At 70.8% G+C, this 56782-nt stretch carries 52 protein-coding genes (2 of these 52 cut by a window edge); 34 read left to right on the top strand and 18 right to left on the bottom strand.

The window, feature by feature from the left end; all coding sequences use genetic code 11:
* Positions 1-342 carry the final stretch of a sensor histidine kinase gene (locus OG905_RS09905; protein ID WP_328667360.1) on the top strand. 768 nt of this gene lie to the left of the window's left edge, so 342 of the gene's 1110 nt are visible here — the last part of the coding sequence; its start codon lies off the left edge, out of view; the stop codon is at positions 340-342.
* Between the two features lie 104 nt (positions 343-446).
* Here OG905_RS09905 and OG905_RS09900 read toward each other — a convergent pair whose 3' ends face one another.
* Positions 447-1214 (bottom strand): CbtA family protein, encoded by a 768-nt coding sequence (locus OG905_RS09900; protein ID WP_328667359.1) that lies wholly within the window; start codon positions 1212-1214, stop codon positions 447-449.
* Positions 1215-1247: 33 nt separating this feature from the next.
* A complete protein-coding gene (locus OG905_RS09895; protein WP_266482417.1) occupies positions 1248-1463 on the bottom strand; it encodes a CbtB domain-containing protein in 216 nt (71 codons plus the stop codon).
* A gap of 270 nt (positions 1464-1733) precedes the next feature.
* Here OG905_RS09895 and OG905_RS09890 point away from each other — a divergent pair, with 270 nt between their 5' ends.
* From OG905_RS09890 to OG905_RS09880, 3 genes are all read left to right on the top strand, one after another.
* A complete protein-coding gene (locus tag OG905_RS09890) occupies positions 1734-2321 on the top strand; it encodes a histidine phosphatase family protein (protein ID WP_328667358.1) in 588 nt (195 codons plus the stop codon).
* Positions 2322-2548: 227 nt separating this feature from the next.
* Positions 2549-3124: a hypothetical protein gene (locus tag OG905_RS09885; RefSeq protein WP_328667357.1), complete on the top strand. Its 576-nt coding sequence runs from the start codon at positions 2549-2551 to the stop codon at positions 3122-3124.
* A 32-nt stretch (positions 3125-3156) separates the two neighbouring features.
* Complete coding sequence (locus tag OG905_RS09880; protein ID WP_328667356.1) at positions 3157-3861, top strand: DUF1775 domain-containing protein; 705 nt, start codon at positions 3157-3159, stop codon at positions 3859-3861.
* A 45-nt stretch (positions 3862-3906) separates the two neighbouring features.
* Here OG905_RS09880 and OG905_RS09875 read toward each other — a convergent pair whose 3' ends face one another.
* The gene (locus tag OG905_RS09875) at positions 3907-6609 is read right to left on the bottom strand and encodes a SpoIIE family protein phosphatase (RefSeq protein ID WP_328667355.1); all 2703 of its coding nucleotides are present in this window, start codon (positions 6607-6609) and stop codon (positions 3907-3909) included.
* A gap of 193 nt (positions 6610-6802) precedes the next feature.
* The gene (locus tag OG905_RS09870; protein WP_328667354.1) at positions 6803-8443 is read right to left on the bottom strand and encodes an FAD-dependent oxidoreductase; all 1641 of its coding nucleotides are present in this window, start codon (positions 8441-8443) and stop codon (positions 6803-6805) included.
* 216 nt (positions 8444-8659) lie between these two features.
* Between OG905_RS09870 and OG905_RS09865 the strand changes: the two genes are divergently transcribed.
* From OG905_RS09865 to OG905_RS09835, 7 genes are all read left to right on the top strand, one after another.
* Entirely contained in the window at positions 8660-9778 is a 1119-nt protein-coding gene (locus OG905_RS09865) for a SchA/CurD-like domain-containing protein (RefSeq protein ID WP_328667353.1), read from the top strand.
* A 70-nt stretch (positions 9779-9848) separates the two neighbouring features.
* Positions 9849-10292, top strand: a complete 444-nt coding sequence (locus OG905_RS09860; RefSeq protein ID WP_328667352.1) for a cupin domain-containing protein — start codon at positions 9849-9851, stop codon at positions 10290-10292.
* Positions 10289-11557 carry a beta-ketoacyl-[acyl-carrier-protein] synthase family protein gene (locus tag OG905_RS09855; RefSeq protein WP_328667351.1) on the top strand — a complete coding sequence of 423 codons (1269 nt, stop codon included), beginning with the start codon at positions 10289-10291 and terminating at the stop codon, positions 11555-11557. The genes OG905_RS09860 and OG905_RS09855 overlap by 4 nt, the downstream gene beginning before the upstream one ends.
* A complete protein-coding gene (locus OG905_RS09850) occupies positions 11554-12804 on the top strand; it encodes a ketosynthase chain-length factor (RefSeq protein WP_328667350.1) in 1251 nt (416 codons plus the stop codon). Before OG905_RS09855 ends, OG905_RS09850 begins: the two co-directional genes overlap by 4 nt.
* 16 nt (positions 12805-12820) lie before the next feature.
* On the top strand, positions 12821-13078 hold the full coding sequence (locus OG905_RS09845) for an acyl carrier protein (protein WP_142213054.1): 258 nt from the start codon (positions 12821-12823) through the stop codon (positions 13076-13078).
* Between the two features lies 1 nt (position 13079).
* Positions 13080-13553 carry an SRPBCC family protein gene (locus tag OG905_RS09840; protein ID WP_328667349.1) on the top strand — a complete coding sequence of 158 codons (474 nt, stop codon included), beginning with the start codon at positions 13080-13082 and terminating at the stop codon, positions 13551-13553.
* Between the two features lie 58 nt (positions 13554-13611).
* The gene (locus OG905_RS09835; protein WP_328667348.1) at positions 13612-13944 is read left to right on the top strand and encodes a TcmI family type II polyketide cyclase; all 333 of its coding nucleotides are present in this window, start codon (positions 13612-13614) and stop codon (positions 13942-13944) included.
* A gap of 87 nt (positions 13945-14031) precedes the next feature.
* On the opposite strand, the gene OG905_RS09830 is transcribed toward OG905_RS09835, so the two are convergent.
* A complete protein-coding gene (locus OG905_RS09830) occupies positions 14032-15099 on the bottom strand; it encodes a methyltransferase (protein ID WP_328667347.1) in 1068 nt (355 codons plus the stop codon).
* 35 nt (positions 15100-15134) lie between these two features.
* Positions 15135-16199 (bottom strand): right-handed parallel beta-helix repeat-containing protein, encoded by a 1065-nt coding sequence (locus OG905_RS09825; RefSeq protein WP_328667346.1) that lies wholly within the window; start codon positions 16197-16199, stop codon positions 15135-15137.
* 426 nt (positions 16200-16625) lie between these two features.
* On the opposite strand from OG905_RS09825, the gene rsgA reads away from it, so the two are divergent.
* Positions 16626-17735 (top strand): ribosome small subunit-dependent GTPase A, encoded by a 1110-nt coding sequence (rsgA, locus tag OG905_RS09820; RefSeq protein ID WP_328667345.1) that lies wholly within the window; start codon positions 16626-16628, stop codon positions 17733-17735.
* 238 nt (positions 17736-17973) lie between these two features.
* On the opposite strand, the gene OG905_RS09815 is transcribed toward rsgA, so the two are convergent.
* The 3 genes from OG905_RS09815 to OG905_RS09805 form a co-directional block, all read right to left on the bottom strand.
* Positions 17974-18339, bottom strand: coding sequence for a PPOX class F420-dependent oxidoreductase (locus OG905_RS09815; RefSeq protein WP_266482465.1), 366 nt, complete (start codon positions 18337-18339; stop codon positions 17974-17976).
* Between the two features lie 122 nt (positions 18340-18461).
* Positions 18462-18944 (bottom strand): DUF456 domain-containing protein, encoded by a 483-nt coding sequence (locus OG905_RS09810; protein WP_328667344.1) that lies wholly within the window; start codon positions 18942-18944, stop codon positions 18462-18464.
* A gap of 23 nt (positions 18945-18967) precedes the next feature.
* Positions 18968-19960, bottom strand: coding sequence for a helix-turn-helix domain-containing protein (locus OG905_RS09805; protein WP_328667343.1), 993 nt, complete (start codon positions 19958-19960; stop codon positions 18968-18970).
* 357 nt (positions 19961-20317) lie between these two features.
* On the opposite strand from OG905_RS09805, the gene OG905_RS09800 reads away from it, so the two are divergent.
* Together OG905_RS09800 and OG905_RS09795 are read left to right on the top strand one after the other, a co-directional pair.
* The gene (locus OG905_RS09800) at positions 20318-21760 is read left to right on the top strand and encodes a protein phosphatase 2C domain-containing protein (protein WP_328667342.1); all 1443 of its coding nucleotides are present in this window, start codon (positions 20318-20320) and stop codon (positions 21758-21760) included.
* A 221-nt stretch (positions 21761-21981) separates the two neighbouring features.
* Positions 21982-22440 (top strand): ATP-binding protein, encoded by a 459-nt coding sequence (locus tag OG905_RS09795; RefSeq protein ID WP_328682147.1) that lies wholly within the window; start codon positions 21982-21984, stop codon positions 22438-22440.
* Positions 22441-22477: 37 nt separating this feature from the next.
* Here OG905_RS09795 and OG905_RS09790 read toward each other — a convergent pair whose 3' ends face one another.
* Both OG905_RS09790 and OG905_RS09785 read right to left on the bottom strand, forming a co-directional pair.
* The gene (locus tag OG905_RS09790) at positions 22478-23554 is read right to left on the bottom strand and encodes a DUF2637 domain-containing protein (protein WP_328667341.1); all 1077 of its coding nucleotides are present in this window, start codon (positions 23552-23554) and stop codon (positions 22478-22480) included.
* A gap of 210 nt (positions 23555-23764) precedes the next feature.
* Positions 23765-24610, bottom strand: coding sequence for a (2Fe-2S)-binding protein (locus OG905_RS09785; RefSeq protein ID WP_328667340.1), 846 nt, complete (start codon positions 24608-24610; stop codon positions 23765-23767).
* 150 nt (positions 24611-24760) lie between these two features.
* Here OG905_RS09785 and OG905_RS09780 point away from each other — a divergent pair, with 150 nt between their 5' ends.
* Both OG905_RS09780 and OG905_RS09775 read left to right on the top strand, forming a co-directional pair.
* Complete coding sequence (locus OG905_RS09780) at positions 24761-25555, top strand: GntR family transcriptional regulator (protein ID WP_443043917.1); 795 nt, start codon at positions 24761-24763, stop codon at positions 25553-25555.
* A 125-nt stretch (positions 25556-25680) separates the two neighbouring features.
* Complete coding sequence (locus OG905_RS09775) at positions 25681-26037, top strand: hypothetical protein (RefSeq protein WP_328667338.1); 357 nt, start codon at positions 25681-25683, stop codon at positions 26035-26037.
* A 9-nt stretch (positions 26038-26046) separates the two neighbouring features.
* On the opposite strand, the gene OG905_RS09770 is transcribed toward OG905_RS09775, so the two are convergent.
* From OG905_RS09770 to OG905_RS09760, 3 genes are all read right to left on the bottom strand, one after another.
* On the bottom strand, positions 26047-26559 hold the full coding sequence (locus OG905_RS09770) for a protein-tyrosine phosphatase family protein (RefSeq protein WP_328667337.1): 513 nt from the start codon (positions 26557-26559) through the stop codon (positions 26047-26049).
* A gap of 31 nt (positions 26560-26590) precedes the next feature.
* Positions 26591-27415: a hypothetical protein gene (locus tag OG905_RS09765; protein WP_328667336.1), complete on the bottom strand. Its 825-nt coding sequence runs from the start codon at positions 27413-27415 to the stop codon at positions 26591-26593.
* A gap of 230 nt (positions 27416-27645) precedes the next feature.
* Positions 27646-29343, bottom strand: a complete 1698-nt coding sequence (locus OG905_RS09760) for a PucR family transcriptional regulator (protein WP_328667335.1) — start codon at positions 29341-29343, stop codon at positions 27646-27648.
* 277 nt (positions 29344-29620) lie between these two features.
* Here OG905_RS09760 and OG905_RS09755 point away from each other — a divergent pair, with 277 nt between their 5' ends.
* The 6 genes from OG905_RS09755 (at position 29621) to OG905_RS09730 (ending at position 37364) form a co-directional block, all read left to right on the top strand.
* Positions 29621-30511: an FAD binding domain-containing protein gene (locus OG905_RS09755; RefSeq protein ID WP_328667334.1), complete on the top strand. Its 891-nt coding sequence runs from the start codon at positions 29621-29623 to the stop codon at positions 30509-30511.
* Positions 30511-31095, top strand: coding sequence for a (2Fe-2S)-binding protein (locus OG905_RS09750; protein WP_328667333.1), 585 nt, complete (start codon positions 30511-30513; stop codon positions 31093-31095). The genes OG905_RS09755 and OG905_RS09750 overlap by 1 nt, the downstream gene beginning before the upstream one ends.
* Positions 31096-31100: 5 nt before the next feature.
* Positions 31101-33485, top strand: a complete 2385-nt coding sequence (locus tag OG905_RS09745; RefSeq protein ID WP_328667332.1) for a xanthine dehydrogenase family protein molybdopterin-binding subunit — start codon at positions 31101-31103, stop codon at positions 33483-33485.
* Positions 33486-33750: 265 nt separating this feature from the next.
* Positions 33751-35232, top strand: a complete 1482-nt coding sequence (locus OG905_RS09740) for an NCS2 family permease (RefSeq protein ID WP_328667331.1) — start codon at positions 33751-33753, stop codon at positions 35230-35232.
* 41 nt (positions 35233-35273) lie between these two features.
* Positions 35274-36410 carry an XdhC family protein gene (locus tag OG905_RS09735; protein ID WP_328667330.1) on the top strand — a complete coding sequence of 379 codons (1137 nt, stop codon included), beginning with the start codon at positions 35274-35276 and terminating at the stop codon, positions 36408-36410.
* Between the two features lie 579 nt (positions 36411-36989).
* The gene (locus tag OG905_RS09730) at positions 36990-37364 is read left to right on the top strand and encodes an RNHCP domain-containing protein (RefSeq protein WP_324990937.1); all 375 of its coding nucleotides are present in this window, start codon (positions 36990-36992) and stop codon (positions 37362-37364) included.
* 105 nt (positions 37365-37469) lie between these two features.
* Here the strand turns inward: OG905_RS09730 and OG905_RS09725 are convergent, their stop codons facing one another.
* Entirely contained in the window at positions 37470-38183 is a 714-nt protein-coding gene (locus OG905_RS09725; RefSeq protein ID WP_328667329.1) for a class I SAM-dependent methyltransferase, read from the bottom strand.
* 103 nt (positions 38184-38286) lie between these two features.
* Between OG905_RS09725 and OG905_RS09720 the strand changes: the two genes are divergently transcribed.
* From OG905_RS09720 to OG905_RS09695, 6 genes are all read left to right on the top strand, one after another.
* Positions 38287-39672 (top strand): pyridoxal phosphate-dependent aminotransferase, encoded by a 1386-nt coding sequence (locus tag OG905_RS09720; RefSeq protein WP_328667328.1) that lies wholly within the window; start codon positions 38287-38289, stop codon positions 39670-39672.
* 164 nt (positions 39673-39836) lie between these two features.
* On the top strand, positions 39837-40379 hold the full coding sequence (locus tag OG905_RS09715) for a DM13 domain-containing protein (RefSeq protein ID WP_328667327.1): 543 nt from the start codon (positions 39837-39839) through the stop codon (positions 40377-40379).
* 131 nt (positions 40380-40510) lie between these two features.
* Positions 40511-41758: a hypothetical protein gene (locus OG905_RS09710; protein WP_328667326.1), complete on the top strand. Its 1248-nt coding sequence runs from the start codon at positions 40511-40513 to the stop codon at positions 41756-41758.
* A 14-nt stretch (positions 41759-41772) separates the two neighbouring features.
* Complete coding sequence (locus OG905_RS09705) at positions 41773-43347, top strand: substrate-binding and vWA domain-containing protein (protein ID WP_328667325.1); 1575 nt, start codon at positions 41773-41775, stop codon at positions 43345-43347.
* Complete coding sequence (locus OG905_RS09700; protein WP_328667324.1) at positions 43331-44104, top strand: hypothetical protein; 774 nt, start codon at positions 43331-43333, stop codon at positions 44102-44104. The genes OG905_RS09705 and OG905_RS09700 overlap by 17 nt, the downstream gene beginning before the upstream one ends.
* Positions 44105-44152: 48 nt before the next feature.
* On the top strand, positions 44153-44386 hold the full coding sequence (locus OG905_RS09695; RefSeq protein WP_328667323.1) for a DUF6296 family protein: 234 nt from the start codon (positions 44153-44155) through the stop codon (positions 44384-44386).
* Positions 44387-44412: 26 nt separating this feature from the next.
* Here OG905_RS09695 and OG905_RS09690 read toward each other — a convergent pair whose 3' ends face one another.
* The gene (locus OG905_RS09690) at positions 44413-45216 is read right to left on the bottom strand and encodes a VOC family protein (RefSeq protein WP_328667322.1); all 804 of its coding nucleotides are present in this window, start codon (positions 45214-45216) and stop codon (positions 44413-44415) included.
* Between the two features lie 146 nt (positions 45217-45362).
* Here OG905_RS09690 and OG905_RS09685 point away from each other — a divergent pair, with 146 nt between their 5' ends.
* Complete coding sequence (locus OG905_RS09685) at positions 45363-46025, top strand: RNA polymerase sigma factor (RefSeq protein WP_328667321.1); 663 nt, start codon at positions 45363-45365, stop codon at positions 46023-46025.
* Positions 46012-46737, top strand: a complete 726-nt coding sequence (locus tag OG905_RS09680) for a hypothetical protein (protein WP_328667320.1) — start codon at positions 46012-46014, stop codon at positions 46735-46737. The genes OG905_RS09685 and OG905_RS09680 overlap by 14 nt, the downstream gene beginning before the upstream one ends.
* 98 nt (positions 46738-46835) lie before the next feature.
* Here OG905_RS09680 and OG905_RS09675 read toward each other — a convergent pair whose 3' ends face one another.
* The gene (locus tag OG905_RS09675; protein ID WP_328667319.1) at positions 46836-49523 is read right to left on the bottom strand and encodes an FG-GAP-like repeat-containing protein; all 2688 of its coding nucleotides are present in this window, start codon (positions 49521-49523) and stop codon (positions 46836-46838) included.
* A 386-nt stretch (positions 49524-49909) separates the two neighbouring features.
* On the opposite strand from OG905_RS09675, the gene OG905_RS09670 reads away from it, so the two are divergent.
* Together OG905_RS09670 and OG905_RS09665 are read left to right on the top strand one after the other, a co-directional pair.
* The gene (locus tag OG905_RS09670; protein ID WP_328667318.1) at positions 49910-50980 is read left to right on the top strand and encodes a class I SAM-dependent methyltransferase; all 1071 of its coding nucleotides are present in this window, start codon (positions 49910-49912) and stop codon (positions 50978-50980) included.
* A gap of 161 nt (positions 50981-51141) precedes the next feature.
* A complete protein-coding gene (locus OG905_RS09665) occupies positions 51142-53304 on the top strand; it encodes a SpoIIE family protein phosphatase (RefSeq protein WP_328667317.1) in 2163 nt (720 codons plus the stop codon).
* Between the two features lie 17 nt (positions 53305-53321).
* Here OG905_RS09665 and OG905_RS09660 read toward each other — a convergent pair whose 3' ends face one another.
* A complete protein-coding gene (locus OG905_RS09660) occupies positions 53322-53993 on the bottom strand; it encodes a TetR/AcrR family transcriptional regulator (protein ID WP_328667316.1) in 672 nt (223 codons plus the stop codon).
* Between the two features lie 63 nt (positions 53994-54056).
* Between OG905_RS09660 and OG905_RS09655 the strand changes: the two genes are divergently transcribed.
* Entirely contained in the window at positions 54057-55583 is a 1527-nt protein-coding gene (locus tag OG905_RS09655) for a monooxygenase (RefSeq protein ID WP_328667315.1), read from the top strand.
* 144 nt (positions 55584-55727) lie between these two features.
* Positions 55728-56782 carry the 5' portion of a hypothetical protein gene (locus OG905_RS09650; protein ID WP_328667314.1) on the top strand. Its footprint extends 202 nt past the window's final position, so 1055 of the gene's 1257 nt are visible here — the first part of the coding sequence; its start codon is at positions 55728-55730; its stop codon lies off the right edge, out of view.

The following is a 56782-nucleotide window of genomic DNA, read 5'->3' as shown; positions in this document are numbered from 1 at the left end:
GTCGAGGTGGACGGCAAGGAGATGACCCGCGTCCTGGCCAACCTCCTGGTCAACGCCATCCGCCGGACACCCGCCGACGGCACGGTCGCCGTCGCCGCCGAACGCCGCCAGGACTGGGTGGTCCTCTCCGTCACCGACGGCTGCGGCGGCATCCCGGAGGAGGACCTGCCACGGGTCTTCGACACCGGCTGGCGCGGCACCCAGGCCCGTACGCCCCCGGCGGGCGCGGGTCTCGGCCTCGCCATCGTCCGCGGCATCGTCGAGGCGCACGCGGGCCACGCCGACGTACGCAATGTGACGGGCGGCTGCCGCTTCGAGGTGTCGCTGCCCGCGGCGGCGTAGGGGGCTGCGGCCGCAGGGGGCGGTGTCGTCAAAGGCCGGACGGGCTGAAGACTCAGCCCGTCCGGCCTTTGAAGGAGCGAGGTCCGGGGCGGAGCCCCGGCGGATCAGTTCGCTGCCGCCGGCGCCCGCGACGCCGTGCTCTTCCCCTCCGCCGCGGCCGGCGCAGGAGCAAGAAGCCGCTCGGCGAAGTGGCCGAAGACCAGCCCGAAGACGGTCCAGACCGTGACCTGGATCGCGAGCGTCGCCAGTCGGAACTCCCAGACCACCGTGGCCGGGAAGCCCTTCGGTACCTCGTTGAACGAGGGCAGGAAGGCGAACGCGATCCCGGCGGCGACGACGAACGCGGCCGCGGCGGCGACGGTCGCGTTCCAGTTGCCCAGCCTGGGGGCCAGGCGCTTGCCGAGGATCACCGCGGCGATCGCGAGCAGGACGCTGAGCAGGATCATCAGGAAGTACAGGGTCGTCCGCTTGCCGATGGTGTCGGGGTCGCCGACGGCCGGCGGATTCGGCGGGTACTTCAGATAGGGCACGACATACACGCTCAGCAGCGCGCCGAGCGAGACCAGCGCGGCCGTGGCACGCGGGCCGAACCGGCCGATGCGGCCGAGCGCGAAACAGTACGCGAGGGCGGCGATGCCGCCGATCGCGACACCGAAGACCAGCACACCCGTGGCGAGACCGGCCGTGGACTGCATGGTGCGGCTGACGAGTTCCTCGCCGCCGTGCTCATGGCTGTGGCTCTCCTCGAACGCGATGGCGGCATCGACCGGACCCTCGCCGAGCAGATAGGCGACGGCCAGCGCGAAGACGCCCGCGATCAGGCCCGCGAGCATGCCGCGTACGAGCAGGGCTCTGACAGAGATGGAGTTCATGAGGGTTCCCCCGGGATTTCAGTGGCAGGGGAATCAGTGGCAGGGGAAGCCGAGCAGATGGCGTCCGTCGTGGACCCACTCGTGCACGTTCTCACCGGAGATGAGCGAGGTGGCACCCTGCTCGGCGCCGACGAAGTAGAGCAGGACGAGCATCAGGACGCCGAAGAACAGCGCCCACGGAGCGATCGCCGTCAGCGAGATGGGGGTGATGGCCGGTGCGGCGGTGGCGGGCGCGGCAGAATGTGCCATGGCAGAACCTCCTGGGGGAACACGCGTCCCGATCGTGGTGCCTCAGACGAAGGTGCTGGGTCTGACTTCCCGCGCTTCCCACAGGGGAACGGGTTCACAGTGGCGCGACCGTGCCGGATTCTCACCGGACTTCCGTCACACCGTCGTCATGTCCACGCGACCGTACCGCTTGTCGGCCTGCGACGCTACGGCGCACGGGGGTGTACCGGGGCGCCCCAACACCCGTGATGTGCTTGGGCCATGGGCCGCGGCGGGAGAAGGGCGTACGGGATGACGGTACGGGTGATGTTGGTCTCACCTGCGACGAGTGCGGCGCTGCGGGAGGCCCGCTTCGACGACGACGGTCCGCTGGACGAGGCCGGAGCGCGGCGCGCGCGGGCCGCGGCGGGTGTGGTGGCGAGGGTGGACCGGTTCCTGAGCGGGCCCTCCCGGCGCTGCCGCGAGACGGCCCAGGAGTTGCGGGCGGCGGCACATCCCGCCGAGGTCCTGGGGGAAATCGGCGACTGGGACATGGGGCGCTGGCGGGGGCGGCGGCTGGACGAGGTCGGCGTGAGCGAACCGGAGGCGGTGTCGGCCTGGCTGTCCGACCCGGCGGCCGCGCCGCACGGCGGCGAGTCGCTGCTGGCGCTGTGCGAACGGGTGGGCGGCTGGCTGCAGTCGCTGCCGGACGACGCCGGGAGGGTGCTGGCGGTCGTCGAACCGGCGGTGGCACGGGCGGCGGTCGTGCATGCGCTTTCGCTGCCGGCGGAGGCGTTCTGGCGGCTGGACGTCGCGCCGCTGACGCTGACGGAACTGAGCGGGCGGGCGGGGCGGTGGAACCTGCGGTGCGGGAGGTCTTTGGGCGGGGACTCGGTCTGAGGGCGCGCCTGCGGCGGGCCTGAAAGTCAGCCCGTCCGGCGTTTGAGGACATGCGGCCGAAGGTCGCGTACGGGGTCCGGGGCGAAGCCCCGTCGGGGGTCTGGGGGCTTGCCCCCAGTTCGGGAAGGGGCGGGGTGGGGAACAGTCCCCGCCTCGTGAATGATGGCTCCGGCATGCCGCAGACCCTCCACCCCCCGTCTCGCCGCGCGCCGCGCACCCGGTGGGGCGTGCGGAGCGCCCGGGCCGGTGTGTTCGCCGTCGCGAGCGCGGGTCTCGCCGGGGCGGGCCACCATGCCGCCGCAGGGGAACCCGTCGCCTGGCCGCTGTTGTTGGCCGCGGCGGGCCTCGCCTTCCTCGGGGCGCTGCCCTGGGCCCGGCGGCGCCGTTCGCTCGGCGTGGTGGTAGCCGCGACCTGCGCCGCCCAGCTGGTTCTCCACGAGCTGCTGGCGCGGACCGGGCCCGAGCACCACGGCGCCCCGCACGGAACCCACCCGATGCCGAGCGGCGCCGTGATGCTCGTCGCGCATACGCTGGCCGCCCTCGCCGTCGCCGTACTGCTGCAGCAGACGGACGACGAACTGGCCGCGATCCCCCGTGCGTTGGGTCAGCTCGCCGCCACGGTCCGCGCCACCGTCGCGCGCTGGATGGGCGGTTGGGTTGCGTATCCGTGCCCCGGCCCGGACGGAGCGCCCGCCGCGGCCGGACCACGGCCGCCCCCGGGCGTGCCCGCGTGTGCCGTCCTCGCGTATGCCGTCGTCCGCCGGGGGCCGCCCGGTCATGGGCAGTTGTCGTTCCGCCCATGACCGTTCGTGCTGTTTCACAGGAGTTGACCCCCATGACCAGAAGGACCTTCACCCTGCCCGCGGCCGCCGCGGCGGCCTTCGCCGCGGTGCTCGCTATGGCCGGACCGGCTGCGGCCCATGTCGAGGTGAGCGCATCCGACCCGCGCGCCCTGGCGAAGAACGTCACCCTGACGTTCACGTCCGAGGCGGAGTCGGACACGTCGGGCATCGCCAAGCTCCAGATCGTGCTGCCCAAGGGCATCGCGCCCGAAGCGGTGAATCTCGCGAAGGCGCCTGCGGGCTGGAAGCTGACGCCGTCGGAAGGCGGCTACACCGTCGGCGGAAAGGCGCTGGCCACCGGCACGGACGCGGTGTACAGCATCACCGTCACCCAGCTGCCGGACGCCAAGTCGCTCGTCTTCAAGACCATCGAGACGTACGGCGACGGTTCGGTGGACCGCTGGATCGAGCTTCCGAGCGGCGGCGCGGAGCCGGAGAACCCGGCCCCGCTCCTCGCCCTGAAGCCGGCGGCACCGGGTGCGACGGCGAGCACGGCCGCACCGACCCCGACCCCGTCCGCCTCCGAGCCCACGACGGAGCCGAGCACCTCCACGACCGAGAAGCCGACCGAGAAGGCGGCCGAGAAGGACAGCGGCGGCAACGGAACCACCGTCGCGATCGTCGTCGCCGCCGTGGTGGTCGCCGCGGGCCTCGCCCTCTGGTGGTTCAGGCGCAACCGGGGAACCGGCTCCGCCTGACGCCCGGGCCGGGCGCGTCACACGGCCCGCCCGGCCCGCCCGGCATCACTCCCCGCCGGAGCTCAGCGGCTGTTCCGTCCAGATGACCTTGCCGTCGGGCGTGTACCGCGTGCCCCAGCGGTCCGCGAACTGCGCGACCAGGAACAGGCCCCGGCCCCCCTCGTCCGTGATTGCCGCCTGCCGCAGATGCGGGGACGTACTGCTGTGGTCGGAGACCTCGCAGATCAGGGTGCGGTCACGGATCAGGCGTACCCGGATCGGGCCCGTGGCGTACCGGATCGCGTTGGTGACCAGCTCGCTGAGGATCAGCTCCGTCGTGAACGCCTCCTCCTCCAGCTCCCACTCGGCCAGCTTGCGCGTCACCGCGGCCCGTACCCGCCGCACGGCCGCGGGATCGGGCGGCACGTCCCAGTCGGCCACCCTGCTGGAGTCCAGTACGCGCGTACGGCCCACCAGCAGCGCGATGTCGTCGCGCGGGCGCTCCGGCAACAGCGCCTTGAGCACCGCCTCGCAGGTCTCCTCCGGCGTGCGGTCCGCGTTGTCCGCCAGTGTGTGGCGCAGCAGCGTCAGGCCCTCGTCGATGTCCCGGTCACGGTCCTCGACCAGGCCGTCCGTGTACAGCACGAGCCGGCTGTCCTCGGGCAGCCGAAGCTCCAGCGTCTCGAAGGGCAGACCGCCGAGCCCGAGCGGCGGGCCGCCGGGCACATCGGCGAAGACCGCGGTGCCGTCGGAGTGGACGATCGCCGGCTGGAGATGGCCGGCGCGCGCCATCGCGCAGATCCCGGAGACGGGGTCGTAGATCGCGTAGACGCAGGTGGCTCCGGTGACTGAGGCGTCCGAGCCGTTCGAGCCCGCCGAGCCGTCGCCCGCCTCGTCCTGGTCGATGCGGGCGACGAGCTCGTCGAGATGCCACAGCAGTTCGTCGGGCGGCAGGTCCAGCGTCGAGAAGTTGTGGACCGCCGTGCGCAGCCGGCCCATGGTGGCCGCGGCGTGCAGACCATGGCCGACGACGTCGCCCACCACGAGCGCGACCCGTGCGCCGGGCAGCGGGATGATGTCGAACCAGTCGCCGCCGACTCCGCCGAGCCCGCCGAGTCCGGCCTGCGCGGGCCGGTAGCGGTAGGCGACGTCGAGGGCGTTCTGCTCGGGCAGCACGCGCGGCAGCAGGCTGCGCTGCAGGGTCACCGCCATGGTGTGCTCGCGGGTGTAGCGGCGGGCGTTGTCGACGCTCACCGCGGCCCGCGCGACCAGCTCCTCGGCGAGGGAGAGGTCCTCCTCCTCGAACGGCTCGGGCTTCTCGGAGCGCCAGAACATCGCCACGCCCAGGATCACCCCGCGGGCCCGCAGTGGTACCGCGATCATCGAGTGGATGCCGTACTCGACGAGCTTGCGCGCCCGGTCCGGGTCCTGGTCCTGCCACCCGGTGTACGCGGACAGATCCGCTTCCAGGACCGCCTCCCCCATGCGGATGCCGAAGCCGAGCGGGGTGGATGGCACGAAGCGGATCAGTTTGCCCAGCGGGTAGAGCGCGGTGTCCTCGCTCAGACCGCTGAAGGCGGTGCGGCGCATGTCCGTGCCCATGCCGGTGCCCGTCGGCTCCTCGCCGCGCAGTACGGCCTCCACCAGGTCGACGGTGGCGTAGTCCGCGAACCGGGCCGCCGCGAACTCCGTCAGCTCCTCGCAGGTGCGCACCACATCCAGCGTGGTGCCGATCTCGGTGCCCGCGTCGTACAGCAACTTGAGCCGCCCCCGCGCCACATCGGCCTTTCCGCTCAGGGCCTGCAGCTCGGTGGTGTCCCGCAGGGTCGCGACACTTCCGGGCGGCCCGCCGGCCCGGTCGGTCGACCGCTGGTTCACGGCGAGCAGCCGGTCGCCGACGAGATGCAGTTCGTCGGTGGCGGTCCGCCCCGAGGCCAGCAGCCGGGCGGTGAGCGGATCGAGCCCGAGTTCGGTGACCGGGACGCCCTCCACATGGTCCGGAAGGGCGAGCAGCCGGCGTGCTTCGTCATTGGCGAGCAGCAGCCGGCCGTCGCCGCCGACGATGAGCACGCCTTCCCGCACGGCATGCAGCACCGCGTCGTGGTGCTCGTACATACGGGTCATCTCCAGCGGCCCGAGACCGTGCGTCTGGCGGCGCAGCCGCCTGCTCACCAGCGCGGTACCGCCCGTGGTGACGAGCAGCACCGCCCCGGTGGCGCCGAACAGCAGCGGGAACTGGTCCTGGACGACTCCGCTGACATGCTCGATGGTGATTCCGGCGGAGACCAGCCCGACAACCTCGCCGTTGCTGCCGATGACCGGGACGACGGCCTGAACGAGCGGCCCGATGGTCCCGATGATCTTCTCGGTAGTGACCTTACCGGCGAGCGCGGGCTGCAGATTGCCGACGAACTTCTTGCCGATCCGGTCGGGCAGCGGGTGCGTGTAGCGGATCCCGTCGGTGTTGAGTACGACGATGAAGTCGACCCCGGAGCGTATCCGGGCCTCTTCGGCGCGCGGCTGCAGCACGAGGGTCGGGTTGGCAGCCTTGAGCGCTGCTTCGATACCCGGCGAATGGGCGAAGGTCTCGGCGACGGCGACGGACCGGTTCTTGGCCTCGCGCTCCGTGTCGGACCTGGACTGCAGCACCAGCGCCACCATGGCGGCCGCGACCAGCAACACCACGATCGCCAGCTGCAGGAGAAAGACCTGACCTGCGACAGTTCGCATTCTCAGAACCGAGCGCGGGCGGCCGTAGCGTCCGGCCATGTCCTATTTCTACACCTCCCGCCTACGGTGAGCTATCTGCGCACCGTAGAGCGCGGAGGCCGTATGCGCGACGTGTTCGCGACAGATTCCGTAACCGGAACGACCGAGTCCCTTTGGTCGCACGGGCGACGAAAGGGACTCGGTGGGATGATCAGGACGTGCTCAGGACGCGCTCAGGGCGAGCTCAGCGGCGTCAGGACCGGCTCAGCACCGTCGCCATGACCTCGTGCAGCACCCCTTCCGGATCGGTCACCGCTCCCGGCGACCGCCAGGCCACGAAGCCGTCGGGGCGCACCAGCACCGCGCCCTGCTCCGTCACGCTGTGCAGCGCGGCCCAGTCGGTGTCACCCTCCGGAACCAGATCGGCGTCCGGGCCCTCGCCGATCGCGTACGCGTCCAGCCGCACGGACAGCCGCTGGGCGACCTTCCGCGCCGCCGCGCGCCACTCGCTGCCCTCGGCACTCAGCAGCACGAACGACCGCTCGTAGAGGTCCAGCGTGGACTGCCGGCCACCGGCACCGCTCACCCACATGTGCGGAGACCGGGTGCCCGGTTCGCCCGCCAGCCGCATCCGCTCCGGTACGACGGGACGCTCGGGATCGGTGCCGAGGACCGCGCCGCGCGGATAGCCGTACCCCATGGCCACCGAGAGGATCCCGCCCTTGGGGCCCACGCCCTGCGTGGGTGCCGGGGCATAGCCGGGGTGGCTGTGTTCCGCCGAGCGCGCCGAGGCCCGCTCGCTCGTCGCCCGGGCCACCGGCTGCCGCTCCGCGCCGTAGGTGTCGAGCAGTCCGGGACCCGCCGAGCCGTCCAGCACCATCGCCAGCTTCCACGCCAGGTTGTGGGCGTCCTGGATTCCGGTGTTGGAGCCGAAAGCGCCGGTCGGGGACATCTCGTGCGCCGAGTCCCCGGCAAGGAAGACCCGCCCGGAGCCGTACCGATCGGCCACGCGTTCCGCCGCGTGCCACGGTGCCTTGCCGGTGATCTCGACATCCAGCCCGGGCGCGCCGACGGCCCGCCGGATGTGCTCGACGCAGCGCTCGTCGGTGAAGTCCTCAAGGGTCTCGCCCTGCTCGGGATGCCAGGGCGCGTGGAAGACCCACTGCTGCGCGTTGTCCACCGGCAGCAGGGCGCCGTCCGCTCCCGGCTTGGTCAGGTAGCAGACGATGAAGCGTTTGTCGCCCAGTACGTCGATGAGCCGGCGGGAGCGGAAGGTGATGCTCACGTTGTGGAACAGATCGCCGTTGCCGCTCTGCCCGATCCGCAGCTGCTCCCTGACCGGGCTGCGCGGCCCGTCCGCCGCCACCAGATAGTCCGCCCGAATGGTGGAGTGCTCGCCGGTCTCCCGGTTCTTCACGATCGCCGTGACACCCGACTCGTTCTGTTCGAAGGAGAGCAGCTCGGTGGAGAACCGCAGATCAGCGCCTTGCTCGCGCGAGCGCGCCATGAGCTGCGGCTCGATGTCGTTCTGGCTGCAAAGACACCAGGTGGACGGGCTGAACTGGGCGAGCTTGCCACCCGGGTCGATCTCCTTGAACAGCCATTCCTGGTCGTCGCCGGTCAGCGATCCGGCCTGCAGGATCCCGTGATTGTCCGCGAGGACCGACGCGGCCTGCCGGATCTGTGCCTCCACTCCGGCAACCCGGAACAGCTCCATGGTGCGTACGTTCATGCCGCGTCCGCGCGGATGCGTCGAGGTGCCCGAATGCTTCTCGACCAGCAGAGGTCTGACGCCGTGGCGGCCCAGAAACACCGAGGTGGACAGGCCGACCAGGGACCCGCCCACGATGAGGACCTGCACGCGCTCAGCGCTTTGGCCGACGTTTTCATCCATCAGTAACTCCAGCTCCTGCCGCCCTTGGGGGATGCACTTTCCATGCCCTGTGCGACGGCGGTTGCCTCGCTCATTCACCCGCTTGGTTCTCAGCTCTCGCGCCAGTCGAAGTACCGGACCACGATCGTTTTCGGGAGCGCCCCCGACTCACGGGAGGCGGACCGTCCGTATCCGCAGGGCTGTTGACCCGCGCGGTGACGCTAAGGAGTGTGAGAGATGACAACCCTGTCGGAACGGATATCTCAGTCCGCCTTCGACGGCTCAAGGCTTCGAGTCGTTCTGCTGCTCGACCTCCACGACGGCGCACAGAACCAGTTCCTGGAGGCGTACGAGCACCTGCGCAACCAGGTCGCGTCGGTCCCCGGCCACATCAGCGACCAGCTGTGCCAGTCCATCGAGAACCCCTCCCAGTGGCTCATCACCAGCGAATGGGAGAGCGCGCCGCCCTTCCTCGCCTGGGTGAACAGCGAGGAGCACGTCGAGACGGTCCAGCCGCTGCACAGCTGCGTACGCGACACCCGCTCGCTGCGCTTCAGCGTTCTGCGCGAGACCGGAAAGACCGTCACCTCCGCCGAGGAGCTCAAGGGCCGCCTCCAGGCATCGCCCAGGCTCGGCGACGGAGTCGTCCGGCACGCCCTCACCTTCACGGTGAAGCCGGGCACCGAGAAGAAGGTCGCGAAGATCCTTTCCGGCTACACCTCGCCGTCGGCCCGGGTCGACGAACACACCCGGCTGCGCCGCACCTCCCTCTTCATGCACGGCAACCGGGTCGTACGAGCCATCGAGGTCCAGGGCGACCTTCTCGCCGCACTGCGCCACGTGGCCAAGCAGCCCGAGGTCCGTGAGGTGGAGGAGGCCATCAACCCGTATCTGGAGCAGGACCGGGACCTCAACGACCCCAACTCCGCGCGGGTGTTCTTCACCCGGGCCGCACTGCCCGCCGTACACCATGTGGCGGGGGACGGGCAGTACTCGGCCGAGCTCACGCGGCACGCGCTGTACTACCCGGCCAAGGAAGGCTGCGGCATGGCGCTGGCCCGGCTGCTCGCCAAGCAGGACGAGGCGGCGGCCCAGAGCCCGGACAGCCCCATCGCGAGCAGCACGATCTTCCAGCGCGACGACATCGTGGTCCGGCTCGTCGACATGACCGGAAAGCTCGAGACGCAGCCCGCGCTCGCGCTCGGCATGAGCGGTCCCCGCAAGGCCGCCACGCTCGCCCGGCTGCTCGCCGTCGGCGAGGAGGGCGTCCCGGAGACCGACAAGGAGATGGCGCGCTTCCTCAAGCACTCCGCCATGGAACTGATCACCGACCGCAACGCGCCGCCGGAGTCCTGACCCGTACGTCCGGCGCGTCGCGGCCTGGCAGGCCGAGCCGTCGGGGGCACCGCACCTGGAGGAACCAGACATGACCAAGCACAGCCCACGCATCGTGGATCTCAGCGAGACCCAGCCCAACCGACGGCGCGGCGGTGACCTGCGCGCCATGCTCACCCCGACCGCGGTGGGCGCGACCAGTGGCTTCATGGGCCTTGCCATCGTGCAGCCCGGTGAGCGCATCGGCGAGCACTACCACCCGTACTCCGAGGAATTCGTGTACGTGGTGAGCGGTCTCCTCGAGGTGGACCTTGACGGCGAGACGCACTCGATGCGGCCCGATCAGGGGCTCATGATCCCCCTGAACGTGCGCCACCGGTTCCGCAACGTGGGGGACGTCGAGGCCCGCATGGTCTTCCACCTCGGCCCGCTGGCCCCGCGCCCCGAGCTCGGGCATGTCGACACCGAGGCCACCGAAAACAGCGAAGGCGCCGAGCAGGGCAGGCCGCCGGAACGGACTGGGGCCGTTTCGTGAACCGGCGGGTGGCGGTCACCGGGGTCGGTATCGTCGCCCCCGGAGGAGTGGGCGCCCGGCAGTTCTGGGACCTGCTCGCGAACGGCCGTACGGCGACGCGGGGCATCACGCTCTTCAACCCGGAGGGCTTCCGCTCCCGCATCGCCGCCGAGGTCGACTTCGACCCCGCGGCCCACGGTCTCGACCCGGACCAGGTGGCGCGCTCGGACCGGTACATCCAGTTCGCGCTGGTGGCCGCACGTGAGGCGATATCCGACGCCGGGCTCGACCCGGAGAAGGAGAACCCCTGGCGGATCGGTGTCTCTCTGGGCACGGCCGTCGGCGGCACCACTCGCCTGGAGCACGACTACGTCGCGGTCAGCGACTCCGGCGCCCGCTGGGACGTGGACCACCGCCCGGCGGAACCGCATCTGCACCGCGCGTTCTCGCCGAGCACCCTCGCCTCCGCCGTCGCCGAACAGGTCGGCGCCCACGGTCCGGTGCAGACCGTCTCGACGGGCTGCACCTCGGGACTCGACGCGATCGGCTATGCCTTCGCCTCCATCCAGGAGGGCCGGGTCGATGTCTGCATAGCCGGCGCGTCGGACTCGCCCATCTCACCGATCACGGTGGCCTGCTTCGACGCGATCAAGGCGACGTCGCCGAACAACGACGACCCGGCCCACGCATCGCGGCCGTTCGACCTCAACCGGGACGGGTTCGTGATGGGCGAGGGCGGCGCCGTCCTCGTCCTGGAGGAACTGGAACACGCCCGGGCCCGCGGAGCGACCGTCTACTGCGAGATCGGGGGCTACGCCACCTTCGGCAACGCCTACCACATGACGGGACTGACCCCCGAGGGCCTGGAAATGGCCCGGGCCATCAACACCGCGCTCGACCACGCCGGGCTGAACGCCACGGCGATCGACTACGTCAACGCGCACGGCTCGGGCACCAAGCAGAACGACCGTCACGAGACGGCCGCGGTCAAACGCTCCCTGGGCGAACACGCCTTCAAGACGCCCATGAGCTCCATCAAATCCATGGTGGGTCACTCGCTGGGCGCCATCGGCGCGATCGAACTCGTGGCCTGCGTCCTGGCCATGGCCCGTCAAGTGGTCCCGCCGACCGCGAACTACGAGACCCCCGACCCCGAGTGCGACCTGGACTATGTGCCGCGTACCGCACGCCCCCGGAAGCTGCGCAGTGTGCTCTCCGTCGGCAGTGGGTTCGGCGGTTTCCAGTCCGCGGTCGTCATGACCAGACCGAATGGGAGGGCGCGATGAGCCCCAGCCGGACCCGGCGGACGGTCGTCACAGGTATAGGCGCCATAGCCCCCAACGGGGCCGGCACCGAGGTCTTCTGGAAGTCGACCCTGGAGGGCCTCAGTGTGCTCGACCGGGTCACCCGGGAGGGGTGCGAGCACCTGCCGCTCCGGGTCGCGGGCGAGGTGCGGGACTTCGACCCCGCCTCGCTGATCGAGGAGCGCTACCTCGTCCAGACGGACCGGTTCTCGCACTTCGCGATGGCCGCGGCCGATCTCGCCCTCGACGACGCCCGGCTGGGCCGCGCCGACTACGAGGGCTCGCCGTTCGCGGTGGGTGTGGTGACCGCCGCCGGGTCCGGCGGCGGTGAGTTCGGCCAGCGCGAACTGCAGCGGCTGTGGGGGCAGGGCCCCCGCTATGTCGGCCCGTACCAGTCCATCGCCTGGTTCTACGCGGCGAGCACCGGCCAGATCTCCATCCGGGCCGGGTTCAAGGGCCCCTGCGGCGTCGTGGCCAGCGACGAAGCAGGCGGGCTCGACGCGTTCGCACACGCCGCGAGAGCCGTACGCAACGGAGCCGACGCGGTCGTCGTCGGCTCCGCGGAAGCGCCCCTGGCGCCGTACTCGGTCGTCTGCCAGCTCGGGTACGAGGATCTGAGCACCTGTGAGGACCCGGCGCGCGCCTACCGGCCCTTCACCTCGGACGCGTGTGGATTCGTGCCCGCCGAGGGCGGCGCGATGCTCGTGGTCGAGGAGGAGACGGCGGCCCTGCGGCGCGGCGCCAAGCCGCGTGCCGTGGTGGCCGGCCACGGCGCGACCTTCACCGGTCCTTCCCGGTGGGAGCAGTCCCGCGAGGGGCTGGCTCAGGCGATCCGCGGGGCGCTGGCGGAGGCCCGGTGCGCGCCCGAGGAGATCGACGTGGTCTTCGCGGACGCGCTCGGCGTACCGGAGGCGGACCGCGCCGAGGCGCTGGCGATCGCCGACGCGCTGGGCGCACACGGCCGGCGCGTACCGGTCACGGCGCCCAAGACGGGCATCGGGCGGGCCTATTGCGGAGGACCGGTGCTGGATGTGGCCGCCGCGGTACTGGCCATGGAACACGGCGTCGTGCCGCCCACGCCCAACGTCTTCGACGTCTGCCACGACCTCAGCGTCGTGACCGGCCGGGCCCGTCCGGCTGGGCTGCGGACCGCCCTGGTGCTCAGCCGCGGCCTCATGGGCTCGAACGCGGCCCTGGTGCTGCGCGGCGCCACCGACACCCCCGAGTGAAGAAGGAGAGTCCCCCATGTCCGACCGACTGACCATCGAAGAACTGGCCGCCCTGATGAAGAAGGGCGCCGGTCTCACCGTGGACCCCGTCGACCTCGCGAACCGGCCCGACTCCGGTTTCGACGAGTTCGGCCTCGACTCCCTGGGCCTGCTCGGCATCGTCGGCGAGCTGGAGAACCGGCACGGCCGTCCGCTGCCTCCCGACGCGGACCGCTGCAAGACCCCGCGGGAGTTCCTCGACCTCGTCAACAACACCCTCATGACTGGAGCCTGACGTGCCTGGACACACCGAGAACGAGATCACCGTCGCCGCCCCCCTGGACCTCGTCTGGGACATGACCAACGACATCGAGAACTGGCCCGGCCTGTTCAGCGAGTACGCGTCGGTCGACATCCTGGAGCGCAAGGGCAGCAAGACCACCTTCCGCCTCACCATGCACCCCGACGACAACGGCAAGGTCTGGAGCTGGGTCTCGGAGCGTACGACCGACCGCAAGGGCGGCAAGGTCACGGCCCGCAGGGTCGAGACGGGCCCCTTCGAGCACATGAACATCCGCTGGGAGTACACGGAGGTCCCGGGCGGCACCCGGATGCACTGGACGCAGGACTTCGCGATGAAGCCGGACGCCCCGGTCGACGACGACTGGATGACCGACAACATCAACCGCAACTCCAAGATCCAGATGGAGCTCATCCGGGACAAGATCGAACAGCGCGACCGCGAGCGCCGCTCCGCCGCCGTCAACTGAAGCCGTCCGACGAGAAAACCAGGCCGGGCGAGGAGCCCGGCCGGGAAAGGAAGCTCCTGTGCACCACGCTCTGATCGTCGCCCGTATGGCGCCGGAGTCGGCTCCGGGCATCGCCGAGCTGTTCGCGGCCTCCGACGCCGGCGAACTGCCGCACCTCGTCGGGGTGACCCGGCGCAAGCTGTTCCAGTTCGGCGACGTGTATCTGCATCTGATCGAGTCGGAACGGCCACCCGGCCCCGAGATCGCAAAGGTGACGCAGCACCCCGCGTTCAAGGACATCAGCGACCGGCTCCAGGCCTTCGTCAGCCCGTACGACCCGGAGACCTGGCGCAGCCCGAAGGACGCGATGGCCCGTCAGTTCTACGCCTGGGAGCGTGACGCCACCGTCTGACACCCGACACGACAAAACGCCCCGGGCCCGGCTCAGTTGGAGCCGGGCCCGAGGCGTTCGTGGTGTACCGGATCGAGGCGTACCGGATCAGCCGGGGACGACCGACTCGAAGGCGTGCAGATACGCGTTGACGGGCCGGACCTCACCGATCAGCAGGCCCGCGCGGGTGATGCGCTCCACCAGGCTCGCCCTGGTGTGCTTGGCACCTCCGACGTTGAGCAGCAGAAGCAGATCCATGGCGGTGGTGAACTTCATCGAGGGGGTGTCGTCGACGAGGTTCTCGATGACGACGACCCTCGCCCCGGGGCGGGCCGCCGAGACGATGTTCCGCAGGGTCCTGCGGGTGGACTCGTCGTCCCACTCCAGGATGTTCTTGATGATGTAGAGATCGGCCTCGACCGGGATGTCCTCACGGCAGTCCCCGGGCACGATGCGCACCCGCTCGGCGAGCGAACCGCCCGTAAGCAGCCGGGGATCCGCCTTCGCCACCACATCGGGCAGATCCAGCAGCGTGCCCCTGAGGCCCGGGTGCTTCTCCAGCAGGCTGGCCAGCACATGCCCCTGGCCGCCGCCGATGTCGGCGACCACGCCCACACCGGTGAGGTCGAGGAGCTCCGCGACCTCCAGCGCCGACTGCACGCTGGACGTGGTCATGGCCCGGTTGAACACATGCGCCGACTCGTGAGCATCCTGGTGCAGATACTCGAAGAAGCCCTTGCCGTACAGCTCCTGGAACACGTTCCCGCCCGAACGCACCGCCTCGTCGAGGCGGGGCCAGGCGTCCCAGGTCCACGGCTCCGTGCACCACAGGGCGATGTAGCGCAGGCTGCCCGGATCGTCCTCGCGCAGCATGCGGGACATCTGGGTATGGGAGAAGCTCCCGTCCTGAGTCTCGGCGAAGACGCCGTAGCAGGACAGGGCGCGCAGCAGCCGGCGCAGCGGCTGCGGCTCGGTGTTCAGCTCGGCGGCGAGCTCCTCGGCCGTGGCAGGTTCCTCGCCGAGGGCGTCGGCGACACCCAGCCGGGCCGCCGCGCGTACGGCGGCGGCGCAGGCCGCCCCGAACACGAGCTCCCGCAGGCGCATGGCCGGCGGGGGAGCGGCCGGCTCGGCAGGGGAGCCGACCGCCGGCGTGGGTCTGGGACTTACGGTGGTCATACCGCCTCGATTCTCCAGGTGAAGGGGAACACCGGTCAGCACATTCCTGCGGGCTCGGAGGCCTGGCAGACATTGCCGGTGAACGTGTTGCCCGTACCGCTGCCCCGATTGGCGAGGTCCGCGGGCTTATTGCCCTCCAGCTGGTTGTTCGTGATGACATTGGCGGTGTTCTGGGCGCCCACGAAACTCTGGAACAGCACGATTCCGCCGGACAGAGGCGAGGCGCCGACGTTGTCGGCGACGTAGTTGGCGCGGATCACCGTCGACTCGGCGCCGGTCAGGACGATTCCGGAGCCCTGGATGGCGGGGAGGCGGGAGGTGGCCGGGCACGACTTGTTGTTCGCGACGATCATGTTGGCCCGCAGAGTCATCGCGCCGGCCGCGGGCTTGGACTCGTCGCCCACGACGAACGCGCCCGCGCAGTTCCCGCTGATGTAGTTGCCGCTGACAGTGAGGTTCCGGACCCGTCTGACGGTGACTCCGATACGGTTCCCGGTCAGCTGGTTGCCCGCGATCACCGTGCCCCCGGTGTCGGTCGCCCCGCCCTCGGCGTCGACCGTGTTCGCGATGAAGATTCCCGCATCGCCGCTGTCCCGGACGACGTTGCCCTTGAACAGGGCACGGGTGGACTTCTGCTGGGCGATGCCCCAGACCCCGCTCTTCTCCGCGATCACGTTCCGGACCGTCAGACGGTCGGTGTCGGAGGCCCAGACGGCGTTCTTCTTGAAGCCTGTGAGAGTCAGTCCCCGGATGGTCACGCCGTCGACCGTCTTGGCCGCCGTGCCCGTCACACAGATACCGTTGCCACTCGCGGCGCAGGAGTTGGCCGCCGGTGTGGTGGCCGCTCCCGGCTTGATGACGGTCGCCGTCCCCCACCCGCGCAGGGTCAGGTTCGCCTTGGTGACAAGGACGCTCTCACGGTACGTACCGGGTGAGACGACGATGGTGTCTCCCGGCTCGGCGGCGTCCACCGCTTCCTGGATCGATTCGCCCGGGTGCACCGTGTGCATGGCCGCGGCGGAGGACGGGGCGGCTGCGCCCAGTCCCGAGACCACGACGACTGCGATGCATGTGAGGCACATGAGCTGTCGTTTCGTCATGAGGCGAAGCTATGGGCGATCATGAGGGCTCGCCACACGGCGTGAGCGTATGGATACATAACGTGCGCGAGTGGCCCAAGCGAGGCGGCCGATCAGGTGACAGGGCGGGACTCCTCCGCCGGCGTCGGCAGCGCGGGGAACTCGCCGGGGCCGGGGGCTTGTTCAGGCGCGCCGCCGCGCCGGAAAACAGGTTGACGCCTCACACCGCCGCCGGGCATCGTTGCCTCGTTCCCGGCGGCGGTACGAAACCCCGCGCCGGGCCGCCGTACGAGAACAGGAGGTGAGGACCGTGATGACTGTCGCTGCGCTGGGTGCTGCCCAGGTCCAGAAGATCATCATTCCCACCCCTGTGGTCTCCGGCTGACCTTCCTTCTCCCTCCGCGCCGACGAGCGCGATGCCGGGGCCACCCTGTGAAGGGTTTCCCCTTGTCTTTCTCTTCTTCCTCTTCTTCTCAGGCTTCCTCGCACCCGCTGTCCGGCTACGGCTGGGACGAGAGCTGGGACGCCGCATTCGCTCCGTACGCCGAGCAGGGGCTGCTGCCCGGCCGGGTCGTACGCGTCGACCGCGGGCAGTGCGATGTCGTCACCGCCGACGGGCTCGTCCGCGCCGACACGGCGTTCGTGACCCCGCACGATCCGCTGCGGGTGATCTGCACGGGTGACTGGGCCGCCGTCGACCGGGACGGCGACCCCCGATTCGTACGGACCTATCTGCCGCGCCGTACCGCCTTCGTACGCTCCACCTCGTCGAACCGCTCCGAGGGGCAGATCCTCGCAGCCAACGTCGACCACGCGATCATCGCGGTCTCGCTCGCCGTCGAACTCGACCTCGGGCGGATCGAGCGGTTCCTCGCGCTCGCGTGGGAGAGCGGGGCGCAGCCGCTGGTCGTGCTCACCAAGGCCGACCTCGTGCCCGACGTGAGGGGGCTTTCGTATCTCGTCCAGGACGTGGAGACGACGGCGCCGGGCGTACAGGTGCTGCCCGTCAGTTCGGCGACCGGCGAAGGCGTCGAAGTGCTCGCCGCCGTCGTGTCCGGCGGGACGAGCGTGCTGCTCGGCGTGTCCGGGGCGGGCAAGTCGACGCTCGCGAACGCGCTGCTCGGCGAGGACGTGATGGACGTGCAGGCCATCCGCGACGTCGACGGCAAGGGCCGCCACACCACCACGACCCGCAACCTCCTCGCCCTGCCCGGCGGGGGCGTACTCATCGACACACCGGGGCTGCGGGGCGTCGGGCTCTGGGACGCCGAAGCCGGCGTCGGGCAGGTCTTCTCCGAGATCGAGGACCTCGCGCAGGAGTGCCGCTTCCACGACTGCGCGCACGTGGCGGAACCGGGCTGCGCGGTGGTCGCCGCGGTCGAGGACGGTTCGCTGCCGGAACGGCGGCTGGACAGCTACCGCAAGCTCCTGCGGGAGAACAAGCGCATCGTTGCGAAGACGGACGCGAGGCTGCGGGCGGAGATCCGGCGCGACTGGAAGCAGAAGGGGGCGGAGGGACGGGCGGCGCTTCAGGCGAAGCGCGGCGGCGCCCGGTAACACCGGGGGCGCTGCCCCCCGGACCCCCGCGCCTCAAATGCCGGCGAGGCTGAAATCTCCCGCCGGTCGGCCTGAATCTTCAGGCCGACCGGCGGAAATTCAGCCCGTCCGGCGTTTGAGGACATGCGGCCGAAGGTCGTATTCGGGGGTCCAGGGGGCGAAGCCCGATGGTTACGGGATGGGGGTACCTCCCACGGCCGCCAGGCCGTAGGGGGAGGGCGGGGTGGGGGATACACCCCTACTCCAAGCCCCAGCTGTGGATCTTCTTCGGGTGGATCCGGATCAGCTCTTCGCTGAAGTGCGGCCCCAGCTCATGCGGCCCCGTCACCAGTTCCGCCTCCCCCCGGATGTCCACCCCCCGCACCCTCCACGGGCGCAGGCTCACAATGTCGTCGACAACCAGCGCCACCTTCGGATTCGCCTGCAGGTTGCGCCACTTCTTCGTCGTCGCGAGGGCGTACCCGCCGATCAGGATCGTCCCGTCGTCCTGGGGGAAGAAGCCGACCGGGTTCGCCTGCGGCTGGCCCTTGGGGTCGACGGTCGCCAGCCGTCCCAGCCGCTGGGACGCGAGATACGCGCGCTCGGCCTCGCTGAATTCGGTCATGCATGCAGCCTCACACGCGTACCTCGTCCACCGCATCGGATACGGGACCTCGTCGGGTCCTAGGACTTCTGTCCGGGTTCAGCGCGTGGGCGCGGCAGCCGAGCCGCAGTTCAGGGAACCGCTCAGCCCGCCAGCACCGCGCCCATCCACGCCCCCATGACCAGCAGACACGCGAACAGCTCCACCAGAACGCTCGTCCCCACCGCCCGCATCACCGCTCGCGTCGAGGCCGCCGCGGGCCCGTGCCCGCCCAGTCGCAGCCGTTCCGATCCGTAGATCCCCCCGATGAATCCCGGTATCGCGCCCACCACCGGTATCAGGAAGAAGCCGATCAGCGCCCCCACGCCCGCGGACACGACCATCCGGCGGGTGACTCCAACGTCGCGCACCCGGCGCGGCGGCAGCAGCCACACCAGTACCTGGTCGACGAGCAGGACCACCGTCGCGCCCACCAGCAGGGCCCAGGCCGTTCCGGTCTTCTCGTGCAGCGACCACCACATGACCGCGGCCCACACCAGCCACCGCCCCGGCACACCGGGTATGAGAACCCCGAGCAGGCCCAGCAGCATCACCAGGCCGACCAGCAGGAGCTGCCACACGCCCATCTGCCAAGGGTGCAGGATCCCGCTCAACCCCGCAGGTCGCGAGCCACCCAGCCCCTCGCGTACGCATGCCAGCCGAGCTGCAGCCGGGTCGTCACGCCCGTCAGGTCCATCAGCCCCTTCACCCGGCGCTGAACGGTCCTCAGCCCCAGGTCCAGCTGCTTGGCCGCGCTCGCGTCCGTCATCCCGGCGAGCAGCAGCGAAAGGATCTCCAGGTCCGTGGCGTCGGGCGCAGGAGCCGCTTCCTCACAGACGTCGCCGCGCGCGCCGAGCCGTATCGGCAGGGCGTCCCGCCACACCGCCTCGAACAGGCCCGTCAGCGATTCGAGGAGACCGCTCGCATGGACGACGAGGGCCGCGGGCTCGGCCCCCCGCCCGGTCAGCGGAACCATCGCCAGGGTCCGGTCCGCGACAACCAGTTTGGTCGGGACCCGCTCCACCACCCTGACCTGTTCGTCGCGGCCGAGCGCCGCGCTCAGTTCCGTGATCCCACTGGGCATGGCCAGCACCTCGCGCTCGACCACCACGCGGTAGGTGACGCCACGAGTCGCGGCCTTCTCCTCCGCCTCGTTGTCCGTTCCGGAGACCACGACCGGATTGCCGGTGACCAGGGCGCAGACCTCCTCGGTCGCACCCAGCTGCAGCTGTACGAAACGGTGCGCGACGGCGCTCGCGCCGGTCACCACCTCGACCAGATCGTGCACGGCGGGCTCGGCGGCCTCCGCGCGGTACTCCTCGGCGAGCAGCGCAGCCGCCAGTTCGGCCTGATCCAGCTCGTGCCGCTGCTGGGTCAGCAGTGCCCCCAGCGCCACTCCCGGCGGCGCCGCCACCCAGCGTCCCGTACGCGCCGAGGACTGTGCGGCGAGGCCGTGTTGCTCCAGCCTGCGCAGCGCGCGTTCCGTGTCCGGCTCCGGCAGGGCCAGCCGGTGCGCGAGATCCGTGACCTCCGCCGCCCCGAGCGCGACGAGCGCGCGGTATGCCGACTCCTGTCTCTCGTCGAGACCTATCGCTCCCAGCACCAGACCCCACCCCTCCCCGGACGTGCGCTTCTTCGGACGTGATGGCGGAAACCGGCCACGGCGTATTTCCGCCTCGCACATCATCCCTGCTCCGGTGGCCGCTCTGCCAATGTGGCGCCACCGCAGCACCAACAGCCTCCGGCAACAGTGCATTTCGCGCCTGTCCCGGCACCCGTACAAAGCTCTGCGACTCCGCCATCCAGCTCGTGGCCAACGCATACGCCCTGCGCTGACCACGAAACGGTCCGCCGGACGTCCTTCCCGTGGGGGGTTGGGACGCCCGGCGGACCACCCGTCGAACGTCTCTTTTTCCGGATGCCCCGTTTTCGTACCGCCCGTGCGGTGGACAATAAGGGCATGAGTCAGCAGGGGGAGAGGCCCGCCACCGAGGACGACTGGTGGAACCGGCTGTACGACGCGTCCGCCCCGGACACCGGGCCCGCGGCGAGAGCGGGCGACACGCTTGACGACCGATTCGACTCGGCGGCGGATGCGGTGGCTGCGGACGACGCACCCGAGCCGCGAGAACCGGACCCGGAGTGGGACCCGGAACCGGGCCCGGCGCCGGACCGGATGCGCCCGCGCGCCTGGTGGGAGACGCACCCCGCGGACGTCTCCGCTCCCGCTCCGCCCGCCGCGTCGCCGAGCACCCCGGCGCGGCCGGCCGCGCCCCCGAGGCAACGCGCGTCGTGGGAGCCGCCGCGCACTGCGCCCCCGCCCGCCCAACTCCCTCCCGAGCCGCCGCGCCCCGCCGAGCCGCCTTCCCAAGTCCCGCTCCCTCCCCAGGAGTCGGCCGGCCCTCCGCCCACGCCTCCCGCCCGTCCCCAGGCCGGCCACGTCGGCGACGGCCCGCCCACCTACGACGCCGAGCCCACGGCCCTGCCCCCGGCCCAGCCCCAGGACCTGGACGAACTCGTCGCCGACACCGTGCTCGACGGCGCCCGTTACGGCACATACACCCTGCGCGCCGTCTCCAGCCGCGGCGACTCCGCGCGCTACCGCGGCGAGCCGCGCCGCGACGCCCTGCTCACCGCCCGATTCGGCACCGGCGATGCCGCGCTCGTCCTGGTCGCCGTCGCCAGCGGCGCCCGCGCCGCCGAGGGCGCCCATCTCGCCGCCGCCGACGCCTGCCGCTGGATCGGCGGAGCCGTCGGCCGCAGCCACGCCCGGCTCTCCGAAGACATAAGGGCAGGCCGCCGCGGCGACCTCAAATCCGGGCTGCACCGGCTCACCGACCGCAGCTTCGGCAAGCTGCGGGCCGGCGCCGCCGAGCTCGGGGTCCAGCCGGAGGAGTACACCGCCCATCTGCGCTGTCTGCTGCTCTCCGCCGATCCCGAGTGCCGCACCCGGGTGTTCTTCGGCGTCGGCGGGGGCGGTCTCTTCCGTCTGCGCGACGGCGTCTGGCAGGACATCGAGCCCTCGGTCCCCGAGCGCGCGGCAGTCACCGGCGACGCCGTCGTCGGATTCGGGTCACCGCCCGCCGAGACCCCCGAGGGCGACCGGCTCACCATGGACTTGGGGATCGCGACGCCGCCCTCGCCGTACATCGAGGCACCGCCCCCGCCACCGACCGAACCCTTCCGCTTCCGTGCCTCGGTGGCCCGTCCGGGCGACACCTTGCTGCTGTGCAGTACGGGCCTGGCCGAGCCGCTGCGCGGCGAGCCCGCCCTCGCCGAGGAGCTGGCCGTGCGCTGGACCCCCGCCGAGCCGCCCGGCCTTGCGGCGTTCCTCGCCGACACCCAGCTGAGGGTGAAGGGGTACGCCGACGACCGTACGGCTGTCGCCATCTGGGAGGCGTAACCGCTCCCTCCATGGGTCGTGCTGGACGGCGGCGTGGGCCGGATGGTGCAGCTGGCTCGCTCCAACCTCCGAAACGTACCGAGGCCCTGAGTCCGGCCCGGCATGTGGTTGATGAATCGACATGAGTGGTGCTCCCCGCTCGGGGAATGCATGTCCGTGAGCGTGTTCGACAAAGGGAGTCATTCCGGAGAAGGGGCTGTTCCGACGTGCGGGTGGGGATGATGACGGGGCGTCAGGGAGGGGCCGGACCGGCGGCGAGCGGGTGCGGCCGGGAATCCGGGGCGGAGGGAGAAGGGCGCGGTCAGCTGCATCGCAGGCTGGGCTGTGCGGATCTCACCGCTGTGCCTGAAGTGCGACGTGCTTTACGGGAGTTGTTACGGCACTGGAGAGGGCAGGACACGAAGGACGTGGCGGAGCTGCTGGCCAGCGAGCTGGTGACCAACGCGCTGGTCCACACCGATCACGGCGCGGTCGTCACGGCGACCGTCGCGGCCTCCACCCTCCGCGTGGAGGTACGGGACTTCATGGCCGGACTGCCGGTTCCACGCGCACCGGCGGCGCACCTGGACACCCACGGCCGCGGGCTTGTGCTGGTGCAGAGCCTGGCCGACGCGTGGGGCGTCCATACACACGGCGTCGGCAAGGTGGTCTGGTTCGAGCTGCACGGAAGGCCGGTCTGACCTTCGCAGACCGGCCTTCGTACGGGTTGCGGCGCCCTCAGCCGAACTGCCGCTCGAGATCCGTGAGCTTCCGCTCCAGGGAGTCGAGACGCGGCAGCGCCTGGGTGTCGTCCTCGGCGGTGAGGTCGATCGTGCGCGGCTCAGTGCCGTTGGCCGGTTTCACGGCCTGCAGGGAGGGCCGGGAACGAAACGGCAGCTGTCCCGGCTCGGCTATGGCAGGCTCCGCGACGGACCCGACGCCGCCCGAGGCGGCCTGTGCCGAACCGGTTGCGGAGCCCAGGGCGGGAAGCTCCGAGCGCAGTTCGGACAGCCGGTGGCGCCCGCGCCCCCAGGCCCGGTGCTGCCGGTTGAGTGCCCTTATCTGCGCCCGTTCCATCTTCTCCCGGTCCCGCCTGCGCAGGCGGTTCTGCTCCTTCAGCTGCCGGTCCTCGCGGACTTCCTCCACCGCCTCGTCCAGGGTGCGTACGCCCTCCAGAAGCATCAGCGACCAGGCGCCGAAGGTCTCCCGGGGAGCGCGCAGCCAGCGCACGACGCGGATCTGCGGCAGCGGGCGGGGCACCAGGCCCTGCTCGCGCAGCGCCGCCCGGCGGGTCTGCTTGAGCGCCCGGTCGAACAGGACGGCTGCCGACAGCGACATCCCGGAGAAGAACTGAGGGGCCCCGTCGTGGCCGAACCCCCGTGGCGCGTGTACCCAGTTGAACCAGGCGGCCGCGCCCGCGAACAGCCACACCAGCAGCCGCGAGCCGAGCGCCGCGTCACCGTGGCTGGCCTCGCGCACGGCCAGCACCGAGCAGAACATGGCGGCGCCGTCGAGACCGAAGGGGACGAGATACTCCCAGCCCCCGGTGAGGTTGAGATTCTGCTGGCCGAAGCCGACGAGGCCGTGGAACGAGAGGGCGGCGGCGACGGCGGCACAGCAGAACAGGAGCACATAGGAGGCCGTACCGTAGATCGCCTCCTTGCGCCGCCGGCGCTCCTCGCTGCGTTCCCAGGAGTCGTCGGAGGCCTTGTCACTGGCGCGCTTGCCGCGTGTGAACACCGTCACCGCGCCCAGGCACCCCAGGAGCATCACGCCGCCAGGAAGCAGCCACAGTGATATGTCGGTCAGTCTCATGGGCGGTGTCCCTTGCATCGCGGTAGAGCGTTTCGGCCGCCATAGTGGCCGAAGTCCCAGCGCCCCCAAGGGGTTTCGGGGCAAGAGAACGCCAATGGGGCACCAGGGCATACGGATAGGTGCGTTTCGCTCGAACTGTCGTATGAGCAAGGGGAGTTGGTTCGATTTACGTCACCCGGTCGGATGGCGTGTCAACCGGCATACGAGAGATCAGACGTTCGGCCGCAGCCGGTCCACGCGGTCCGCGTCACACGTGCGCGGACAGGTGACACAGGTGTCCTCGGGCCGCAGGGTGTAGAAGAGGCAGCAGCCGGTCCGGTCGCGGGTCGGCAGCAGTTCGCCGCCCGGGCCGGTGAGCTCGCGGAAGCCGGCGCTCCCGACGTACGGCTTGGTGGTGCCCGGCAGCAGCCGCTCCAGCTCCGCCACCGCGCGCTGCTCCTCGCCGAGCAGCTGCCCGACGTACCACAGGCCCTCGACGATCTCGTCGGTCGCCATGCCCCACAGCGCGCGCCTGCCGCGCCGCATCCGCGGAGCGAAGCCGTCCAGTACGGGCCCGATGTGCTCGGCGACGGCGTCACGCACCGCGGCGCACAGGGCTTCCTCGTCCGGTACGACGCGGGCGCCGGGCAGCTGCGCGGCCCGGTCGCCCGGCAGGCAGGTGAATTCCCTCACGCGGACCGTCATGCGGCCGAGCGTCCGCTGGAAGGCGACGTCCTCGACGGGCAGGCGCGGCACACGGCGGTGGAGAAACCAGGGGACGGTGATCAGCAGACAGGCGGGCCAGGCGTAGCGATGCAGGCCGAAGCCGGCGATGACGTCGGGCCGGGCCTGCTGTCCGTGGTCCCGCAGGACCTGCGCGTTGTCCCAGGCGAGAAAGGCGTTGAGGGCGGGCCCACCGGCCGCGAGCTCCGCGGCGCCCACCCAGCCGCCGCCCACGGGGGCCTGCTCGCCGTCCGAGAGCTCCCGTATCCCCAGCCCGGAGAAGACCTCGGCCAGGCGCGCGTAGGCGTCCTGGACGGGCGAGGCAAGGGCGGGCAGCAGGGCGGGACGGGTCATGCCGGGGACCACCGAATCGCGATCGTTAGGAGGTTAGCCTTACCTTACCCGGCGCGATCGATGTTTGAACTGTTGTCTCGTCCGCCTATGGTGCACAAGGGCCCATGCGTACGCGAGCCGGGCCAGACCCCCGTCCGGAGGAGGACCCGAGTGGAGCAGGCCCGAGCGCGCGACGCCGCGACGCCGCGGCTTTTCGCGTCCCCGCACGTCCCCGAACAGGCAGGTCCGGCGGACTCCCGGCCCGCTCGTCCCCTCATCCCGGAACAGGCCCGCGGCGAACACACCCACAGCGAGCCCCCCGCACCGGGCACGGCCCCCCGCACGGTCCAGCGCCACTCGGTCCGCGGCCAGATCCTCGAAGCCCTGCGCACGGCCCTCGTCGACGGCGAGCTGGCCCCCGGCGAGGTCTACTCCGCGCCCGTCCTCGGCGAACGCTTCGGTGTCTCGGCGACACCCGTACGCGAGGCGATGCAGCAGCTTGCCATCGAGGGCGCGGTCGAGGTCGTCCCCAACCGCGGCTTCCGCGTCACCGTTCGCAGCGCCCGCGAACTGGCCGAACTCGCCGAGGTCCGCGCGCTGATCGAAATCCCGGTCATGCTCCGCCTGGCCCGCACGATCCCGGCCGCCGGCTGGTCGGCGCTGCGCCCCCTGGCCGACGCGACGGCAGCCGCGGCGGCAACGGGCGACCGCGCCGCCTACGCGGAAACAGACCGCGCCTTCCACCGCGCGGTACTCGCCCTGTCGGGCAACCAGCAACTCGTGATGGTCGCGGACGACCTCCACCGCCGCTCCCAATGGCCCCTGACGAGCGCCCCGGTCACCCGCCGCGCGGACCTGGTGGCGGACGCGGCGGAACACATGGCACTGCTGGAGGCGCTGGTGGCCGAGGACCTGACGGTGGTGCAGTCGCTGGTGAGGGAGCACTTCACGGGCGCGGAGGCCTGACGGCCCGATCCGGTCGCGGCGTCCCCTGCCCACCCACCGATGACCCTTGGCCATGGCTGCACTAATCTGTGCCGCTTGTGCGGTGTTGAGCCGTTGCCGAAGTCCGAACAAACGGGGGGTCGTTGATGTCCGCGGAGCTGCCGGAGCCGTCCATACCCGACGAGGCCTGGGAGGAATTTCAGCGGGAGAGCGAGGGACCCGCACGGCTCGCCGCGCCGAAGGAGCCGTCCGCGCGGGCGCGGATGGTGACCGAGCGGTTGCGGCGGCAGGACGAGGAGGCCGCCCGGCGGCAGGGCAGGGTGCGTATGGGCAAGCGCGGCAGGACTCAGGTGCGGGCCGAGCCCGAGGCGTGGCGGGCGTGGCCCGATCGGCAGCGGCAGGCGCGGCGGCGCCGTGGGCGGGGAGTTCTCTGGGTCGTCGTGGCCGTCGTCCTCGTACTGCTGGTCATGAATCCGGTCAGGGCCCTCGCCTGGCTGGTGTGAGCCGGATGTTCAGGACGGTGACTCCAGGCCCGTCAGCAGTGAGGCGATGTCCAGGCCGGTCGTGAGGTACTGCTCGAAGGCGACGTTGTGCAGGGCCCACGGCGAGCGCCTGCGCCGGATCAGATCGATCGCTCCCGCGCCGTCGTGGCCCAGTTCGATCAGGGTCTGGGCCACCACCAGGCCCGAGCGGTTGTAGCCGGAGTAACAGCGTACGAGCGCGGTGCGGCCGGCGCGTACGGCGTCGGCGGTGATGAGCGCCAGCCGGAGGACCTCGTCGATCTGCTCCGAGGTCAGCCAGTCGTCCGGGATCGGGACGACATGGTGTTCGACGCCCTCGGGCGGGCCGTGGCCCTGGCGGGTGAACAGGCTTATCACCAGGTCGAATTCACGGTCGACGACGGCGTCCAGATGGCGGCCGTCCGCGTCGGCCCAGACATGGCCGCCCATCCACAGGCCGGTCGTGATCTCGTCCCAGGGCGACTGAGGTTCCGGGACGGGGCCGTCCGTCCGGCGGGCGCTCACCGGTGGCTCCTCGCGCCGGTCATGCCGCCGGTCATGCCGCGGGCTCGGGCTGCGGAGGGGAGGACTGAACGGGAGGGGACTGGACCGGGGAGGACTGGACCGGCACCGTCTGGGCCAGTTGGGCGCCGAGCCACACCGGTACGCCGCCCAGGAGCCGGAACAGCCGCCCCGCCTCCGCCCGTAGCCGGCTCGCCTCCGGTTCCGCCTCGCAGTCGGCGAGCGCGGCCAGCGTCGGGGCCGTGCCGATCAGATAGCCGAGCTCCTCGCGGATCCGCAGCGACTCGGCGAAGCCGTGCCGTGCCTGCGCCAACTCCCCTTCGCGCAGGGCGAGTCCGGCCTGGTGGTGCCAGGTGAACGAGAGCAGGAGCGTGTCCCCGTGCGCGGCCGCTCCGGCGTGCGCCCGCTGATAGGCGGCGAGGGCCGCCTGCGGGGAGTCGGCGATGTGCTCGGCGACCAGGCCGCGGCGGAAGTCCAGCAGTGGTCGTCCCGGCGAGGTGGGGGCGAGCAGCGCCGCGGCCCGGCCGAGTGCCGCGCGGGCCTCGTCGGCGCGGTCGCGTACGCCGAGAACGGTCGCCGCGTACGCCAGCCGCCCGCGCTCGCACGCCGCGCCGCCGCGCTCCTCGTCGTCCCCGGCCACCGCCTCCGCCGTACGCAGCGCGTCCTCCGCGTCGGCCCAGCCCTCGCCGGTGAACAGGCAGCGCTCGACGAGCAGTCCGGCCCGTTCGAGCGCCGCCGCCGGATCGGCCGCGTGGGCGGTGAGCAGAGCCGCTGCGTCGGTCCAACAGCCGCGCGAACGCAGCCGCCATACCGCGGTCTGGAGTGGATCGTCACCTGCAGTGGTTCCGGAACCAGACATGGCGGTATGCGCCACTTGCCCTCCCCGAGCACGCCATTGAGCTGTTGGGTCTGCCCGCATCTCAGCATGGATAGGCATGCCTGGCCAAGGGGTCAGGTGAATGAATTCACAATCGTGTGGTGAGAGATGGGTGGCGCGTCAACTCGATGGGCTATGCCATCCCTCGTGTGGGTGACTGTGGCGAGCGGGGGCGGGGTGCGCGTCAAGCATCGGGCTCGGCGGACTCCGAGTCAGCTCATCCGCAGCGCCAGGAAGAAGTCCAGCTTGTCCTCCAGGCGCGACAGATCACGGCTCGTCAGTTGCTCGATCCTGCCCACCCGGTACCGCAGGGTGTTCACATGCAGATGCAGCCGCGTCGCGCACCGCGTCCAGGACCCGTCGCAGTCCAGGAACGCCTCCAGCGTCGGGATGAGCTCCGCCCGGTGCCGCCGGTCGTAATCGCGCAGCGGGTCCAGCAGCCGGGCCGTGAAGGCGCGGCGCACGTCGTCCGGGACGAACGGCAGCAGCAGGACGTGCGAGGCCAGCTCGTGGTGGCCGGCCGCGCAGACCCGGCCCGGGCGGGCCGCGGCCACCCGGCGGGCGTGCCGGGCCTCCTCCAGCGCGCCGCGCAGGCCCTCCGCCGAGCTGACGGCCGCGCTGACGCCCAGCGTGAGCCGCCCGTCGCCGTCGAGACCGGCCGAGAGCGGGTCGCGTACGGAGCCGAGCAGCGCGTCCGCGTGGAGTCCGGCCTCCGTGGACTCGACGTCCGGGCCCTCCGGGTCGACGGGGAGGGCGGGCAGCGGAACCAGCGCGATCGCCTCGTCGCCGGTGTGGGCGACCGCGATCCGGTCGCCGGAGTCGGCGCCCTCGGCCATCGGGTCGACCAGGATCTCCTCCAGCAGGGACTGGGCGACGGGACCGGCCTCGATCGCGGCCCCCGCTGCCCCGTCCTGCTCCCACTCCACCCGGGCCACCACGACCTGCCAGTGCGGCGCGGTCCCGAGGCCGGGCAGCAGTACGGGGGCGGCCACCCGCAGCCTGGCCGCGATCTCGGCGGGCGCGGCACCCGTCTGGACCAGTTCGAGGACTTCCTGGGCGAGCCGGCGCCGTACCGTACGGGCCGCCTCGCGCCGGTCCCGCTCGACGGCGATCAGCTGGGTCACGCCCTGCAGCAGATCCAGCCGGGCGGCCGGCCAGTCGCCCGCGTCGGCCTCGACCGCCAGCAGCCAGTCCGACAGGACACTCTCGCGTACGTCGCGGGACGCGGGGGCGGCTCCGCGTCCGGTGTTGCGGATCGGGAAGAGGGAGTACGTCGCTCCTGCGATGGTCGCGCGGTGCGGGCCGCGGCGGCCGGTACGGGTGGCGGCCAGATGCTCGCCCGCGAGCGTGGCGCTCACCGGGCCGGGCAGCGGGTCGCCCGCGCCCGCGATCTGGCGGCCGGTGGGGGAGAGCACCCAGGCGCGAAGGTCCAGGTCGGAGCCGAGGAGGTCCAGAACGACCTCGGGGCCGCCGCCTGCGGGACCCGACGTCATCAGCCTTCTGTGCCTGTCCACGACTGCCGCGAGGTCACCGGCGCGCTCGCCGGAGACCTGGCGCACGACATACTCTGTGATCGTCGCGAATGCAACAGATTCATTAACTGCAAAGAGTGGCAGTCGATGGCGAGAACACGCCTCCACGAGATCACCGGGAATGTTCCCCAGTTCGGCCTCGCCGGCCGCCAGACCGGCCACCCCGGCGCTCGCCAGGATCCGGACGAACGGCTCCGAGTCCTCGGCCGAATGCCGCCAGGCGAGCCCCGTAAGTACCAGTTCGCCGCCCGAGAGATAGCGGCTCGGGTCCCGCAGGTCGGTCGTCATCACACCACGTACGCCGCGGTCGAGTTCGTCCTCGCCGCCGAGCAGCCGCAGCCCCAGCGCTTCGGTCTCCAGAAGTGCGTGCAGCCGCATCTCGTCGCCGCCGATCTGTCTCGTTGTTGCCGGTGGCCCATGGCCACGGTTTTCATGGGAAAACAGTGAGGTTACTGAGCCTCGCCTTTCGTTCGAATCTACAAGACGAGACAGGCGACCAGCCAACTCCTTCATGGTTTCGGTGACTGCACCGGGCGGGGCACGCCTTGTGTACTTGGGCCACACCGCGTTAACGGCACATGAATAACCAGTCGAGGGCCGGCCGTCCCGGGCCCGTTGCGACGAACGACCCCGATTAAGAAGAAGAGAGCCACTCATGGACTTCCTTCGCCCCGCCAGCTGGGAGGAGGCGCTCGCCGCCAAGGCCGAGCACCCCACCGCTGTCCCCATCGCGGGTGGCACCGATGTGATGGTCGAGATCAACTTCGACCACCGCCGGCCCGAGTACCTCATGGACCTGAACCGCATCGGCGAGCTGCGCGAATGGGAGGTCGGCGAGGACAACGTCCGCCTGGGCGCCTCCGTGCCGTACACCCAGATCATGGACCACCTCCGGGCCGAGCTGCCCGGTCTGGCGCTGGCGTCGCACACCGTGGCCTCCCCGCAGATCCGTAACCGCGGCGGCGTCGGCGGCAACCTCGGCACCGCGTCCCCGGCCGGCGACGCCCACCCGGCGCTGCTCGCCGCGGGCGCCGAGGTCGAGGCCGAGTCGGTGCGCGGCAGCCGCCTGATCCCGATCGACGAGTTCTACACCGGCGTGAAGCGCAACGCTCTGGCCCCGGACGAGCTCATCCGCGCCGTGCACATCAAGAAGGCCGACGGCCCGCAGCAGTTCTCCAAGGTCGGCACCCGCAACGCGATGGTCATCGCCGTCTGCGCCTTCGGCCTGGCCCTGCACCCCGAGACCCGTACGGTGCGCACCGGCATCGGCTCCGCCGCCCCGACCCCGGTCCGGGCGAAGGCGGCCGAGGAGTTCTTGAACGCCGCGCTCGAAGAGGGCGGCTTCTGGGACAGCAAGAAGATCATCACCCCGTCGATCGCCAAGCAGTTCGCGGAGCTCGCATCCGCCGGCTGCAGCCCCATCGACGATGTGCGCGGCACCGCCAGCTACCGCCGCCACGCGGTCGGCATCATGGCCCGCCGCACGCTCGGCTGGACGTGGGAGTCCTACCGCGGCAACGGCCGCAGCATTGAGGGAGTCGCATAATGCGCGTGAACTTCACGGTCAACGGTCGTCAGCAGGAAGCCGACGACGTGTGGGAGGGCGAGAGCCTTCTCTACGTACTGCGCGAGCGCATGGGCCTGCCGGGCTCCAAGAACGCCTGCGAGCAGGGCGAGTGCGGCTCCTGCACGGTCCGCCTGGACGGCGTGCCGGTCTGTTCCTGCCTCGTCGCCGCAGGTCAGGTCGAGGGCCGCGAGGTCGTCACCGTAGAGGGCCTGGCGGACTACGCCACGCAGCGCGCCGAGCACGGCGGCTGCGCCACCGGCGCCTGCGGCACCTCGCTGGACACCGCCAAGGGCTGGGAGGCCAAGCCCACGGACGGTCAGGCCGGCGGGCAGGGCCAGCTCTCCCCGATCCAGCAGGCGTTCATCGACGCCGGCGCCGTCCAGTGCGGTTTCTGCACCCCCGGTCTGCTGGTCGCCGCCGACGAGTTGCTGGAGCGCAATGCCGAGCCGTCCGACGCGGACATCCGCGAGGCGCTCTCCGGCAACCTCTGCCGCTGCACCGGTTACGAGAAGATCCTCGACGCGGTCCGCCTCGCGGCCGCCCGCCAGGAAGAGGCGGTCTGACAGCCATGGCCACCACCGGAACCCCCACGAACCTCACCCAGGGCTCGCAGACCAAGGGCGGCATCGGCGAGTCGACGCTGCGGCCCGACGGCACCCTCAAGGTCACCGGCGAGTTCGCGTACTCCTCGGACATGTGGCACGAGGACATGCTCTGGGGCCACACGCTCCGCAGCACCGTCGCGCACGCCGAGATCAAGTCGATCGACATCGGCGAGGCCGTCGCGATGCCCGGCGTCTACGCCGTGCTGACCTACGACGACCTGCCCACCGAAGTGAAGAACTACGGCCTGGAGATCCAGGACACCCCGGTTCTCGCCCACGGCAAGGTCCGCCACCACGGCGAGCCGGTGGCCCTGGTCGCCGCCGACCACCCGGAGACCGCACGCCGCGCCGCCGCCAAGATCAAGATCGAGTACGCCGAGCTGCCGCTCATCACGGACGAGGCGTCCGCGACCGCGCCCGGCGCGATCCTGGTCCACGAGGGCCGCGACGACCACCACATCGGCCATGTCCCGCACCCGAACATCGTGCACCGCCAGCCCATCGTCCGCGGCAACGCCGACGAGGCCGCCGAGCGCGCGGACGTGATCGTCAAGGGCGAGTACACCTTCGGCATGCAGGACCAGGCATTCCTCGGCCCCGAGTCCGGCCTCGCCGTGCCGTCCGAGGACGGCGGCGTCGAGCTGTACGTCGCCACCCAGTGGCTGCACTCCGACCTCCGCCAGATCGCCCCGGTCCTCGGCCTGCCCGAGGACAAGGTGCGGATGACGCTCTCCGGCGTCGGCGGCGCGTTCGGCGGCCGCGAGGACCTGTCGATGCAGATCCACGCCTGCCTGCTCGCCCTGCGTACCGGCAAGCCCGTCAAGATCGTCTACAACCGGTTCGAGTCCTTCTTCGGACACGTGCACCGGCATCCGGCGAAGCTCTACTACGAGCACGGCGCCACCAAGGACGGCAAGCTCACGCACATGAAGTGCAGGATCGTCCTGGACGGCGGCGCGTACGCGTCGGCCTCCCCGGCGGTCGTCGGCAACGCCGCTTCCCTGAGCGTCGGCCCGTATGTCCTCGAAGACGTCGACATCGAGGCGCTCGCGCTCTACTCCAACAACCCGCCCTGCGGCGCCATGCGCGGCTTCGGCGCGGTCCAGGCGTGCTTCGCGTACGAGGCACAGATGGACAAGCTCGCGGCGAAACTGGGCATGGACCCGGTCGAGTTCCGTCAGCTCAACGCCATGGAGCAGGGCACGATCATGCCGACCGGCCAGCCGGTCGACTCCCCGGCCCCGGTCGCCGAACTGCTGCGCCGTGTCAAGGCCATGCCGCTGCCGCCCGAGCAGCAGTGGCTCGCCGCCGGCGAGGAGGCGGACGTACGCGCCCTGCCGGGCGGTCTGTCCAACACCACCCACGGCGAGGGCGTCGTCCGCGGCATCGGCTATGCGGTCGGCATCAAGAACGTCGGTTTCTCCGAGGGCTTCGACGACTACTCAACGGCCCGCGTGCGCATGGAGGTCGTGGGCGGCCAGCCGGTCGCGACCGTGCACACCGCGATGGCGGAGGTCGGCCAGGGAGGTGTCACCGTCCACGCGCAGATCGCCCGCACCGAGCTCGGCGTCACGCAGGTGACGATCCACCCGGCCGACACCCAGGTCGGCTCCGCCGGTTCGACGTCGGCATCCCGCCAGACGTACGTGACGGGCGGCGCGGTGAAGCACACCTGCGAGAACGTCCGCGAGAAGGTCCTGGAGATCGGCCGCCGCAAGTTCGGCTCGTACCACCCGGCGTGGGCCACCGCCGAGTTGCTGCTCGAAGGCGGCAAGGTCGTCACCGACGGCGGCGAGGTCCTCGCCGACCTGGTGGACGTGCTCGAAGGCGAGGCGGTCGACCTGGAGCTCGAGTGGCGTCACCGCCCCACCGAGGCCTTCGACCTGGTCACCGGCCAGGGCCACGGCCACGTCCAGTACTCCTTCGCCGCGCACCGCGCCGTGGTGGAGGTGGACACCGAGCTCGGCCTGGTCAAGGTCATCGAACTGGCCTGCGCCCAGGACGTCGGCAAGGCACTCAACCCGCTGTCCGTCGTCGGCCAGATCCAGGGTGGCACCACCCAGGGCCTGGGCGTGGCGGTCATGGAGGAGATCATCGTCGACCCGAAGACCGCGAAGGTGCGCAACCCCTCCTTCACGGACTATCTGATCCCCACCATCCTCGATACGCCGACCATCCCCGTCGACGTACTCGAACTGGCCGACGACCACGCGCCCTACGGGCTGCGCGGCGTCGGCGAGGCCCCGACCCTCTCGTCAACTCCGGCCGTCCTCGCGGCGATCCGGAACGCGACGGGTCTGGAGCTGAACAGGACACCGGTCCGCCCCGAGCACCTCACCGGTACCTGATTCACGAGCTCTCCGGGCGGTGCGCCGCGACTGACGAGAACGTCACAATTCCCGGCCCGTCGCGCTGCCCGGAGAACCCCAGTACCGCACCGCTCGCGGTCTCTGGAAAACCCCGCAGTGAACCAGCAGTAAACACAGCAGTGACGCAGCACCAACCAAGTTCGTCTCGGGCCGTCCCCCGGGTCGTGCAGCCAACGCACCATCCCAAATCCCGCGATCTCGAGTCCCCATGCGGGTGCCCCTGTGAACCTTGGGAGTAGGCACCATGACCCAGCAGTCCCTTGAGACCAAGACCACGGCGGAGGACGCCGGCGCGGGAACGCGCCAGCCCGCCGGGCGGTCTTGGCTCGACCGGTATTTCCACATAACCCAGCGAGGGTCGACCATCGGTCGGGAGGTGCGTGGCGGCATCACCACCTTCATGGCGATGGCGTACATCATCCTTCTCAACCCCGTGATTCTGTCGGTGCCCGATGCGGCCGGTCACAGGCTCGACGGTGATCAGCTGACCACCGCGACCGTATTCGCCGCCGCCGCAACCACCATCGTGATGGGCTTCATCGGCAATGTGCCGCTCGCCCTCGCCGCGGGACTCAGCGTCTCCGCCGTCATGGCATTCCAGGTCGCTCCGGAGATGACCTGGGAAAACGCGATGGGCATGTGCGTCATCTACGGTCTCGTGATCGTCCTGCTCGTTGTCACCGGTCTGCGCGAACTGATCATGAACGCCATCCCACTGGCGCTCAAGCACGCCATCACCATGGGCATCGGCCTCTTCGTCTGCCTCATCGGCCTGGTGCAGGCGGGCTTCGTCACCTCCATGCCCGGCCCCGGCGGCCTTTCCGGCGCGAAGCCGATCCAGCTCGGTACGAGTGACATGCTCACCGGCTGGCCGGTGCTCTGTTTCTCCGTCACCGTCCTGCTGATCTTCCTGCTCCAGGTCCGCAAGGTCCCCGGCGCGATCCTCATCGGCATCGTCGGCGGCACGGCCTTCGCGGCGCTGGTCCACCAGTTCGCGGGCCTCGACAAGAAGGCCTGGGGCGGACTGAACGCGCCCGAGATCACCGGCTCCATCGTCAGCACCCCTGACTTCGGCCTCTTCGGCAGCGTCTCCTTCAGCGGTATCGGCAGCGTCGGTGGCATCACCGTCGGCGTCATCGTCTTCACCCTGGTGCTGGCCGGCTTCTTCGACGCCATGGGCACCATCATCGGCATCGGCCAGCAGGCGGGCCTCGCCGACGACAAGGGCAGGATGCCCGGCCTCAACAAGGCGCTCGCCATCGACGGTGCGGGTGGCGCGCTGGGCGGTCTCGCCGGTGCCTCCGGCCAGACGGTGTTCGTCGAGTCCACCGCGGGCGTCGGCGACGGTGCGCGCACCGGCCTCGCCAGTGTCATCACCGGTCTCGCCTTCACGCTCTGCCTGTTCTTCACCCCGCTGGCCCAGGTCATCCCCACCCAGGTGGCCGCCGCCGCGCTCGTCGTCATCGGCTCGATGATGCTGACGAACGCCAAGCACATCGACTGGAACGACCAGGCGACCTCGATCCCGGTCTTCCTCACGACTGTGCTGATGCCCTTCACGTACTCGATCACCGCGGGCATCGCGGCGGGCGTCATCGCCCACGTCCTGATCAAGACCGTCCAGGGCAGGGCCCGCGACGTCGGCTGGCTGATGTGGGTGCTGTCCGCCGTCTTCCTGGCGTACTTCGCCCTTCACCCGATCGAGGGCTGGCTGGGAGTCAACTAGCTCCCTTCCGCAGCCTCACAAACACCCTTGAGGAGACCGACATGCTGGACATCGCCGACGAGCTGAACCGGTGGGTCGAGCAGGGACGCGAGTTCGCCGTCGCCACCGTGGTGGCCGTCGGCGGCAGCGCGCCCCGGCAGCCGGGCGCGGCACTCGCCGTGGACAGCGACGGCACGGCGATCGGGTCGGTCTCCGGAGGGTGTGTCGAAGGCGCGGTGTACGCGTTGTGTCAGCAGTCGCTCGAGGACGGTCTCACCGTCCTCGAGCGGTTCGGCTACAGCGACGAGGACGCCTTCGCCGTCGGTCTGACCTGCGGCGGCATCATCGACATCCTGGTCACCCCGGTAAGCGGCGGGGTCTTCCCCGCGGCACTCGCGGCTGCTGCCCGAGGAGAGGCGGCGGCCCTCGCCCGCATCACCGACGGACCGTCCGAACTGCTGGGCCGGGCGCTGCTGGTGCTGCCCGACGGCTCGTACGAAGGCTCCCTCGGCGGCCACCCGGAACTCGACCGTACGGCGGCGGGCGAGGCCCGGGCCCTTCTTGACGCGGGCCGCACGGACACCGTCGCGATCGGCGAGGACGGCGCGCGCTGCGGCCGCCCGCTGACCCTCCTCGTCGAGTCCTCGGTGCCGGCGCCGCGGATGATCGTCTTCGGCGCGATCGACTTCGCGTCGGCGCTGGTACGGGTCGGAAAGTTCCTCGGCTACCACGTCACGGTCTGCGACGCGCGCCCTGTCTTCGCGACCGCCGCGCGTTTCCCGGAGGCGGACGAGGTCGTGGTCGACTGGCCGCACCGCTATCTGGAGTCGACGGAGGTGGACGGCCGTACGGTCCTCTGCGTCCTGACCCACGACGCCAAGTTCGACGTGCCTCTGCTCGAACTGGCCCTCAGGCTTCCCGTCGCGTACGTCGGCGCGATGGGCTCACGCCGCACGCACGAGGACCGCAACAGGCGCCTGCGCGAGGTCGGCGTCACGGAACTCGAACTGGCACGCCTGCGCAGCCCCATCGGCCTGGACCTCGGCGCGCGTACGCCACAGGAGACGGCGCTGTCGATCGCGGCGGAGATCGTGGCGAACCGCCGTGGCGGCAGCGGAGCCTCCCTGACGGGAGCGCACACCCCCATCCACCACGACGGCACGGAGGTTCCGGCGGGGCGGATAGGTTCCGTGGCCTGACGCTACGGCCCGCCGGGCTCTGCGGGTGCGCCACATCGCTGCCCGCCGGTCGACGGCGGAGCCTCCATGCGCCGCGTAGCGGGCGGTCCCCGGGGGCGTGGGGGCGTCAGCCCCAATGGCCTAGGTCCTGTCCGGCCGATCTTGCCGGGCTCGCGGGCCCCGGCACGCACTCCCCCGTAGCCCTTCGGGCACGGGAGGTGCCCCCATGCTGCGTTGCGTCAGTCGCCGACGCTCCGCGTCGGCTCTCCCCCTGCCTTCGGCGGGGGGACCCCCATCCTCCGGCCTGCGATCGCACGCACCAGACCCCGCTCCCTGATCCAGCCTGATCGACCGGACAGGACCTAGCCGGTACGCGGTCCCGGGGCCGGAATCAATTCGGTTGCCCCGGGCCCCGCCGCCGCGGTCTCATCAGGTGACCGGATGTCGATGCCGAGGTGGTGCGTGTATGCCCAGGGCCCAGCGGAACCGTTCTCGCGATCGAGGAAGGCCTCCCGCTCTCGCGGAATGAACTCCCTTGATGCGAGACGGCGTTCAGAGCTGACGCCCATCCCACGCATCACACCAGGAGTCGTGTCCACGATGTCCCGCAACACCTCCAGGCGCGCCCGCACCGAAGCCCGCGCCCAGTCCTTCCGCTGCCTGCACTGCGGCCTCGACGTGTCGATGACCGCCGCCGGCACGGGCCACCGCAATCACTGCCCGAACTGCCTGTGGAGCCGTCACCTCGACGACACCCCCGGCGACCGGGCGGCCGACTGCGGAGCCCGGATGGAGCCTCTCGCCATCTCCGTGCGCGGCGACGGCGAGTGGGTACTCGTCCACCGCTGCACGGGCTGCGGAGTGCTCCATGCCAACCGCACGGCGGGCGACGACAACGCCCTGCCGCTGACCCGGCTGGCGGTTCGCCCCCTGGCGCAGCCGCCGTTCCCGCTGGAGCGGCTCACCGCTCTGTGAGGCAGGACGGATCCCGGACTCTCACCGTCCGGGATCCGTCAACTCCTTGTGCCGGAGTTGGGCAACGGGAGCTGTCCCCCGTGACAGGAGGCTCTGACAGCGGGCTCAGCCGCGGCGCGTGGCCACCACCAGCCGGCACCGCGGGCTGCCGTCCTTCAGGCGCCCCAGCTCTTCGAGCGGCCGCAGCTCCACCGTGAACCCCGCCCGTCCCAGTTCGGACATGACGTCGGAGAGCCGGAAGGTGCGGTAGTACATGACGAAGGTCGGCCGCCACAGCAGGTTGCGTACGCGCATCGCCGTGTCGAAGGCCCACAGCGCCCAGTACAGCCGTGATCCGACCCGGGCCGGAGCCGGAAGCGGGAAGACGAATCTGCCGCCGGGACGCAGCGAGCGGTGAATCCGGGCGAAGAGCGTCGGGCGCTCACCCGGCAGGAAATGGCCGAAGGCTCCGAAGCTCACCGCGAGGTCGAAGGCCTCGGTGAAGGGGAGCGCGAGCGCGTCCGCCTGTACCCACGTGGCCCAGGGGTACGTGGCCTTCGCCTCGGCCAGCATGCCCGCGCTGAAGTCGACCCCCGTGACCTCGTCCTCGCACAGCTCTCGCAGCACCCGCACTCCCGCGCCCGTACCGCAGCAGACGTCGAGCCCGGACCCGAAGGGCCCGAGCGGGCGGATCGCTCGTACCACCGGGTCGAGGAGCCGGTCGGGGGTACGGAAGGGGGTCTCGTCGAATTTCGGAGCGAGCAGGTCATAGCCGTGCTCGATCGACGAGAGCGCCTGTACGGCGAGCTCTCGGAACGTGGGGCCCGACGGTGTGAACATCAAGGTTCACACTAGTCGTTGAACATCACCCCAGGCCCAACCGTATTCGGAAAGGGTCCCTGCGCATCCGTACGGGCCATTGGCAGGCAGGGGAGGCAGATCCATGGCCGGCGGCAACGTCACGGCACTCTTCCGCGCGTCCACCGCGCACAGCCCTTCGTACTTCACCTTGAACAGGGCAGGCGGTGGACAGGCCGGAGAGATCACCGACTTCTGCATCCCGTGCAATCCGTACTTCCCCACCCCCGAGATGTTCGACATGCTCGGCAGCCGCCTGCGCGAGATCCTCACCTACTATCCGAGCTCGGCGGACACCATCACCGCCGAGCTCTGCCAGGTGCTCGGACTCAATCCGCAGACCGTTGCCATGGGCAACGGATCCACCGAACTGATCACCTGGATCGACCACTTGCTGGTCCGCGAGTCGCTGGCCGTGCCTGTGCCCACCTTCGGACGGTGGACCGACCAGCCGATGGAGACCGGCAAGCGCGTCGACATGCTCCTGCTGCCCGAGGCGCACGGATTCGGCCTGGACACGGCGTCCTTCGTGCAGTTCATCCGGAGCCGCGGCTCGCGGGCAGCGGTCATCTGCAACCCCAACAACCCCGACGGCGGCTTCCTGCCCCAGCAGCGGGTCATCGCGCTCCTCGACGAGCTCCAGGATCTGGATCTGGTCGTCGTCGACGAATCCTTCCTGGAGTTCGCGGACGCCGAGCCCGAGCCGAGCGTCGCCTCGGAGGCCGTGCTGCGGACGAACGTGATCGTGCTGCGCAGCCTGGGCAAGAACTTCGGTCTGCACGGCGTCCGCTTCGGCTATCTCGTCTCGAATCCCACCCTCGCCGGGAAGGTGCGCTCTGCCCTGCCGAAGTGGAACCTCAACTCCTTTGCCGAGACTGTGGTGTTCATGCTCAAGGAGCACCGTCAGGAGTACGCCGAAAGCCTCTCGCAGGCCCGCCGCGACCGGCAGGAGATGACCTGGCGGCTCTCCCAGCTGCCGGGTATGACCGTCTATCCCTCGCAGGGCAACTTCCTGTACGTACGCCTTCCCGAGGGCGTGGACGGCTCGGTCCTGCGCGACCGGCTGCTCGCCGAGCACGGCGTGCTGGTGCGCGAGTGCAGCAACAAGGTCGGCAGTTCGAGCCGGTTCCTGCGGCTGGTGGTGAGGCCGCAGGAGGATGTGCTGCGGCTCATGCAGGCGATGGAACAGGTGCTGTACGGGCGGCGCATCCAGGCTCCGGAGCCGCCTCCGCAGCCGATGGCCCCGATGCTGTCCCAGGTGCCCTCGGGGCAGCCGCTGCCTCCGGAACAGAGGCAGGTGCAGGCGGCGGTGCCGATGCTGGCGCTGGCGCAGCAGCCGGTCTCGGCGCGGGGGCTCGTCCCGGCCCGTGCGCAGCGCGCCGTCCCGGTGGCCGCGGAGCAGCCTCAGCCGATGGCACCCGGCTACAGCTCGGGCACGGCGGCGGTCGACCGTCTGATCGCGGGGGCGTGAAGTCCCGGTCGCGTCTGCGGCGAGCAGTCCAGTCACGGACATCACCGCCCACGCCCCCTGCTGACGTAAGACTTCCGTCATCCGCCGGGCCGCCCGTCGCGGCGCGACGTCCCGTTGAATGGACAGGCCCGGGCACCGCGCCCGGCGGATAACGGGAGGACGTCGTGGGACGCGTGCGGTTGTTGCTGAAGAGGCCTGTGGTCATATCGGCGCTGGTCGTCGGTGCGCTGGGGCTGAGCCTGGGGGTCTACTGGTTCCAGCCGTGGAAGCTGTGGGTCGACGAGACGGTACGGGACGCACTCCCCGCTGCCGCCGTGACTCCGGCGGCCGGGGAGCCGGCCGCCGCCGCCCCGCAGATCCTCGCGTCAGGCACGCTCATCAGCCACGAGCACGACACCTCGGGCTCGGCCCGGATCGTCAAGCTGCCCGACGGTTCCCGCATTCTGCGGCTGGAGAACCTGGACACCAGTAACGGTCCTGATCTGCGGGTGTTGCTCACGGACGCCCCTGTGAAGCAGGGCACGGCGGGCTGGCGGGTCTTCGACGACGGCAAGCACGTCAGCCTCGGCGAGCTCAAGGGCAACAAGGGCGACCAGAACTACGCCCTGCCCCGGGACCTCGATCTGGCGGGATACACCAGCGTCAGCATCTGGTGCGACCGCTTCGACGTCTCTTTCGGCGCCGCCGAGCTCGCCCCGCCCGCGTAGTCACTGCGTGCCCAACTCCCCCGTCAGGCAGCGCAGTTGTTCACCGTGGATTCGCCGAATGATGCCCGGACGGCCCTCCGGCTGCGACATGCTGTCGGCAGCGGAGACGGGGGACATCGGGGGAGGCGTCCGTGGTCATTGGGGAGAGACCTGTCGTCGAGGAGCCGCGACTGGCCGTCCGGCGCCCTTCGTCGTCCTTATGGTCGCGGCGTACCTTCCTGGTCGTCTTTCTGCCCGCGCTGGCAGCCGTACTGACCGGGGCGGCGGTCCTCGGCATCTCGGGGAACTTCCTGCTTCCCTTCGAGCGGATCACCACCCTCGAAGGGAAGATGGCCTCCAAGCGGGACTTCTTCGAGGACGATGAGGTCCAGCGGCTGCTGCTGAAGCATCACATCCGGATCCACATCACCAGTTCCGGATCGCGCGATGTCGCCATCCGCGACATCTCCTCGTACGACTTCGTCTTTCCCTCCGGACAGCCCGCCGGAGATATGATCACCGGTCAGCGCGCGGCGGACAACCAGTACGTGAAGGTCCACCGGCCCTTCGTCAGCCCCATCGTGCTCGCCACCTACCGGGAGTACGCCGAGACTCTGCGCGACGCCCAGATCGCCACCCCGCAGCCCGCCCCGGGGCAGGACAAGCCGCTCTACTACGTGCTGGACATGGGGCAGTTCCTGAAGGTCATCAGCGAGAGGAAGCGGTGGGCCGACTTCGGGATCGAGAAGCACGGGATCACCAATGAGAACCGGATCATTGCCCAGAGCCCCGACGTCTGCGGCTCCAACTCGGCGGGAACGTATCTGGCACTGGTCGCCTTCACCCGGCGCGGCAAGGGCAATGACGTGCCGCAGACCGACCGGGAGGCCGACGAGCGCGGCCGGGCGATCAAACCCCTCATGGAGCAGGGGCTGCCTGCCGCCGACGTGTTCCGCACGTACATCTCCCCGGAGGGTAAGGGAATCGCCCCCGTGGTGGTGGCGTACGAGCACCAGTACCTGACCTACCAGGCGCAGTTCCAGGCGGAGTCCAAGAAGCTGGACACCGAGCGGGTGCTGCTCTACCCGGCCAGTCAGTTCGTGACCCAGCCGCAGTTCATCGCGCTCAACCGGGACGGCGACAAGCTCGGTGAACTCATCACCCACGACCCACAACTGCGACGCCGGGCCATGGAGTTGGGCTTCCGGATCCTCGACCCGACGGGCGAGGTCGCCGGTGACCAGCTGTCGAGGTTCCTGGAGGAACGGCACATCCCCGTCCCCTCGATGGCACGCGACAACACCAGGACCTCGATGCCCAGGCTCCGCTTCCTGGAGAGGATGATCTCCGTCGTGGGCGACTGCCCGGCCGCCGAAGTCCCGGCCGGAGGGCCCGAATGAGAGCGCGGCCTCGTATGACGGGCTTCATCACCCTGTGTCTGGCGTGGCTGTTGCTCGGCGCTGCCACCGCCTGCTCCACCGACGCCCCGAAGCCGGTCACCCTGCGGGTGCTGGCCAGTTCGGAGCTCGCCGACCTGGGGCCCCTGCTCGACGACCTGCGCCGCGACACCGGGATCACCCTGGAGATGGACTATCGCGGCACCGTGGACGCCAGCAACGCACTCGCTCCCGGGAAATACCACCACGATCTCGCCTGGCTCTCCTCCGACCGCTATTTCCGGCTCAAGCTGAAGGAGGCCGGGACCAACGCCGAGAAGCCCCTGGCCACCAGCATCATGCGCTCTCCCGTCGTGATCGGACTGAAGCCCCAGGCGGCCCAGCAGCTGCGCCGCAGGGCCCCCGACCGGCAGATCTCCTGGGCCGATGTGGCCGACTCGGCGGCGGACGGGTCGCTGCGGTTCGCCATGGCCGACCCACGGCACAGCAACAGCGGTCTCGCCGCGCTCGTCGGCGTGGCGACCGCCGCCGCGGGCACCGGCGGTGTGCTGCGCCCCGAGGACGTCTCCTGCGACCGGCTGCGCGGCTTCTTCACGGGACACAGACTCAACCAGGACTCCTCGGTCCGGCTGGCCGACGGATTCGTACGGCGGCAGAACGACCTGGACGCCCTCATCACGTACGAGTCCGAACTGCTCACCCTCAACAGCAGCGGGAAGCTCCGCACACCCCTGGAGATCGTCTACCCCAAGGACGGCATGGTGCTGTCCGACTACCCCCTGCTGCTCCTCGACCCGGCCAGGCGCGCCGCGTACGACAAACTCGTCGAGTGGCTGAAGAGCGAACCGGTCCAGAAGAAGATCATGGAGCGCACGCTGCGACGGCCGGTCGATCCGGCCGTGCCCCGGGACCCGCGCCTTCGTGAGCCTGTCGGCAACGCCCTGTACTTCCCGGACAAGCAGGAGGTCGTCGACCGGCTTCTCGCCGACTACGGCGATCCACAGCGCGAGAAACCCGCGCAGGTGATCTTTCTGCTCGACTTCTCCGGGTCGATGCGCGGCAAACGCATCGCGCAGCTGCGCGCGACCTTCGACGGTCTCAGCGGCGCCGACGATTCCCACTCGGGAAAGTTCGTGCGCTTCTACCGGGGCGAGTCGCTGACCGTGATGCGGTTCGGCGGCCGCGTACTCGACGAGCGGAGCGTGACCTACGACAGCGCGCGGGATCTGGACCGGCTGCGCGGCTTCGTGGCGTCCGACGCCTTCGGGGACGGCACCGCGATCTGGTCCACGCTCGACCGCGCCTACCGGAAGGTGTCCACCGTTGTACGGGACCAGCCGGGGCAGGCCGTCTCCATCGTGCTGATGACGGACGGCGAGAACAACGCGGGGATGGACCTGGACTCCTTCATCCGCCGGTACGAGGCACAGCCGCGGGCGGCACGCGCGGTGCGCACCTACACCATTCGCTACGGCGAGGCCGACACCAGGGAACTCGATCGAGCGGCACGGGCGACCGGCGGACGTATGGTCGACGCCACCGCCCAGTCGCTCCTCAGCGCATTCAAGGAGATACGTGGGTGTGTTCAGTGAGGAGTGGTGGGGAGTCTGGTGGCCCTGGATGCTCCTGTGGCTGCTGACGGCTGCCGGTCTTGTCACGCTGCTGGTCGTGGCGCTCTCCCGGCTCACCCGCGGACGGGGGAAGAGCGGTCGGAACCTGACGTTCAGCATCTGCTTCTACCTCCACGACAAGACCGTCATGGACCACTACCAGATGCGCCGCTACACGGCCGCCCTGCGCAAAGAGGTGGAGCAGCGGACCACCGCCGCCAACGACGGGCACATCCGCGCCAAGGTCTTCGGCGTCGGGGTCGGCGGCGGCAGGCGTGACAACCGGGAAGTCGTCGCCAAGTTCCTGGAGGTGGCCGAGCCGATTTCGGTGATCGGCATCGTCATGGACGTCCTGGAGGAGAACGACGTCATCGTGCATGTGGACCTCGTCAACGAGACCGTCAGACGCAACGCCGCGCTGTCGGGCGGGCTGTCGGCGCTGCGCGGTCCCGGCTCCTCCCCGCAGACCGTACGGCTGCGCGACATCGAGGACTTCGTGCTCATCAGGGGCCGCTTCCGGAAGATCGGCGAATCGCCGGAGTCCACGGTCTTCCTGGCGCCCTACGGGGATCCGGCCGATCCCGCGGCGGGGCCTCGCGTCCGGGTCACCTGCGCCACGGAAGGACTGCGCAACGAGGTCCCGCGGGGCACCTTCTCGGCCCGCTGCCTCGGCAAGGTCCAGGACTGGAACGCCGAGGACGCGGTACTCGAAGTACAGGCAATGGCGATCTTCCGATAGGCGCCGGGGGCCGGTCTGCGCGACGATGGACGATGTCGGGAGGCACTCATGGATTACCCGGAAACCTACGAGCTGGTGTTTCAGGCGTCCGCCGTGGAGGACGACGCGGTGATCGTCCACCGCACCGCGCAGGCGGGCGCGGGGGGATATCCGATCTACGAGGACGAGACGGGAATCGTGCGCGCGGAGATCAGCGACCGGGGAGAGGTACGCATGCTGGCCAGTGGCGGCCATCAGGTGCTCGGGACGCCGATGACGGTGCGGCCGCTCGGCTCCAGGTGATGGTCCCTGCCGCGACGTGATGGTCCCTACCGCGCCGGGCGGCTCGTGACGGTGAACAGGGCGCCGTCGGGATCGCGCAGCGTCGCCTCCACACCGTAGGGGGCCGGGCCCTGCCCGAGGACCGAGCCGCCGTGGAGGAGTGCGGCCTCGACCGTGGCCTGCACATCGCCGACGGGGAAGTGGACGTGCCAGCGCGGCTGGAACAGCGGGTCGGGTGTCGTGCCGACCGCGCCCGAACTGAGCCGGGCGAGCACCTGACCGTCCTGGTGCAGGACCACCTCGCCCTCCTGGTAGTCGACCTCGCAGCAGCCGGGGCGCTCTCCGGCCCAGTCGAGGACCTCCCCGTAGAAGATCGCCGCCTCGAACGCGTCGCGCGTGCGCAGCCGCAGCCAGGCGGGCGCGTTCTTGCGCCAGGCCTGCCAGTTGGAGACCAGCTGCCCCTCCCAGATGCCGAACACGGCGCCGTCCCGGTCCGCTGCCAGGGCGCCGCGGCCCACCGGGAAGCGCAGCGGGCCCACCGCGACCGTAGCGCTGCGCTCCAGGATCCGAGCCGCCGTCTCGTCCACGTCGGCGACGGCGAAATAGGGCGTCCATGCGACGGGGACCCGCAGGGCGGGGGCGAGCGCGCCGATACCGGCGACGGGCGTGCCCTCGAAATGTGCGATCCGGAATTCGGCACCGAGCAGGGCACGCCGGAAGGTCCAGCCGAGGACCGCACCGTAGAAGGACTGCGCGGCCTGAAGGTCGCGTGCCATCAGGCTGATCCAGCACGGTGCGCCGAAGACCTCATGGCTCGACGTCACGCCGGGGGCCGTGCTCGCTGTCTGCATCACCCTCCATCCTCGCCCGCCGCGGAAGGGCTCGCGAGCCCTGCGGCCGCTCGAACGTATGTGACATTTCCGCGGGGCCCGGCGCAGTCATGTGTAGGGGGCATCAGTTGTGGGTGTGCCGTGACGCGGGCGACGAAGAGGAACGAGTGGGCAAGGTGGGGAGCGGCCGCCGTGCGCAGACGTACGACGCGAAGCTCGGTGAGGACGTCGCGCGGGCACAGCAGGGGGACGAGGCGGCCTTCGCGGCCGCCTTCCGGCTTCTGCAGCCTCGCCTGCTCGGCTTTCTGCGCGGTCTGGTCGGGGACGACGCCGAGGACGTCGCGTCCGACGCGTGGCTGGAGATCGCGCGTGACCTGGGACGCTTCCGAGGGGATGGGGCAGGTTTCCGCGCCTGGACCGCGAGCATCGCGCGCAACCGGGCCATCGACCACTTGCGCCGGCTCGGGAGCCGCCCGCGCGGCACGCTTCTCGAACAGGACCTGATGGAGCTGCCCGCCAGGCAGGACACGGCCTCAGAGGCCTTCGAAACCATTTCCACCGCGCAGGCTCTCGCGCTGATCGCCACCCTGCCCCGCGGGCAGGCGGAAGCGGTTCTGCTGCAGACCGTCATCGGTCTCGACGGACCCGCGGCGGCACGGGTGCTGGGCAAGCGGCCCGGGGCGGTACGCGCCGCCACACACCGCGGGCTGAGACGTCTGGAGAAACATCTGGCGACGCTCGGGCGAAGCCGCGTGACAGATTCGGACTCCCGTGCGCTGGGAGAAGGAGATGACCGAGAACTGATCCAGAGGTGCCATGGACCCCGGTGACGAGCCGCGTACGCCGACGTGGACCCCGACGTCGACCCCGACGCGGGCGGCGGCGGCGGCGACGGTGACGCTCGACGATCTGCTCGCTGCGGCGGCGCGCACGGTGCCCGCGGCACCGCAGGCCGAGCGGCGCGCCGTCGCCGCCTTCCGGGCCGCACGTGACGCGGGGGCGCCCGCCGTGCCCACCCGGCGCAGAGACGACTGGCGGCCAGCGCGGCCGCGGATCAGGGCCCGCTGGATCAAGGTGGGCCTGGGCAGCTTCGTGGCCGCGCTGATGCTGGGCGGCGTGGCGATGGCGGCGGGTGCGATCCCGGCACCGTTCGGGGACGGGCACGGGCCCGGGCCGGTGCCGAGCGCTTCGCCCTCCCGGGACGGGGGGACCACGGCCCCGGGAGGCCCCTTCGTCCCCGTCCCCCCGAAGGTCGGACCGGCCGGACCCACGGGCGACGAGCGACCGCCGACCGCCAAGGACCAGCTGGCGCAGTGCCGTGCGTACGAGGCGCGGCACGGGCGCCCCGGGAGTCTGGACAGCCCGGCCTGGCAGCGGCTCGAGGACGCCGCCGGCGGTCCCGACGCCGTCGCGGCGTACTGCGCAGGCCTGTTGGCCGAGCGGCCTCTCCCGCAGCCGTCGAAGGAACGCCCGTCCAGGGACGCGAAGGTCGACGAGTCCGGGGCGGCTCCCGGGCAGAAGCCGTCCGGCCGGACCCATTGACCCGGGGACCGGGACCGACCGACTGACCCGGGGACACACGAAACGGCCGGGGCCCCAACTTGTGGGACCCCGGCCGCAGTTCGTCGGCGGCAGCCGGACTACGGCGTCAGCGCCAGGCCGATGCGGGCGCCGTTGGGTGCCCCCAGAGCCGTCGTGCCGTAGTAGGCGGCGGAGCTGGTGACGATCCCGCTCGTGCTGCTGTTGTCGAGTTGGAGGATCGTGCCGTTGTTCGCGTCCTCGCCGTCGGCTCCGACGGCGAGATCCGCCCGGCCGTAGCCCGACAGATCGGTGAGCGAGACGGCGGAGCCCAGGCGGTCGTTGGGCTCGGTGTACCCGGGCACCCCGGTGGTGTCCTGGTGGTACGCGACCGAGCCGGTGGCCGTCGGTCCGGTGGAGGAGCCGCGCAGCAGGATGACCTGGCCCGCGTTGCTCTGGGAGACACCGTCGCGGGTGAGGTCCTCGCCCGGCAGGCCGGTGAGGATGTCGTCGTAGCCGTCGAGGTTGACGTCGCCGACGGAGACGGACGCGCCCATGTCGTCACCACTCTCGCCGGTGTCCGGGACGCCGGTGGTGTTCTGGCCGAAGGTCTTGCGGCCGGTGGAGGTCAGCCCGGTCGACGAGCCGAAGACCGCGGTGACCGCACCGCCGGTGAGGGCGTGGCCCGACTCCGTGGTGACCGGCTGGCCGACGGCGAGGTCGGTGTAGCCGTCGCCGTTCAGATCGCCCGCGGCGAGCGAACGGCCGCCGCGCGCGTCCAGGATGCCGACGCGGACCAGACCGGTCGCGGAGCCCTTGAGCCACAGCAGTCGCGAAACCCCGCTCGGGTCACGGAAGTTGATCGCGGCGTCGGCGTAGCCGTCCTTGTTGAAGTCGCCGGTGACGGCTGCGGCGTAGGAGACGGCGGCGGTGTACGCGGTCGTGTTGAGGAAGCCGGCCTTGGTGGGGACGTCGGACTTGTCCTCGAACACCCACCAGCGGCCCGGCTTGCCCGGGGCGAGGGCGAGGATGTCCGCCTTGCCGTCCGCGTTGAAGTCGCCGACAGTGACCGAGGAGCCGAGCTTCTCGCTGACCAGCCGGTAAGCGGCCGAGGTCATGTACTGCTTGCCGCTGTTGAGCCCAGGGCCGTACACGACGGTGACCGAGCCGGTGTCGCCGTGGCCCGAGTCGTCGTCCTCGCCGAGCGCGCCGATGGCGAGGTCGGCGTAGCCGTCGCCGTTGACGTCGCCGTACGCCGACGAGGAGCCGAAGCTGTCGCTGGTCTCGTTCTCACCGGGGATGCCGGGGGAGGCCTGGGTGAGAGTGCGCCGGGTGGCGGAGACCGGGCCGCTCGTGCCGCCGGGCAGGACGGTCACCGCGCCGCCGTTGGCCGCGATCTTCGGCAGGCCGACGGCCAGGTCCGTGATGCCGTTCCGGTCGAAGTCGGAGGTGGGAATCGCGGAGTTGCGCCCGGCGCCCGCGGCGAAGTCGCGGATCGAGGAGAGCTTGGCGTACAGGTTCTTGCCCGGGCAGGCCGTGGCAAAGGCGTCGCGGTGGCCGGAGATCACGTTCATCGTGGCCTGCTGGCCCTCGGTCCACTTGCCGGTGTTGCCCATGGAGGTCAGCGTGACGGTGCCCTTCGGGTTGCCGCCGTACTGGCCGAGCTTCCAGGCGGCGATACGGGCGGCCGACTGCATGGCGGCCGTGCTCGGCCGTCCGGCCGGCTTGCCGGTGGCGGCGTCGCCCTCGAAGTCACCGAGCAGCGCGATGCCGGTGGAGTAGCTGTTGAAGCCGTAGGTGTGCGCGCCCTTGACCGGCAGGTCGACGCCGCCGGCCCGGCCCTCGAAGATCTGGCCGCACTTGTCGACCAGGAAGTTGTAGCCCAGGTCGTTCCAGCCCTCGGACTGGATGTGGTACGTCATGATGCCGCGGACCAGGGCGGCCGATTCGGAGCAGCTGTAGTTGTTCGAGCCGACGGTGTGGTGGATGAAGACCGCCTGCACCTTGTCGATGTACTCGGCGGGGTCGTCGACCAGCGACTCGTCGGCGCCCCAGTGGGCGCGGTCGATGATCGGCGGCCGTTTCACCGTGGACGGCGGCGCGGTCGGCTTGGTGGGCGTCGGACTCGGCGTCGCGCTCGGGGGCGCGGTGTCGGCCGGCGTGTCCGTCGGGGTCGGCGTGGCCGGGTCCGTGGGCGTCGCGGTGTCGCTCGGGACCGCGCTGTCGGACGGCGATGCCGGATCCGTCGGGGCGGCCGGGTCGCTCGGGGAGCCGGAGGGGGTCTCGTCCACCACGAAGGCGGAGTTGTCCATGTCCGTGTCGGCCGGGTTCTCGGCCTCGGCCTTGCTCACACCGGGGTCGACCATGTGCAGCTTCAGGCCCTTGGGCAGTGCCTTGCCCGAGCCGACGCGCACCTGCACGGCGGTGGACGGCCCGACCCACAGGGGCTCGGACGCGCCATGGTCGGTGCCCTCGGCACCGTCCGGCCGGTGTGCTTCCAGGTCCACCGCCTGCCAGCCGGACCACTTGCCGTCCTCGGCGCTGCGCGTACGCACCTCTGCCGTGCCGTCGACCTTGGCCGTGGAGCTGTCCCAGCCGATTCCGACGACCGAGAACGGCTCGGTGTCGGTGGCCGGCAGCTCCCGGTCCTTGGTTCCGCCCTTGGTGAGCCCGAGCGTGCGGAGCTTCGCCGGCCGCTCCTGCTGATGCGGCTTCTTGGGCGAGTCGGACGGGTTGGCCGTGGCGATCGTGACCACCCCCGCCCCGCCGAGGACAACCGCTCCCAGGGTCAGCCAGGCTCGGCGCTTCATGCTCAGGGGTTTGTACGCGTGCGACCTACGCGGGCTCAAGTGCCCCACCTCTCCGATACGTTCACTTGAGGCGCACCCGTCACATGGGCGGCCTGGACTTCCCAGCGCACCGGGCACTGAAAACATCACGGCTCCGGGCCGGCATGTGATGCGGATCACTGATCAAGGGGTAGTGGGGCGTCGTGCGGGACGGGCGGGACTTCTCAAACAAGCCCCAGGCCGTATCTGACGAAACCGTGACGCCGGACCCGTCCCGGCGGCGGGTCGCAGGCCCCCCGCGTAGCATCGGAAACATCGACGACATCCCCGGCCGGTCTGCGGCTCGACGTCTCCTGATCGTTCTTTGAATCGCTCTCCGACCTGCGATGACGAAGGAGCGAGATGCGATGACCACGCAGGCGATGGACGCCGCGAAGCAGGAAATGTTCGCCGGCCGTGCGGTGCAGATATTCAGCGACTCCTGTCTGGGCTTTCTGTGCAGCCTCGGGCACCGGACCGGACTGTTCGACACCATGGCGGGGCTGCCCCCGTCGACCACTGAGCAGATCGCCCGGGCCACCGGCCTGAACGAGCGCTATGTGCGGGAGTGGCTCGGCGGGATGACCGTGGGCGGCATCATCGAGTACACCGCCAAGGACGGCACCTACCGGCTGCCGCCCGAGCACGCGTCCTCACTGGTCCGTGCCTCGGGCCCCGACAACATGGGCTCCTTCATGCAGTACTTGGCGCTTTTTGGCACCGTCGAGGACCAGGTGCTCGAGGCGTTCGAGCGGGGCGGCGGCGTGCCCTACTCCGCGTATCCGCGCTTCCAGGAGCTCCAGGCCGAGGAGACGGCGAGGGTGTACGACCGCGACCTGGTCGATGTTGTCGTCCCGCTGGTGTCCGGCCTCCCGGAACGGCTGCGAGAGGGAATCGACGCCCTCGACATCGGGACCGGACAGGGACGCGCGGTCAATCTCCTGGCCAAGGCCTTCCCGGCGAGCCGCTTCCGTGGCGTGGACATCTCGGAGACAGGTATCGCCGCGGCCCGCCGCGAGGCCGAAGAGTTGGGCCTGGAGAACGCTCGCTTCGATGTGGCGGACACGGCCGAGCTGACCGGCGAGTACGACCTGATCACCGCCTTCGACGTGATCCACGACCTGGCCCGCCCGGCCCGCACGCTGTCCGCCGTGGCCGGCGCGCTGCGGGACGACGGGGTGTTCCTGATGGTGGACGTGGACGCCTCCAGCAAGCTGGAGGAGAACGTCGATCATCCCCTGGGCCCCGTGCTGTACGCCTTCTCCGTCTTCTACTGCATGACCGTGTCCCTCGCCGAGGGCGGCGCAGGACTGGGCACGGTATGGGGTACGCAGACGGCTCGGCGCATGCTCGCGGAGGCCGGATTCGGCGATGTCGAGGTGCGCCGGGTGGAGGGCGACATCCTCAACGCGTACTACGTGGCACGCAAGCGGCACTGACCCCGCACAGGTCCGTCCTGGCGGCGGCCGCTCGCCGCCGGACTGCGTCCCGCCACCCCCGGACGGCGGCTCGGTGCCATGCTGGAGGCAGCACTGGAATGAGCCATGCGGGCGCCGGTTCATGCGCCGAGATCCCGGCCTCTCATGGGTGAGGTAGCGCGATGGACACCTCCGACGGCAGGGCCGGGAATGATCCCCTGGCCGCATCGTTCAACGACCTGGGCACCGAGAGCGACGCGGGGCAGGGGTGGGAGATGGACCGGTCGCTTGTGGGCCAGTTTCTCGCCCGTTCACCGGTGGGCATGGCTGTGATGAGCCCGGAACTGCGCTACATCTGGATCAACGACGCGCTGGAACGCCTCGGTGGCGTCCCTCGTGAGGAGCGGCTGGGGAAGCGGCTCGGCGACGTGCTGCCGAAACTGGACGCCGAGCAGATCGAGGCGACCATGCGCAGGGTCCTGGAGACCGGGGAGCCCGCGGTCGACATCGAGTACCGGGGCCGCACTCAGGCCGATCCGGAGCGCGAGCACGCCTACTCGACCTCGTTCTTCCGGCTCGACGACACGCTGGGCAGGGTGCGGGGCGTCTGCTACATGGTCATCGACGTCACCGACCGCTGGCGCGCCGGGTCGCGGCTCGCCCTGCTGAACGAGGTCGGCGCGCGGACCGGCAAGAGCCTGAACGTCATGCACATCGCGCAGGCGCTGGCGGAGTCCTGCGTCCCTCACCTCGCCGACTTCGTCGCCGTGGATCTGCTGGACCCGGTGCTGCTCGGTGAGGCCCCGCGCCCCGGACCTCTGCCCAGTACGCAGCAACTGCGCCGCGCGGGTCTGCGCTCCGCCACCTCGGACCTGCGGGAGCCGATCGCGGAGACGGGGCAGAGCGTCGTCTTCCCGCCGTCCTCACCGGGTGAGCGATGCCTGCTTGACGGCTCGTCATACCTCCGCCCCGTCCTGGACGACGAGGCTGGTGGGTGGCTCGCCGCCGAGCCGCACCGTGCCGAGGACAACCAGGGCCTTGGCCGGTGTTCGCTGATGCTGGTCAGAGTCGGCGCCCGCGGCAATGCTCTGGGCGTCGCCACCTTCGTCCGCCGCGAGAGCCGCGGCACCTTCGAGCAGGCCGATCTCCTCCTCGCCGAGGATCTCGTCGCGCGAGCGGCCGTCAACATCGACAACGCCCGCCAGTTCACCCGGGAGCACAACACCGCGCTGGCTCTTCAGCGCTTTCTGCTGCCCCAGAGAGTGACGACGCAGAGCACGCTGGAAGTGGAGTCGCGCTACCTTCCCGCGGCAGCCAGCGACGGGGTGGGCGGCGACTGGTTCGATGTGATCCGGCTGTCCGGGGCCCGGGTGGCCCTGGTCGTCGGTGACGTGGTCGGCCACGGGATCCGCGCCGCCGCCTCCATGGGAAGGCTGCGCACGGCCGTCCGTACGCTGGCCGACCTGGACCTTCCTCCGGAGGAGCTGCTGGCCCACCTGGACGACCAGCTGCTCGGTCTCATCGGCGAGGACGTGGCGCACCACGACAGTCCGGCCTCCGCCGTGCTCGGTGCCACCTGCCTGTACGCCGTCTACGACCCGGCCACCCGCAGGTGCACGATGGCCCGGGCGGGCCACCCGCCTCCCGCGCTCGTCTCCCCGGACGGTTCGGTGGCATTCCTCGACCTGCCGCCGGGACCGCCGCTGGGCCTGGGAGGTCTGCCGTTCGAGTCGGCCGATTTCGAGGTGGCGGAGGGGAGCGTCCTCGCCCTCTACACCAACGGGCTGATCGAGGCCCGCGAACGGGACGTGGAGGTCGGGATGTCCCGGCTGGGCACCGCTCTGGCCAGTCCCGGCAGGCCCCTGGACGAATTGTGCGCGAGCGTCCTGACCCACATGCTCAACGGCCCTCCCGACGATGACGTCGCGCTTCTTCTCGCCCGTACGCACGCCCTCGGCAGCGATCAGGTGGCCTCTTGGGACCTGCCGTCCGATCCGGCGGTGGTGGCCGAAGCCCGCGCCCGGACCCTGCGCTGCCTCGACGCATGGGGGCTGAGCGGGCTGGCCTCCACGATGGAACTGATCGTGAGCGAGCTGGTCACCAACGCCATCCGCTACGCGTCGGGGCCCATCCGGCTACGTCTGATCAGGCAGGACGTACTGATCTGCGAGGTCTTCGACACGAGTAACACCTCCCCGCGGCTGCGCCATGCGCGCACCACCGACGAGGGTGGCCGCGGGCTGTTCCTGGTGGCCCAGCTGGCCAAGCGCTGGGGCACCCGGTACACCGCCGAGGGAAAGATCATCTGGGCTGAGCACGACCCTTCCGAAGCTCCGATGATGTAGACGTCGGCCACGCACGGTCACGGCCGGGGCTGTCGCAGCGCCCGCAGGCCCTGGACGAGCAGGCGCAGGCCGAACTCGAATTGGGCCTCGAAGTCCGTGCCGGTCAGCACCGGCAGGGTCGCCGCGAGATGCGGGAACCGCTCCGTCGTCACCGCCGCGCGCAGGGCTTCGGGGTCCGCGGGACCCGAGTCCCCCGGCTGGAGTGCGGCCTGCTCCTCCAGTGTGTGGCCGAGCGTGAAGTGCACGACCGCGAGCCCACCGCGAGCCGCGTCCTCGTCGCCGAAGCCCGCCTCGCGCAGGGCCCCGATGAGAGTTTCGGCGTACCCCAGGGTGCCCGGGCCGGTGGAGTGCGTGCCGGCGTAGACACGGGCGCCGTCCCGGTGCCGCAGCAGCGCGTCGCGCAGCGTACGGGCCAGAGCGGTCAGCCGCTCGCTCCAGTCGGCCTCGGCCCCTGACGCGGACGGGGAGGTGCCGGCCAGCATCTGCTCGGCCATCGCGGTGAGCAGGTCCTGCTTGGTCGCGAAGTAGCGGTACAGCGCACCGGCGCGGACGTCCATCGCGTCGGCGAGGCGTCGCATGGTCAGGGCGTCGAGACCGCTGTCGTCCAGCAGTCGCAGGGCTGTCTCGACGGTACGTGTCCGGTCGAGACGGGCGGGCCGGCCTCTGGCCGGGGTTGACGGAGCACTCATGGACGTCACTATAGTGAACATCGTTCACGTGAACGCTGTTCACTAAATGCTGAGGAGATCACCATGCACACCGATGTGATCGTCGTGGGTGCCGGCCCGACCGGGCTGATGCTCGCCTGCGAGCTCGCGCTGGCGGGCGTACGGACCCGGGTCGTCGAGCGCCGCGCCGAACCGCAGCGGGACTCCCGGGCGCTGACCCTGCACCCCCGCAGCGTCGAGCTGATGGACCAGCGGGGCATCGCCGCCCGCTTCCTCGCGCTCGGCCGGACCGTGCCCGGCTGGCACTTCGCCGGTCTGGACACCCAGTTGGACTTCTCCGCGCTGGACTCCCGGCACGGATACACCCTGTTCCTGGCCCAGGCGCGCACCGAGGCGCTGCTGGAGGAGCGGGCGCGCGAGCTGGGCGTGGAGATCAGCCGCGGGCACGAGAGCGTCGGGCTGAGCCAGGACGCCGACGGTGTCGAGCTGACCGTGCGCCGGCCCGGCGGCGCCTGGACCGTGCGGGCGCGGTACGCGGTCGGGTGCGACGGCGCACGCAGCTTCGTACGACAGGCCGCGGGCATCGACTTCCCGGGAACGGACGAAACGCTGACCGGGATGCTCGGGGACTTCGCCGTCGTCGACCCCGCCGGTCTCGACCGCGCGCGGGCCGCCGGTGTGCTGGCCGTACCGCTGGAGGAGGGTCTGATCCGCTTCGTGTTCATGGATCCGCAGCGGATGCGGACGCCGAGCGCGCAGAAGGTGACGATCGAGGAGTTCCGCTCCTCGCTCGTCCGGATCTGCGGCACGGACTGCGGTGTCGCCGAACCCCGGTGGCTCTCCCGCTTCGGCAACGCCACCCGGCTCGCGGAGAGTTACCGCTCCGGCCGTGTCCTGCTGGCGGGCGACGCCGCCCACATCCACTTCCCCGCGGCCGGCCAGGGTCTCAACACCGGGCTCCAGGACGCGATGAACCTGGGCTGGAAGCTTGCCGCCGAGATCAACGGCTGGGCGCCGCCCGGGCTGCTCGACAGCTACCACGAGGAGCGCCACCCGGTGGGGCGGGCGGTCACCGAGAACACCGAGATCCAGACCCTGCTGTGGGAGCTGACGCTCCTGCCCCAGTACGAGCGTCCGGCGGCGGCCCTGCGCAAACTCCTCGACGACCTCCTGGGCATCAAGGAGGTCAACCGCCGCCTGGCCGCGCAGGTCTCCGCACTCGGCACCTGCTACCCGCCCGCCGACGCCCGAGCCGAACCGCTGGTGGGGCGGCGCATGCCCGACATCGGACTGACCGCTGCCGGTTCGGAGGCGACACGGGTCTACGAACTGCTTCCCCAGGGCCGGTTCGTCCTGCTGGACCTCAGGGGGGACGCCGGCCCGGGCGAGGCCGGAGCCGCCGGGCGGCAATCGCGACTCACCACTGTGACTGTCACCAAGCACGACGAGCACGCGGACCTGGACGGAGTGACCGAGGTCCTCGTACGTCCCGACGGACACATCGCCTGGGCCACCCGCGCCACCGACGCGGATACCCGGCGCACCGAACGGGCCGAGGCGCTGGCGGCCTGGGCCGGACCGGCGAGGAACCGAACGGCGCCGCCGTCGTAATGCCGCCGGCCGGCCGGTTGGGTGACCGTTGCGCGGGCTGCTCGGCGGACTGCCCTTCGGAAGGCTCGGGCAGGGACGGGCGGATACGGATTCATCGGTCCATTCCGGTTGCTGGCACGGACCGCGCACCAGCATGCTGAACCCATGGTTTTCTCTCCCACCACGGTCGCACTCGCCGACATGGTTGCCGAGTTGGGCCTGGTGCGAGCCAATGGGCTGCTGGGCCTGCGGAGACTGGAACTCCCGTTGCTGCACGCGGCGTCGGTCGTGCACAGCGACGGCGGCGAGGGGGATATGCGGCCGGGCGCCGTGGAGGCGCTGTTACGGGACGCCGTCGAGACGCTCGGGGGCGGTGATCTGCAGACCGCCGCGCAGTACACGTTCGGGTTGACGCGGGGGGCACGGGAGTGGGCGGCCCAGGACCGGCGACGCCGGGCGGCAGACGTCTTCCGGGTGAGCATCGACCGGTTCCGCAAGCACCACGAGAAGCTCGTGCTTCAGGAGACGGCGGAAGCGGTACTGGCGCTGTGCTTGGCCCGCTCGCCGGCAACCGAGGGTCAGGGGGCCGGCAACGGAGCCGTGGCGGGGGGGACCGAGGCGATCGCGGAGCGCACGGAGAGTACGGTCCGTGCGGTGGAGCAGACGCGGCGCACCGGCCCCCCGGACGCCCGGCCGCTGCCCCTCGGCCCGCTCTCCCTGCCCGTCGCACTCGGTGGCACGACGGCGCGCATCATCGTGCACACCAGCCCCATCGAATTCGTCACAGGCGTCGACATCCTGGTGTCGTCCGAGAACACCTACCTGGAGATGTCGCGGACCTACAGGCCGACCACATCCGGCGCACTGCGCCGTGCCGCGGCCCGGCAGAACGCAGCCGGCGCCATCCTGGACGACGTACTCGCCCGTGAACTGCACGACTGGCTGGTGCGGTTCGCCTCCCCCGGCCTGCCCGTCGCCCCGGGAACCGTCGCGGCCACCTCCGCCGGGGAACTCGCCTCCCAGGGCGTCCGCAGGGTCTATCACGCGGCCGTTGTGATGCCCAGGACGGACGGTGGCTACGACACGACACCCGCCGTCGTCACAAAGGCGGTTCGACAGGTCTTCGAAGCGGCCGCGGCGGAACGGGACAGCTTCGGCCCGCCCCTGCGGTCTCTGTGCCTCCCGCTGCTGGGCGCGGGCCGTGGTGGTCTGGAACCGGC

Origin of the sequence: Streptomyces sp. NBC_00322 (assembly GCF_036147535.1) — a bacterium.
Taxonomy (GTDB): Bacteria; Actinomycetota; Actinomycetes; order Streptomycetales; family Streptomycetaceae; genus Streptomyces.
This window is presented reverse-complemented; position numbering and strand designations above follow the sequence as displayed.

Bases quoted from the DNA above. Each gene is read 5' to 3' on its own strand.
- OG905_RS09900 (WP_328667359.1), bottom strand. From the start codon at position 1,214: ATGAACTCCATCTCTGTCAGAGCCCTGCTCGTACGCGGCATGCTCGCG.
- OG905_RS09895 (WP_266482417.1), bottom strand. From the start codon at position 1,463: ATGGCACATTCTGCCGCGCCCGCCACCGCCGCACCGGCCATCACCCCC.
- OG905_RS09890 (WP_328667358.1), top strand. From the start codon at position 1,734: ATGACGGTACGGGTGATGTTGGTCTCACCTGCGACGAGTGCGGCGCTG.
- OG905_RS09880 (WP_328667356.1), top strand. From the start codon at position 3,157: ATGACCAGAAGGACCTTCACCCTGCCCGCGGCCGCCGCGGCGGCCTTC.
- OG905_RS09875 (WP_328667355.1), bottom strand. From the start codon at position 6,609: ATGGCCGGACGCTACGGCCGCCCGCGCTCGGTTCTGAGAATGCGAACT.
- OG905_RS09870 (WP_328667354.1), bottom strand. From the start codon at position 8,443: ATGGATGAAAACGTCGGCCAAAGCGCTGAGCGCGTGCAGGTCCTCATC.
- OG905_RS09865 (WP_328667353.1), top strand. From the start codon at position 8,660: ATGACAACCCTGTCGGAACGGATATCTCAGTCCGCCTTCGACGGCTCA.
- OG905_RS09860 (WP_328667352.1), top strand. From the start codon at position 9,849: ATGACCAAGCACAGCCCACGCATCGTGGATCTCAGCGAGACCCAGCCC.
- OG905_RS09850 (WP_328667350.1), top strand. From the start codon at position 11,554: ATGAGCCCCAGCCGGACCCGGCGGACGGTCGTCACAGGTATAGGCGCC.
- OG905_RS09845 (WP_142213054.1), top strand. From the start codon at position 12,821: ATGTCCGACCGACTGACCATCGAAGAACTGGCCGCCCTGATGAAGAAG.
- OG905_RS09830 (WP_328667347.1), bottom strand. From the start codon at position 15,099: ATGACCACCGTAAGTCCCAGACCCACGCCGGCGGTCGGCTCCCCTGCC.
- OG905_RS09825 (WP_328667346.1), bottom strand. From the start codon at position 16,199: ATGACGAAACGACAGCTCATGTGCCTCACATGCATCGCAGTCGTCGTG.
- OG905_RS09815 (WP_266482465.1), bottom strand. From the start codon at position 18,339: ATGACCGAATTCAGCGAGGCCGAGCGCGCGTATCTCGCGTCCCAGCGG.
- OG905_RS09810 (WP_328667344.1), bottom strand. From the start codon at position 18,944: ATGGGCGTGTGGCAGCTCCTGCTGGTCGGCCTGGTGATGCTGCTGGGC.
- OG905_RS09800 (WP_328667342.1), top strand. From the start codon at position 20,318: ATGAGTCAGCAGGGGGAGAGGCCCGCCACCGAGGACGACTGGTGGAAC.
- OG905_RS09795 (WP_328682147.1), top strand. From the start codon at position 21,982: ATGACGGGGCGTCAGGGAGGGGCCGGACCGGCGGCGAGCGGGTGCGGC.
- OG905_RS09790 (WP_328667341.1), bottom strand. From the start codon at position 23,554: ATGAGACTGACCGACATATCACTGTGGCTGCTTCCTGGCGGCGTGATG.
- OG905_RS09785 (WP_328667340.1), bottom strand. From the start codon at position 24,610: ATGACCCGTCCCGCCCTGCTGCCCGCCCTTGCCTCGCCCGTCCAGGAC.
- OG905_RS09775 (WP_328667338.1), top strand. From the start codon at position 25,681: ATGTCCGCGGAGCTGCCGGAGCCGTCCATACCCGACGAGGCCTGGGAG.
- OG905_RS09765 (WP_328667336.1), bottom strand. From the start codon at position 27,415: ATGTCTGGTTCCGGAACCACTGCAGGTGACGATCCACTCCAGACCGCG.
- OG905_RS09760 (WP_328667335.1), bottom strand. From the start codon at position 29,343: ATGCGGCTGCACGCACTTCTGGAGACCGAAGCGCTGGGGCTGCGGCTG.
- OG905_RS09755 (WP_328667334.1), top strand. From the start codon at position 29,621: ATGGACTTCCTTCGCCCCGCCAGCTGGGAGGAGGCGCTCGCCGCCAAG.
- OG905_RS09750 (WP_328667333.1), top strand. From the start codon at position 30,511: ATGCGCGTGAACTTCACGGTCAACGGTCGTCAGCAGGAAGCCGACGAC.
- OG905_RS09745 (WP_328667332.1), top strand. From the start codon at position 31,101: ATGGCCACCACCGGAACCCCCACGAACCTCACCCAGGGCTCGCAGACC.
- OG905_RS09740 (WP_328667331.1), top strand. From the start codon at position 33,751: ATGACCCAGCAGTCCCTTGAGACCAAGACCACGGCGGAGGACGCCGGC.
- OG905_RS09735 (WP_328667330.1), top strand. From the start codon at position 35,274: ATGCTGGACATCGCCGACGAGCTGAACCGGTGGGTCGAGCAGGGACGC.
- OG905_RS09730 (WP_324990937.1), top strand. From the start codon at position 36,990: ATGTCCCGCAACACCTCCAGGCGCGCCCGCACCGAAGCCCGCGCCCAG.
- OG905_RS09725 (WP_328667329.1), bottom strand. From the start codon at position 38,183: ATGTTCACACCGTCGGGCCCCACGTTCCGAGAGCTCGCCGTACAGGCG.
- OG905_RS09720 (WP_328667328.1), top strand. From the start codon at position 38,287: ATGGCCGGCGGCAACGTCACGGCACTCTTCCGCGCGTCCACCGCGCAC.
- OG905_RS09705 (WP_328667325.1), top strand. From the start codon at position 41,773: ATGACGGGCTTCATCACCCTGTGTCTGGCGTGGCTGTTGCTCGGCGCT.
- OG905_RS09695 (WP_328667323.1), top strand. From the start codon at position 44,153: ATGGATTACCCGGAAACCTACGAGCTGGTGTTTCAGGCGTCCGCCGTG.
- OG905_RS09690 (WP_328667322.1), bottom strand. From the start codon at position 45,216: ATGCAGACAGCGAGCACGGCCCCCGGCGTGACGTCGAGCCATGAGGTC.
- OG905_RS09680 (WP_328667320.1), top strand. From the start codon at position 46,012: ATGGACCCCGGTGACGAGCCGCGTACGCCGACGTGGACCCCGACGTCG.
- OG905_RS09675 (WP_328667319.1), bottom strand. From the start codon at position 49,523: ATGAAGCGCCGAGCCTGGCTGACCCTGGGAGCGGTTGTCCTCGGCGGG.
- OG905_RS09670 (WP_328667318.1), top strand. From the start codon at position 49,910: ATGACCACGCAGGCGATGGACGCCGCGAAGCAGGAAATGTTCGCCGGC.
- OG905_RS09665 (WP_328667317.1), top strand. From the start codon at position 51,142: ATGGACACCTCCGACGGCAGGGCCGGGAATGATCCCCTGGCCGCATCG.
- OG905_RS09660 (WP_328667316.1), bottom strand. From the start codon at position 53,993: ATGAGTGCTCCGTCAACCCCGGCCAGAGGCCGGCCCGCCCGTCTCGAC.
- OG905_RS09655 (WP_328667315.1), top strand. From the start codon at position 54,057: ATGCACACCGATGTGATCGTCGTGGGTGCCGGCCCGACCGGGCTGATG.